Below are 57,671 nucleotides of genomic sequence, written 5' to 3' on the forward strand. Positions count from 1 at the left end.
CGGCTTATCGTGAAGCCGCCGTCGCGCTGGGCCAGACCATCGCCCGTCGCGGGTTGACCCTGGTGTATGGCGGCGGTGCCGTCGGCCTGATGGGCACGGTCGCCGACGCAGCCATGGCGGCTGGCGGCGAAGTGATCGGGATCATTCCCCAGAGCCTGATGAACGCTGAAATCGGCCACCGTGGCCTGACCCGCCTGGAAGTGGTGGACGGCATGCACGCGCGCAAGGCACGCATGGCCGAGCTGAGCGACGCCTTCATCGCCCTGCCAGGGGGCCTGGGCACGCTGGAGGAGTTGTTTGAAGTGTGGACCTGGGGCCAACTGGGGTATCACGCCAAGCCGTTGGGCTTACTGGATGTGAATGGCTTCTACGAGAAGCTGGGTGGTTTCCTTGACCATATTGTCGAAGAAGGCTTCGTGCGGCCGCAGCATCGGGCGATGCTGCTACTTGAGCAGCAGGCCGATGCGCTACTGGACGGGATGGAGCGGTTCGAGGCGCCGGTGCTGCCCAAGTGGGTCGACAAGCAACCTGATTGAAGGCTGACATGCCGGGACCGCTTCGCGGTCCCCGGTTCAGCGCGGAATGACAGGCTGACGCGGCTTCTTACCCTTGCCGCCACCACCCTTGGCCGCTTCCTTGCGCTCCTTGGCCGCCTGCTGGTTGCGGGCGAACGCTTCAGCCTTGGCCTTCTCCCGCTTGTCCCACGGGTTGCTGCCATCACTGCCACGCGGTGGCAGGCCCGTATGCTGGGTAAGAATCTTCTGGTCCTTGCCCACCTTATGGCTGCCGGCCGGGGTCGAGTTCTTGCGGCGAGCGCTCTGGTACGTGTCAGTCTGCGGCTGGTGCAGCGGGATCAGCTGGTGCTTGCCCGGGCCGATCAGGTCGGCACGGCCCATGCGCTGCAGCGCCTCTCGCAGCATCGGCCAGCCCTTCGGATCGTGATAGCGCAGGAAGGCCTTGTGCAAGCGGCGCTGCTCATCGCTCTTGACGATCTCCACCCCTTCACTCTTGTAGGTGACCTTGCGCAACGGGTTCTTGCCCGAGTGGTACATGGCCGTGGCCGAGGCCATCGGCGACGGGTAGAACGCCTGCACCTGGTCGGCGCGGAAGCCGTTGCCCTTGAGCCACAGGGCCAGGTTCATCATGTCTTCATCGGTGGTGCCCGGGTGGGCAGCGATGAAGTACGGGATCAGGTACTGCTCCTTGCCCGCTTCCTTGGAGAACTTCTCGAACATGCGCTTGAAGCGGTCATAGGTACCGATGCCTGGCTTCATCATCTTGTCCAACGGGCCACGCTCGGTGTGCTCCGGGGCAATCTTGAGGTAGCCGCCAACATGGTGGGTGACCAGTTCCTTGACGTACTCCGGCGACTCCACAGCCAGGTCGTAGCGCAGGCCCGAGGCAATCAGGATCTTCTTCACGCCCGGCAAGGCACGGGCCTTGCGGTACAGCTCGATCAACGAACTGTGGTCGGTGTTGAGGTTCTCGCAGATGCCGGGGAACACGCAAGACGGCTTGCGGCAGTGCTTCTCGATGTCGTGGCTTTTGCAGGCGATCCGGTACATGTTGGCGGTCGGGCCGCCAAGGTCGGAAACCACGCCGGTGAAGCCCGGTACCTTGTCGCGCATCTCCTCGATCTCGTTGAGGATCGACTCATGCGAGCGGTTCTGGATGATCCGGCCTTCGTGCTCGGTGATCGAGCAGAATGTGCAGCCGCCGAAGCAGCCGCGCATGATGTTCACCGAGAAGCGGATCATTTCGTAGGCCGGGATGCGCTCCTTGCCATAGGCCGGGTGCGGCACACGGGCGTAAGGCATGCCGAACACATAGTCCATTTCCTCGGTGCTCATGGGGATGGGTGGCGGGTTGAACCACACATCCACTTCGCCATGCTTCTGCACCAGCGCGCGGGCGTTGCCCGGGTTGGTCTCCAGGTGCAGCACGCGGTTGGCGTGGGCATAGAGTACGGGGTCGTTACGCACCTTCTCGAACGAAGGCAGGCGGATCACCGACTTTTCCCGGGTCACGCTCGGGCTGTCGAGAATCTGCACGACCTTGGCTTCGTTCGGGTCTTCCTGGTCGCCCTTGGCTTGCTCGATGGCGCAGGCCTGGGTGTCCTGGGTGTTCACGTATGGGTTGATGATCTTGTCGACGCGGCCTGGGCGGTCGATGCGCGTGGAGTCGATCTCGTACCAGCCTTGCGGGGTGTCACGGCGTATGAAGGCGGTGCCGCGCACGTCGGTGATGGTCTCGATCTTCTCGCCGTTGGACAGGCGCTGGGCCACCTCGACCACTGCACGCTCGGCGTTGCCGAACAGCAGGATGTCGGCGCTGGCGTCGATCAGGATCGAGTGACGAACCTTGTCCTGCCAATAGTCGTAGTGGGCGATGCGGCGCAGCGACGCCTCGATGCCGCCGAGTACGATCGGCACATGCTTGTAGGCTTCCTTGCAGCGCTGACTGTACACCAGGCTGGCGCGGTCCGGACGGCTGCCGGCCAGGCCACCAGGGGTGTAGGCATCGTCGGAGCGGATCTTCTTGTCCGCGGTGTAGCGGTTGATCATCGAGTCCATGTTGCCGGCCGCGACGCCGAAGAACAGGTTCGGCTCGCCAAGCTTCATGAAGTCGTCTTTCGACTGCCAGTTCGGCTGGGCAATGATGCCCACGCGAAAGCCCTGGGCTTCCAGCAGGCGGCCGATGATGGCCATGCCGAACGACGGGTGGTCGACGTAGGCATCACCGGTCACGATGATGATGTCGCAGGAATCCCAGCCGAGCAGATCCATCTCCTCCCTGCTCATCGGCAGGAACGGTGCTGGCCCGAAGCATTCGGCCCAGTACTTGGGATAGTCGTAGAGTGGTTTGGCTGCTTGCATGTCAGTGACCGGTTCTGGTGTGCAGGGAAATCGCGGGCGCGGAATATAGCACAAATTTTGACCAAATCCGACTGTCTTCGTGGGGATTGGTGGGTTGTTGGCTTGAGGGGTGTGGTGGGGTTGCCAGGTGTTCGCCACAACAGTTTCAGCGCCTGTGAGATCGAGCGCCGCCCGCGCGGCGCTTCGCGGCACAAGGCCGCTCCCACTGTCTGTTTCGGGCCGCGCACCCCCGGGTGCATGGCTGGAGATTGAGAAACAGCAGCGGCGCAGCCGATATCGAAGGGAACAAACGAGGCGGTCAGCGATGCCCCCACAGAAGTGACTGGCCCGAAACAGACGGTAGGAGCGGGCTTGCCCCGCGAAGCGCCGCGCGGGCGGCGCTCGGTCTCACAGGCGCTGAAACCGCTGCGGCGAACACCTGGCAGCCTTCATGCAACCTGAAGCCAAGCCCTCACTGCTTCATCCCCAACTCAGCATCATCCATCAGCGCCTTCTTTGCGACAGTGAGTCGGGTGTCTTCTCTTGTCATTGTTCAATCCCCTGAAAGTTCTCTGAAACTTGGGCCGGCCCTTTCGCGGGGCAAGCCCGCTCCCACAAGTACTGCGCCGGCCGCGAACACCGGCGTAGCCGATGCCAGCCACCGCGGTGGATTCCGCGGCTGAAGCCGCTCCCCACAGGGTCCCTGCTAACGCAGCAAGTTATGCGCAGCGTAATGAGAACGGCCGTTACTCGTCATCGTCGAAGTTGTACATCCCCGGCGCGAGGTTCTCGAAGCGAGTGTACTTACCGATAAACGCCAGGCGTACGAAGCCGATGGGGCCGTTACGCTGTTTACCGATGATGATTTCCGCCACACCCTTGTGCTCGGTCTCCGGGTGGTACACCTCGTCCCGGTACACGAACATGATCACGTCGGCGTCCTGCTCGATTGCACCCGATTCACGCAAGTCGGAGTTCACCGGGCGTTTGTTGGGGCGCTGTTCCAGCGAGCGGTTCAGCTGCGACAAGGCGATGACCGGGCAGTTGAATTCCTTGGCCAGGGCCTTGAGGGAGCGGGAAATCTCGGAAATCTCGTTGGTCCGGTTATCACCGGCCGAACCAGGAATCTGCATCAACTGCAGGTAGTCGACCATGATCATGGCGATTTCGCCGTGCTCACGGGCCAGGCGACGGGTACGTGCGCGCATCTCCGAAGGGCTGATACCGGCGGTATCGTCGATGAATAGCTTGCGGTCGTTGAGCAGGTTGACCGCCGAGGTCAGGCGCGGCCAGTCGTCGTCGTCCAATTGGCCGGAACGCACCTTGGTCTGGTCGATACGGCCCAAGGACGAGAGCATACGCATGATCAGCGATTCGCCTGGCATCTCGAGGGAGAACACCAGCACCGCCTTGTCGGTCCGCAGCACGGCGTTTTCCACCAGGTTCATGGCGAATGTGGTCTTGCCCATCGACGGACGGCCAGCGACGATGACCAGGTCAGCGGCCTGCAAGCCACTGGTTTTCTCGTCCAGGTCGGTGAAGCCGGTGGAAACACCGGTGATGTCGCTATCGGAGTTGAACAGCGTGTCGATGCGATCGATGGCCATGGTCAACAGTTCGTTGACACCCACCGGGCCACCGGTTTTCGGCCGTGCCTCGGCGATCTGGAAGATCTGCCGTTCGGCATCGTCGAGGATCTCTTCGGCGTTGCGCCCTTGCGGGTTGAAGGCGTTGTCGGCGATGTCGGTACTGATGCTGATCAGCTGGCGCAGGGTCGCACGCTCACGAATGATCGCAGCGTAGGCCTTGATGTTGGCCACCGACGGGGTGTTCTTGGCCAGCTCGGCCAGGTAGGCCAGGCCGCCGACCTGGCTCGACAGGCCTTCCTTGTCCAGTTGCTCGTGCAGGGTGACGACGTCGAACGGCTGGTTGGCATCGGCCAGCTTGTGCACGGCACGGAAGATCAGGCGGTGGTCATGCCGATAGAAATCACCGTCCGAAACCTGGTCCAGCACTCGCTCCCAGGCGTTGTTGTCCAGCATCAGGCCACCCAGCACGGCCTGTTCGGCCTCGATGGAGTGCGGCGGCACCTTGAGGGCAGCAGTCTGCAGGTCTAGCTGTTCGGGATTGGTGATCTCGTTCATGGCCACGAAAGAATTCTGGAGGATGAAAAAGACAAAGGGCACGGCCTGTAAAGAACAGGACGTGCCCGATGTTAACCGGCAAGCCCGCCAGGGGCTAGCCAGTCAGCGCAGCTTAGGCAGCTACGACGACCACACGTACGGTGGCTTCAACGTCGCTGTGCAGGTGCACGGCTACGTCGTATTCGCCAACTTGACGGATGGTGCCGTTCGGCAGACGAACTTCAGCCTTGGCCACTTCAACGCCGGAGGCGGTCAGGGCGTCAGCGATGTCGTGGGTGCCGATCGAACCGAACAGCTTGCCTTCGTCGCCAGCGGTGGCAGTGATGGTCACTTCCAGCTCGGCCAGTTGGGCAGCACGGCTTTCAGCCGAAGCTTTACGGTCAGCAGCTGCTTTTTCCAGCTCGGCGCGACGCTCTTCGAACGCAGCCAGGTTGGCGGCGTTGGCAACGGTGGCCTTGCCGAATGGCAGCAGGAAGTTACGGCCGTAACCAGCCTTAACCTTTACTTTGTCGCCCAGGTTGCCCAGGTTGGCGACTTTTTCCAGCAGGATCAGTTCCATTTGGTAAAACCTCTTAACTTTTAACCTTCACCGTTCGCGGAGTCATTCCCCTCAGGGGACTTGCGACCGCGAAAATCAATCAGGCTGTCGACAATGGCCAAAACCACGAGTAACGGATAAATCAGCTGCATGATCAGCGGCAACGTCACGTACATGCCCACCAGCCAGAACCCGGCCAGTCGGCCCTGGGCCACCAGCCCATGCATCAAGGCGATGCCGGCCAGGACGAGCACCAGGCTGGACGCTGACGCCAGGACGATGAACTGCGGACCGATGAACGGGCCCAACACCATCGCGGCAACCAGGACCAGCATGACCGCCCGCGGCAACTTCAGTTCACGAAACTCGCGACCGAAGCCTCCAGGGTTGTACAACGCAGCCTGCCAATAACGCGCCAGCATCAACGCCAGCACGCTGAACAACTGCAGCATTACCGCTGTGGAAGCAACCAGCACAGGGCCGATCAGCTCACCGGGAATTACCGGCTTGCCTTCGACCTGCGGCAGCGCTTCGGAAAGCGCCTTTGCCAGCACCTCGAAGGTGTCGCGCAGCACCGCGTCCAGGATGAGGCTGTAGACCAACCCCAACACAACACTGGACAACAACACCCGGCTCCAGGAATGCCCGGCACGCAGCAAGGCGGCCAGCCCCAGCGTTCCCAACAGCACCAGCAAGGTGCTCGGATCGCCAAAGCTCCAGATCACCACCGCCGGCAAAAGGCCGATGGCGATAACCATTGAAGCGTCCTTGAACCCGCGCCGCAGAAGCACGAGGCTCCCGGCAGCGGCACTCAACCAGAACAGCAGCGGTAACACTGCACTCACGACCACCACCAGGGTGGCCTGCACACGACCGCGCATGATGAAATCAGCCAACGCTCGCATGCTTATCCCTTACTACTTGTCGACGACCCGGTCTCAGCGGCCGTGGCTGTCGGTGTAGGGCAGCAGGGCCAGGAAGCGGGCGCGCTTGATAGCGGTAGCCAGCTGACGCTGATAACGAGCTTTGGTACCGGTGATACGGCTTGGAACGATCTTGCCGGTTTCGGATACGTAAGCTTTCAGGGTGTTGAGATCTTTGAAGTCGATCTCTTTCACGTCTTCAGCAGTGAAGCGGCAGAATTTACGACGACGGAAGAAACGTGCCATGAAATAGGCTCCTCAAAAGGTCCGTGGATTACTCGTCAGCGTTATCGCTGGAGTCGCTGTCATTGCTGTCATCGCCTTCGGCGGAGTCAGCATGCTCAGGACGCTCACGACGCTCACGGCGCTCGCTGCGGTTCTCTTCGGCCTTCAGCATCTCGGACTGACCGGTTACGGCTTCGTCGCGACGGATGACGAGGTTACGGATCACGGCATCGTTGTAGCGGAAGTTGTCTTCCAGCTCGGCCAGGGCCTTGCCGGTGCACTCAACGTTCAGCATCACGTAGTGAGCCTTGTGAACATTGTTGATTGCGTAGGCCAGTTGACGACGGCCCCAGTCTTCCAGGCGGTGGATTTTGCCACCATCTTCTTCGATCAGCTTGGTGTAACGCTCAACCATGCCGCCGACTTGCTCGCTCTGGTCCGGGTGAACCAGGAAGATGATTTCGTAATGACGCATGAATGCTCCTTACGGGTTAGTAGTCTGCCAGCGAATCTGGTCAGACAAGGAGTGAATGACACTGTATGTCTTGCCATGGAGGGGAGGCACATCAGCGCCTGCCAGCTCGGCAAGGGGCGCAATTGTAGAGAAGGCGTGCCTGACAAGCAAGGTGATTGGCGATTATTTGAACAGCCGGAAACACTTTAATACCTGGGCGGGCCCCGTCGGCGGCAAGCCGGCGACAGGCCCGCTACACGCGAAAGGTCAGCGCTTGGCCTGACGCTGGCGCACTGCCTCGAACAGGCAAACCCCTGTCGCCACCGACACGTTCAGGCTGCTGACACTACCGGACATCGGCAACTTGACCAGGAAATCACAGTGCTCGCGGGTCAGCCGGCGCATGCCCTTGCCTTCTGCACCCATGATCATCACCAGTGGCCCGGTCAGGTCCTGCTGGTAGATTTCCTGCTCGGCCTCGCCGGCGGTGCCGACCACCCACAGGCCGCGCTGCTGGAGTTTTTCCAGGGTGCGAGCAAGGTTGGTCACGGCCACCAGCGGAATCACTTCCGCCGCACCACAGGCCACCTTGCGCACGACCGGCGTCAGGGTGGCCGACTTGTCCTTGGGCACCACCACCGCCGTGGCACCCGCGGCATCGGCGGTGCGCAGGCAGGCACCCAGGTTGTGCGGGTCGGTAACACCGTCCAGCACCAGGATCAGCGGCGGGGTTTCGGTGCGCTCGAGCAGTTCCTCGAGCATCAGCTCGCCCCATACCTGGCTGGGGCTGACCTCGGCAACCACGCCCTGGTGCACACCTTCGACCCAGGCATCCAGCTCACGGCGCTCGGCCTGGCCTACCGCTATGCGGTTTTCTGCCGCCAGTGCCAGCAACGCCTGGATGCGCGGCTCGCTGCGCCCTTCCGACAGCCAGATCTGCTTGACCCGCTTAGGATGGTGCTGCAACAGCGCCTGCACGGCGTGCACGCCGTAGATCTTTTCCAACTGACTCATGACTTGCTCTTGCTTTTACGTGGCGCGCCGGATTTCGGCGGGCCTTTACGGTGCTTGGTCGGTTTGCCGGACGCCTTGCCGCCTTTGTCCGACTTGCTGCTGGAATGCCCGCCAGTGCGCGCCTCGCTCATCAGCGCCTTTTTCATCTCGCGGCTTTTTCGCACTTCAGCGTTACGCTGCACGGCGTCTTTGGGGAAGTACGCCTCGGCGGTTTCGCTCTTGCGGCTGCGTGGCTTGGGCGTGGCCTTGGCCTCGACCACAGGCGGCTGCTCACCTTTCTCGGTGGCCGGCGCCGCACCACGCCCCTTGCGGCCGACCGGGGCGGCAAGCTGCTGCTCGGACACCTCGAAGTCGATCTTGCGTTCGTCGAGGTCGACCCGCATGACCTTGACCTCGATGGTATCGCCCAGGCGGAAGCTGCGCCCGGTACGCTCACCCGACAGGCGGTGGTGCACGGGGTCGAAGTGGTAGTAGTCACCGGGCAGCGCACTGACGTGCACCAGGCCTTCCACATAAATATCGGTCAGTTCGACGAACAGGCCAAAACCGGTCACCGCAGTGATCACACCCGGGAAGGTCTCGCCCACGCGGTCCTTCATGTACTCGCACTTGAGCCAGTTGACCACGTCGCGGGTGGCCTCGTCGGCACGGCGCTCGGTCATCGAGCACTGTTCGCCGAGCTGGTCGAGGGTGTTCACGTCGTACGGATAGATGCGCGCCTTGGGGATGCTCATGGCGCCGGCACGCTTGACGTGCGGGGTATCGACCTTGGACCGGATGATGCTGCGAATGGCGCGGTGCACCAGCAGGTCGGGGTAACGACGGATCGGCGAGGTGAAGTGGGTGTAGGCCTCGTAGTTCAGGCCGAAGTGGCCGTTGTTGTCGGTGCTGTACACCGCCTGGCTCAGGGAGCGCAGCATCACCGTCTGGATCAGGTGGAAGTCCGGGCGCTCGGCAATGCTTGCCAACAGGGCCTGGTAGTCCTTCGGCGACGGGTCCTTGCCCTTGTGCAGGGTCAAGCCCAGCTCACCGAGGAAGGCGCGCAGTTTTTCCAGGCGCTCCGGCGGCGGGCCGTCGTGCACGCGGTACAGGGCTGGCACACCGTGCTTGTGCAGGAATTCGGCGGTGGCGACGTTGGCCGCCAGCATGCATTCCTCGATCAGTTTGTGGGCATCGTTGCGCACGGTCGGGCGGATTTCCGCGATCTTGCGGTCGTCGCCAAAGATGATGCGGGTTTCCTGCGTTTCGAAGTCGATGGCGCCACGGGCATGACGGGCATCCACCAGCACCTTGTAGAGGTTGTACAAGTTTTTCAGGTCCGGCAGGACCTCGTTGTACTCCTCGCGCAGCGCCTTGCCTTCACGGGTGCGGGCATGCTCGAGCATGCTGCTGACCTTGTTGTAGGTCAGGCGAGCATGGGAATGGATCACCCCTTCGTAGAACTGGTAGTCGACCATCTGGCCGGCCTTGTTGATGGTCATTTCGCAGACCATGGCCAGGCGATCGACATGCGGGTTCAGCGAGCACAGGCCGTTGGACAGCTCCTCAGGGAGCATCGGCACCACACGCTCGGGGAAGTACACCGAGTTGCCGCGCTGCTGAGCCTCGACATCCAGGGCCGAGCCCAGGCGCACATAGCTGGACACGTCGGCAATGGCCACATACAGGCGCCAGCCACCGGAGAACAGGCGCAGCTTGCCCAGCAGCTCGCAATAGACGGCGTCGTCGAAGTCGCGGGCGTCCTCGCCGTCGATGGTGACGAACGGCAGATGGCGCAGGTCAATACGCTTTTCCTTGTCCTTCTCCTCGACTTCAGAGCGGAACTTGCGCGCTTCCTTGATCACGTCCTTGGGCCAGACGTGGGGGATGTCATAGCTGCGCAGGGCAACGTCGATCTCCATGCCAGGCGCCATGTAATTGCCGATCACTTCGACCACATCGCCCTGGGGCTGGAAGCGCGGGGTTGGCCAGTGGGTGATCTTGATCTCGACGAACTGACCGATCTTGGCCCCGCCGTTACGACCAGCGGTCACCAGCACTTCCTGCTGGATCTTCGGGTTGTCCGGCGTCACATAGCCGATGCCACCTTCTTCGAAGTAGCGGCCGACCACGCTTTCGTGGGCACGTGAGATGACTTCGACCAGCACACCTTCACGGCGGCCACGGCGGTCGACCCCGGAAACACGGGCCAAGGCGCGGTCGCCATCAAACACCAGGCGCATCTGCGAGGGGCTGAGGAACAGGTCGTCACTGCCGTCGTCAGGGATAAGGAAGCCAAAACCATCGCGGTGGCCAGAGACACGGCCGCAGATCAGGTCCAGCTTGTCTACCGGGGCATAGGTGCCGCGCCGGGTATAGATAAGCTGGCCGTCACGCTCCATGGCCCGCAGGCGACGGCGCAGGGCTTCGATCTGGTCTTCTTCATAAAGACCGAACTCGGCCGCCAGCTCCTCGCGTGCGGCCGGTTCGCCACGGTCGGCGAGGCGCTGCAGGATCAGCTCACGGCTGGGGATAGGGTTTTCGTATTTTTCCGCTTCGCGAGCGGCCTCGGGATCGAGGGATTGCCAATCGGCCATCAGAAGGGGTTCACCTTGGGGTATATAGATATGAATTCTGGCATAGGCCTATTGAAACCGGAAATGTCAGGCTTGGACAGCCCCAGCAGCATGTCCGGCAAGCAGCAATAGGCGTGTGGAATCAACAAGTTGAATTTTTTGAATTTTTTTTGGGTTGGGGGCTTTACAGCCCTCGGGAGCGTCCGTATAGTGCGCACCACAACGACGGACAACCCCGAAGTTGTAGTAGAGATGAAGGGCGCTGTAAAGCATCTTGTAGTCTCGAATGTGTGCCCAGGTGGCGGAATTGGTAGACGCGCTGGTTTCAGGTATCAGTGGCTTAACGGCCGTGGAAGTTCGAGTCTTCTCCTGGGCACCAAGTATTTTCAAGTAATAGATGACCAAGGATCTGTTACTACTGTGTGAAGCGAACGATAGTCGCCTTCACCAGATGATGTAAAGCTTTGCCCAGGTGGCGGAATTGGTAGACGCGCTGGTTTCAGGTATCAGTGACTTAACGGTCGTGGAAGTTCGAGTCTTCTCCTGGGCACCATACAAAAACCCACTAGCTTGCTAGTGGGTTTTTTCTTGCCTGCAATTTTTGCGGTGCCCTCCCCGCCATGGCCAGACGCCTCGACAATGGTCTGCCCATGAATTTCTCCTCACCCGGCCACTTGAGAAACGATTTCGTTTACCATTGTTTCCAAATATGTAGCCGTAAGCGAGGAAGTACCCGCATGACGATCCGTCCGCAACCGCTGATGCGCACCCTGGCCGCCGCTGTTCTGAGCCTGGTGATCGGCGCTCCGGCCGCCATGGCAGACGACCCGGTCACCCTGACCATGTACAACGGTCAGCACAAGGAAATCGGCGAAGCCATCGCCAAGGCCTACGAGGCCAAGACCGGCATCCACATCAATATCCGCAAGGGCAGCAGCAACCAGCTGGCCAGCCAGATCATCGAGGAAGGCGACCGCTCGCCGGCCGACATCATCTATACCGAAGAGTCCCCACCGCTGAACAACCTGGGTGAGCTGGGCCTGCTGGCAAAGATCGATGACGCCACGCTGAACATGCTGCCCAAGGAATACGTCGCGGCCAACGGCACATGGATGGGCGTCACCGCCCGCACCCGCGTCGTGGTGTTCAACCCGAAGAAGATCGACGAGAAAGACCTGCCGCAATCGGTCATGGACTTCGCTGACCCCGAGTGGGATGGCAAGGTCGGCTTCGTGCCTACCAGTGGCGCCTTCCAGGAACAAGCCGTGGCCATCCTCAAGATGCACGGGCGTGACGCTGCCGAAGAGTGGCTCACCGGCCTCAAAGCCTTCGGCAAGACCTACACCAACAACATGGTCGCACTAAAGGCCGTGGAGAAAGGCGAAGTCGCCGCCGTACTGGTGAACAACTACTACTGGTACGCCCTGGAGCGCGAGCGCGGCAAACTGGATTCCAAACTGTATTACCTGGCCGATGGCGATGCCGGTGGCCTGGTGACGATCTCCGGCGCCGCGGCGGTCAAGGCCAGCAAACATCCGAAGCAAGCCCAAGCCCTGCTCAACTGGATGGCCAGTGAAGAAGGCCAGCGCGTGATTACCCAGACCACCGCCGAGTACCCGCTGCACAAGGGTATGGTCTCTGACCGTGGCCTTAAGCCATTCGAAGAGCTGCGCCCGCCGAAGATTTCGCCGGCCGACCTGGGCAATGCCGAGGAAGCGCTGGAGCTTGAACGCGAGGTCGGCCTGCTCTGATGACTGCTGCCCTGTCCGAGCCGGTGCCGGTACGCTTCGTACCGCGCCGCAAGCGCCCCTCCATTTGGGTGGTGCTGCCTGTGCTGTTTCTGGTGGCGATGAGCCTGCTGCCGCTGCTGTACGTCGCCATGAAAGCCTGGGAGGCCGGCTGGCGCGAAGCCCTGCACCTGCTTTGGCGCCCGTTCGTCTGGGGCTTGATGCGCAATACCCTGATGCTGATGGTCGGCGTGACGCTGGCATGCATGGTCGTTGGCCTGGCCCTGGCCTGGTTGCTGGAACGCAGCAACCTGCCGGGCCGCCGGCTGTGGGGCGTGGTGCTGTGCCTGCCCTTTGCCGTGCCGTCGTTCGTCAGCAGCTTCACCTGGGTGTCGCTGAGCTCGGATTTCGAAGGACTGGGCGGCGCGATCTTGGTCATGGCGCTGTCTAAGTACCCGCTGATATTCCTGCCGGTAGCTGCCACCCTGCGTAACCTCGACACTTCGCTTGAAGAGTCGGCACGTACGCTGGGCTGCAGCCGATGGGGCGTATTCACCAAGGTCACCCTGCCGCTGCTGTGGCCGTCGATGCTGGGTGGCGCATTGCTGATCGCCCTGCACATGCTGGTGGAGTTCGGCGCTCTGTCGATCCTTGGCCTGCAGACCTTCACCACGGCAATCTACCAGCAGTTCGAACTGGAATTTAGCAACGCCAACGCCGCCATGCTGTCGGCGGTGCTGTTGGCGATGTGCCTGACCATGCTCTGGCTGGAAATGCGCGTGCGCGGCAAAGCCCGCCATGTACGTATCGGCCAGGGCGTGGCACGCCGTGGGCAGCCCGTGCGCCTGCGTGGCTGGATGCCGTTGGCGCAACTGTTCTGCCTGGGCCTGGCGATTCTCGGCAGCGGCATTCCTCTGGCCATGCTGGGTTATTGGCTGAGCGTGGGTTCGTCAGCCGCCTTCCCGGTGGCGGCGATCAGTAAGGCACTACTGACTTCGCTGTCGGTGTCGCTGGGGGGCGCAGGCTTCTGCGTGCTGCTGGCGTTGCCGGTCAGCTTCCTGGTGGTGCGCTACAAAGGCCGCCTGGCGATCTGGGCCGAGCGCCTGCCGTACCTGCTGCACGCCCTGCCCGGCCTGGTGATCGCGCTGACCCTGGTGGTGTTCTCGCTGCACTACGTGCCGGCGCTGTACCAGACCACCGCACTTTTGCTGCTGGCATATGCGCTGCTGTTCCTGCCACTGGCACAAGCGCCGGTACGCACTGCACTGAACAAGGCATCGCCAACCCTCGAAGAAGCGGCCCGTACCTTGGGAGCCAGCAGCTTTGCGGCGTTCTGCCGGGTAACCTTGCCGATCATCTTCCCGGCGCTGGCGGCGGCGTTTGCGCTGGTGTTCCTTGATGCCATGAAGGAGCTGACCGCAACCCTGCTGCTCAGCCCGACGGGTATGACCACCCTGGCAACCGAAGTCTGGGCGCATACGGCCAACGTCGAGTTTGCAGCGGCGGCGCCCTATGCGGCGTTGTTGATCGTGGTGTCGGGGTTGCCGGTGTATTTGCTGACCACGCGGATGTATTTGAATAAAGCCTGAGAGCCCCTCTAGGCCGCTAAGCGGCCTAGAGGAACACTGGCTAACGCCAGAATACAATCCAAATGCAGAATATTGTGAGCATTACAAACAGCAAGACATGCGCAACCCATAAACGCACTAACAATTTCTTCAGGTCGTCAGGCGCCTTACGGATGTCTTCACCATCCAGCATACCCTTATGAACGCTTAGCCCCTTCATAGCCAACATGGCGGAAATAGACCCAACCCGCATAACTTTTTCTACCAGGCCGGCATGAACATATACTTCTCTATTACCGACCACCATCCGACCCTTTGAAAAAACCGACTCAATACGATCAAGGTAACGGCACGCAACGAGTATCCACGCCGCAAACATAAAAAAAGGTGCAGCAAACAAAGACACACCAAGCACCGCCACTTGCAAGTTGGTCACCTTGACGTATCAGGCCCTGAACTGGCCCAGGCTGGCGCGCAGCTGCGCGGCCAGGTCGTCGAGGACCTTACTGCTGGCGGTGGTCTGCATGACCACTTCAGCCGAACGTTCGGCCTGGGCATGGATGTTCTGCACCCGCCCGCGTACCGCCTGCGCGCCCTGCGCCTGCTGCTCTGCCGCCCGGGTGGCCAGGCCAATCGCGGCATGCACCTGCTCCACCGCCGCCTGCACCGACTGCTGGCGACGCTCGTTATCGCGCAGCACCAACAGGCCTTCGCTGGCCTTCAGGCCCGCCTGACCAATGGTTGTCACGGCCTCCTTGGCGCCCTTCTGCAAGGCTGCAATGTGTGCCTGGATGTCGCCGGTGGAGCTTTGCGTCTTGCTCGCCAGCGCCCGCACCTCGTCGGCCACCACGGCAAACCCACGCCCCGTTTCGCCGGCACGCGCGGCCTCAATGGCAGCGTTTAGCGCCAGCAGATTGGTCTGCTCGGCAATACCGTGAATCACCGTCAGCACCACTTCTATCTGTTCACTCTGCTTGGCCAGCCGCTCGATCACCTGGGACCCCGTATCGACCTGCCCTGCAAGGTTCTCGATCAGGCCTGCCAGTTGCGTCGAAGCCCGGCTGTTCTCATCGGTCGCCTGACGGATGTCCACCACCTGCTGCAGCGCCGCCTGCATGGCATGGCTTTCCGCCTGAGCCTCATCGGCCATGCTCGACAGGTCGCGCAGGCTGGCAGCCACTTCATCGCGTTGCAGTGCGGCGGCAGCATCGGCGCCGGCATTGCGCTGTGCCATGGTGCCAATCTCAACGCCCGTACGCTGCGCCACTTCGCCCGCCTCGCGGACAATCGGCTGCAGCTTGTCGACGAAGCGGTTGACCGCCGAGGCCATGTCGCCGATCTCGTCACGGCTGTCGAGGTTGACGCGCTTGGTCAAATCGCCTTCGCCAGCAGCCAGGTCATTGAGCGCAGCAATCAGCAGACGTAGCTTGCTGAGCACGCGACGGCCGAGCACCAGCGCCACCACCAGCAAAACGCCCAGGCCAACCACCACCAGCCCCAGGCCAATGCGCCAGCGCAGTTCGTCGGCGGCATCGCGCACGGTCGCGGCGGTGTTGGACTGCATGGCCGTGGCGCTGCTCTGCGCCGCTTCCAGGCGCTCACGCAGGGCCTTGCCGCTGTCAGCCGCGGCAGCCCCAAGGCTGTCGCCTACCAGCTGTTCGCCACTGGCGATCAAGGCGTTGAAGCGCTGATCCAGCGCCTTGAGCTCCTGATCGACTCCAGCGGTAGACACACCCATCAAGACCTTGCCGATTTCGGCACCATTGGGGCTGATCGACGCTTCGACGAAATACACCGAAGGGTCGCGGCGGGCAGCCTCGAGCACCTTGTCCAAGGCACGTTCGCCCTGGCCTTTTTCGATCAAGGCCTGGTTGATCGGATTCTGCCGGTTCAGGTAACGGGTCAGGTGCTGGCCCTGGGCGTCGTCATAGATCACGAACAAGACGTTCGGGTTACGCTGGGCGCGGCGGGCGAAGTCGGAGAGCATCGGCACGTCGTTGTCCCAGATCGCCCGCGGGGCAACCGAAGCCAGCAATTCGGCCATGTCGTTGGCCGAGTCCTTCAGGTTCTTTTCCAGCGTTGTGCGCAGTTGTTGCTGCTCACTGTGCAAGCGCTCGGACAGGCCTGCGCTTAGGCGCTGGCGGGTGCTGCTGGACAGCCCCTCAAGGCTTGTGCGCACATCTTGCCCTGCCTGGTCCAGCTCGCCGGCAAGCTTGCGGCTGTCATTGCCCAGGCGCTCGCCCAAGTCGGCCTCAAGGGCGGTGACCGTGCTTCGGGTCAGCGCAACGGCAACCAGCACCTGCACCAAAAGGGCGATACCAAGGGCAACAAACACAGGCCGTAACAGGCGGCTTCGTAACAGTGAGAGGATGGCAGACACGGTGAAACCCTCGTGCTTTCTGGCGCCACTATTTTGATGGCATCTACAGAAACTTCTTACAGCAAGGGTTGTGCCGAGCACAGCAGGGATAAACGCCAAGGTCTAGCAGTACCTTCCTGAACAGGACTGCCCATAAACAAAAACGCCGCGACCCCTTTCAGGGCCGCGGCGTCAGATCAGCCTCGAGGGCAGATCAGGCGAACGGATGACGCAGCACGATGGTCTCGTTGCGGTCCGGGCCGGTGGAGATGATGTCGATCGGCGCGCCTGTCAGCTCCTCGATGCGCTTGATGTAAGCGCGCGCAGCTTGCGGCAGCTCTTCCAGGGTCTTGGCACCCAGGGTCGACTCGCTCCAGCCTGGCATCTCTTCGTACACCGGCTCCAGGCCGATGTAGCTGTCGGCATCGGACGGTGCGTCGATGACGGCGCCGTTCTCGTTCTTGTAGCCAACGCAGATGTTGATGGTCTCGAGGCCGTCCAGCACGTCCAGCTTGGTCAGGCAGATGCCCGAGATGCTGTTGACATCGATGGCGCGACGCAGGATGACGGCATCGAACCAGCCGCAACGACGGGCACGGCCAGTGGTGGAGCCGAACTCGTGGCCACGTTTGGCCAGGGTGGCACCGGTCTCGTCGAACAGCTCGGTCGGGAACGGACCGGAACCTACGCGAGTGGTGTAGGCCTTGGTGATACCCAGGATGTAGTCCAGGTACATCGGGCCAACGCCGGAACCGGTGGAGATACCACCGGCAGTGGTGTTGGAGCTGGTGACGTACGGGTAGGTGCCGTGGTCGATGTCCAGCAGCGAGCCCTGGGCACCTTCGAACATGATGTCCTTGCCGGCGCGACGCAGGTTGTGCAGCTCGGCGGTGACGTCGAGCATCATCGGCTTGAGCTGCTCGGCGTAGGCCATGCACTCGTCCAGGGTCTGCTGGAAGTCGATGGCCGGCTCTTTGTAGTAGTTCACCAACTGGAAGTTGTGGTAGTCCAGCAGCTCACCCAGCTTGGCGGCAAAACGCTCACGGTGGAACAGGTCGCCAACGCGCAGGCCACGGCGTGCAACCTTGTCTTCGTAGGCTGGGCCGATACCACGGCCGGTGGTGCCGATCTTGGCTTCGCCACGGGCCTTCTCGCGGGCCTGGTCCAGGGCCACGTGGTACGACAGGATCAGCGGAGCAGCCGGGCTGATGCGCAGGCGCTCGCGCACCGGTACGCCCTTCTCTTCCAGCTTGGTGATTTCACGCATCAGGGCATCCGGAGCAACGACCACGCCGTTGCCGATCAGGCACTGTACGCCTTCACGCAGGATGCCGGACGGAATCAGGTGCAGAACGGTTTTTTCACCGTTGATCACCAGGGTGTGGCCCGCATTGTGGCCACCCTGGTAGCGCACTACGGCGGCAGCATGTTCGGTCAGCAGATCAACGATCTTGCCTTTGCCCTCATCACCCCACTGGGTGCCCAGGACGACGACATTCTTACCCATTACATTGGTCCTCATTCACGCAAACTTGGTTGCCGGCCTACTGCCGACGCAGAAACTCATTGGGTCAGCGGCAGAACCTGCCAGCGCCCGTCTTGCTGAATCAATTGCCGATCACAATCCGCCTCGAGAGCAGCACTCAACGGCTGGCCAGGCAGGGCCTGGACCACACGCTGGCCCTCGGTGCGCAACTGGCAGACCTGCTGCCAGAGGGCCGCGTCGCCACTGTCAGGCATCCAGATGCCGCCAGTTGGCAATACGACCTCCGCTCGCCCCAGTGTGACCAGGGTCTTCAAATCCGTGGAAAAACCGGTGGCCGGGCGTGCCCGGCCAAAGTCGGCACCGATGTCGTCGTAGCGACCGCCCTGGGCGATCGATTGACCCTCGCCCGGAACGAATACGGCGAACACCACGCCGGTGTGATAGTTGTAGCCACGCAGCTCGCCGAGGTCGAAGTACAACGGCAGTTGCGGGTAGCGCAAGGCCAGCCGATCGGCGATCGCCAACAGGTCGTCCAGCGCCGCCAGCACGCTGGCCGGGGCACGGCCCAAGCGCACACGGGCTTCAGCCAGCACTTCGCGGCCACCGCACAACTCGACCAGGGCGCGCAGCATGTTGCCCAGGTCCTTTGGCAGGTCTGCGGTCAGTGCCTGCACTTCATCGACCGACTTGCGCTGCAGGGCGTCGAACAACTGCTGCTCGACCGCACCCGACAGGCCAGCGGCACGCGCCAGGCCACGGTAAATACCAACGTGTCCGAGGTCCATGTGCACATCGGCGACATCGGTCAGTTGCAGGGTGGCGAGCATCAGGCTGATGACTTCGACATCACTGGTCGGGCTAGCGTCGCCGTACAGCTCGGCACCCAGTTGGATAGGGCTGCGCGAGGTAGACAGGGCACGCGGCTGGGCGTGCAGCACGCTGCCGGCATAGCACAGGCGGCTCGGGCCTTCACGGCGCAGGGTGTGGGCGTCGATTCGCGCCACCTGCGGGGTGAAGTCGGCACGGAAGCCCATCAGGCGGCCGGACTGCGGGTCGACCACCTTGAAGGTGCGCTGATCCAGGTCCTGGCCAGCGCCGGTCAACAGCGACTCCAGGTACTCGATATGCGGGGTGACGACCAGTTCGTAACCCCAACTCTGGAACAGGTCCAACACCTGACGGCGCGCGATCTCGATGCGCGCAGCCTCAGGTGGCAGTACTTCCTCGATGCCATCTGGCAGCAGCCAGCGGTCTACCGTTGCCATTACGCCATTTCCCCTCTGGTCCGGGCGGCTTGCCAGCAGGCGAGCCGTCAGTAAAGCAGGCATTGGCGCACAGCAGCGGGCAGCACTGATCCCAGCGCTACCACCGTACCCAATACCCTCGAATTGCCTTGCGACCTGACCAAACCGTCAACCGGCGGTTTGCCAATCAACCTTGCAGACGCAAAAAAGCCGGGAAATTTCCCGGCTGCCTCATCATACACCCCTTTTCAATCAGGATGCACCCCGCCTGGTGTTTTAGCTGCCAGGCGGGGTGGCTCCCGATCAGAGCATCAGGGCTTGCTCTTGTCCAGGAAGCGGAAGAACTCGTTCTTCGGATCCAGGACCAGCACGTCGCTCTTGCTGGAGAAGCTTTCGCGGTATGCCTGCAGGCTACGGTAGAACGCATAGAAATCAGCGTCCTGGGTGTAGGCCTTGGCATAGATGGCAGCCGCCTGGGCGTCGCCATCACCACGCGTCTCTTCAGCTTCACGGTAGGCTTCGGCCAGCAGTACACGGCGCTGACGGTCAGCATCGGCACGGATACCTTCGGCCAGCTCGTTACCCTTGGCACGGTGCTCACGGGCTTCCCGCTCACGCTCAGTGCTCATGCGGTCGAACACGCTGCGGTTGACTTCCTTCGGCAGGTCGATGGCCTTGACGCGGACGTCGACCACCTCGATACCCAGCTCCTTGTTGGCCATGCGGTTTAGCGACGCGGTGATGTCAGCCATCAACGCATCACGCTCACCGGAAACCACTTCATGCAGGGTACGTTTACCGAACTGGTCACGCAGGCCGCTTTCCAGACGACGCGACAGACGCTCGTCGGCGATCTGCTTGAGGCCGGAAGTGGCGGTGTAGAAACGCTCGGCATCCTTGACGCGCCACTTGGCGTAGGCGTCGACCATCACCGCTTTCTTCTCCAGGGTGAGGAACCGCTGGGTCGGGGCGTCGAGGGTCATCAGGCGTGCATCGAACTTGCGCACCTGGTTCACATAAGGAACCTTCACGTGCAGCCCCGGCTGGACATCCGCCTGGACTACGCGGCCGAACTGCAGCAGTACCGCACGTTCGGTCTGGGCCACGATGTAGAAGCTGTTCCAGGCCACCACGGCCAACACCACAGCGACGATCAGGGCGATCAGCGATTTATTGCTCATCAGCGGCTCTCCCTAGTACGCAGCTGCTGCTGTTGCTGTTGCAGGTCCTGCGCCGCACGTGCTGCCGCATCGTTAGCCGATGGCGACACACTGCTGGTTGGCGCGGACGTGTTGCGGCTGCCTTCGATCATCTTGTCCAGCGGCAGGTAGAGCAGGTTGTTCTGCCCGTCCTTGGTTGCCACCAGGACCTTGCTCGAGTTGCTGTAGACCTCTTGCATGGTCTCCAGGTACAGACGCTGACGGGTCACGTCAGGAGCCTTGCGGTATTCGCCGACCAACTTGGTGAAGCGGTCTGCCTCACCCTTGGCGCGGGCGATGACTTCATCGCGGTAACCGTTGGCGTCCTCGATGATGCGCTGGGCCTGACCACGGGCTTCCGGCACCACGCCATTGGCGTAGGACTCGGCCTGGTTGCGGGCACGCTGCTCATCTTCGCGAGCACGGATCACGTCGTCGAAGGCTTCCTGCACTTCACGCGGGGCTGCCGCGCTCTGTACGTTGACCTGTGTAACGGTGATACCGGTACGGTAGTTGTCGAGGAAGCGCTGCAGGCGTTCGCGGATATCCACGGCCATCTGCTCACGGCCCTCGGTCAGCACCTGGTCCATCGAGGTGGAACCCACCACGTGGCGCAGGGCGCTGTCGGTCGCATGCTGCAGGCTCACCTCGGGCTGGTCGACGTTGAGCACGAAGTCCTGCAGGTTGGTGATCTTGTACTGAACGGTCAGTGGCACTTCGACGATGTTCTCGTCTTCGGTGAGCATCTGGCCCTGCTTGGTGTAGGCACGCTCGCGCGTGACGTTTTCCATGTACTTGCGATCGATAGGCGGGAAGTAGATGTTCAGGCCGGGACCGACCGTCTCATAGTACTTGCCGAAGCGCAGCACCACAGCCTGCTCCTGCTCGTCGACCACGTACACGGCGCTGTACAGCCAGATTGCAGCCAGCACCGCCAGGCCGATGCCCAGCAGGCCGAAGCCGCCGCCCTTGCCGACATTGCGGTCACCGCCGCCACGTTTCTTGCCACTGCCGAACATGCCGTTCAGGCTGTCCTGCAGTTTGCGGAAGGCCTCGTCCAGATCCGGCGGACCTTTTTTGTCGCCACCGCCGCCGCCACCACGGCGACCGCCCCAGGGATCCTGATTGTTCGAGTTGCCACCCGGCTCGTTCCAAGCCATAGCGCTCTCCATCTGATAAAGCAAAGACGCGCCCACGGCGCGCCGTCCAATGCTACAGAATGCCTGCCACTGCTGCCCGGCGACCTCGCCAGGCATTTATTGCAAAGTGTGTTGCTCGACAAACACTTGCGGCTCCATGCCTTCACGGCTGACCAGGCGATTCAACTCGACCCTGGGCAGTCGCACACTCAGCAGGCTGCGCCCTTCCTCGTCATGCTCTTCACTCTGCACGGCACCCAGGGCAAAGAATTGCGCGCGCAAGCGGGCAAAACGCTGCTCAAGACACAGGGTGCCGACAAACAGATCATCCCCCAGCAACTCGGCAATCGCCTGGCCGACCAACTCCAGGCCACGCCCATCGCGTGCCGATACCCAGACCCGTTCCGGTTTGCCGTCGGCATCACGCTGGATCTGCGGCTCGACATCTTCGAGCAGGTCGAGTTTGTTATAGACCTCGAGGATCGGCAAGCCTTCGGCACCGATCTCGCTCAATACCGCCAGCACCTGCTCGATCTGCTCCATGCGCTCTGGCTCATGAGCATCGATCACATGCAGCAGCAGGTCGGAGTTGCTCGACTCTTCGAGCGTAGCCCGAAATGCCTCGACCAGCTTGTGCGGCAGGTGGCGAATGAAGCCCACTGTGTCGGCCAGCACGATCGGTCCCAGGTCGTTCAGCTCAAGCCGGCGCAGGGTCGGGTCGAGCGTGGCGAACAGTTGATCGGCGGCATAAACCTCTGATTCGGTCAGGGCGTTGAACAGCGTGGACTTGCCGGCGTTGGTGTAACCCACCAGCGAGACCGACGGAATGTCCGCACGGCGACGGCCTCGGCGAGCCTGCTCACGCTGGCTGCGCACCTTCTCCAGGCGCCCCTTGATCTGGCGCAGACGCACCCGCAGCAGCCGGCGGTCGGTTTCGAGCTGAGTTTCCCCTGGGCCGCGCAGGCCGATACCGCCTTTTTGCCGCTCAAGGTGAGTCCAGCCGCGCACCAGCCGCGTGCTCATGTGCTCGAGCTGGGCCAGTTCGACCTGCAGCTTGCCTTCATGGGTACGCGCCCGTTGGGCGAAGATATCGAGGATGAGCCCGGTACGGTCGAGCACGCGACACTCGAAGACACGCTCGAGGTTGCGCTCCTGACTGGGCGTAAGCGTGTGATTGAAAATCACCAGGTCTACCTGTTCGGCGTTGACCAGGTCGCGCAATTCCTCGACCTTGCCGCTGCCAATCAGGTATTTGGCCGTTGGCTGATGCCGAGCCACTGTGACCAACGAGACGATGTCGGCGCCTGCCGACAATGCCAGTTCCTGAAACTCCTGCGGGTCTTCGCGCGCCTCAGGGTTCTGACCTTCCAAGTGAACGAGCAACGCCCGCTCACCACCACCGTGGCGCTCAAAGAACAATGCAGGCTCCTATCAGGCGTTGCCTGGCTCGCTGTCGCCGTGTTCGGAATCGGACGGGCTTGGCAGGCGAACCGGACGCGCAGGGACCACGGTCGAAATGGCGTGCTTGTAGACCATCTGGCTGACGGTGTTCTTCAGCAACACCACGAACTGGTCGAACGATTCGATCGAGCCCTGCAGCTTGATCCCGTTGACCAGATAGATCGAAACCGGGACCTTTTCTTTTCTCAAGGTGTTCAAGTAAGGGTCTTGTAGCGAATGCCCTTTTGACATATGCCGCACTCCTGTAAGGATCAATAGTAGAAAATCAAAGAAATCGATAAGTTATGCCGCCCCTTCGCAAGAATAGACGGCAATCAGCAGGGACTCAGCTCAATATGGAGACGGTCCCCAGGTATTTCAAGGTGCGGGACAGATTGTCGCAGGCCAGGCTGTCGAGCCAGTGCACGTCGGGCCAGCCACGCAACCAGGTGAATTGCCGCTTGGCCAGCTGCCGGGTGGCAATGATACCGCGTTCACGCATCTCATTCTCACTCAGCTTGCCGTCCAGGTAATCCCAGACCTGCCGATACCCCACTGCCCGTATAGACGGCAGCCCGGCGTGCAAGTCACTTCTGGCTCGCAGCGATCGGACCTCGTCGATGAAGCCCTGTTCCAGCATCTGCGAAAATCGTAGCGCAATTCGCTGATGCAAAATGTGACGATCTGTAGGTGCAATCGCCAAACTCGCGACAGTATAGGGCAAATGACCGTCAGCGCCTGCGTCTGCGCCGCTACTTTCCGCGAATTGACGCTGGCGATGGGCTGTCATGCTCTGGCCGCTTACCCGGTAGACTTCCAGGGCGCGAATGACACGCTGAGGGTCGTTGGGGTGGATGCGTGCCGCCGAAACCGGGTCCACTTCGGCCAACTGCCGGTGCAGTTCGGCCAGCCCCAGTGCCTCTGCCTGGGCTTCCAGCTCGGCCCGCACTGCGGCATCGGCCGCCGGCATGTCGGCCAGGCCCTCGATCAGCGCCTTGTAATAGAGCATGGTGCCACCGACCAGCAGCGGAACCTTGCCGCGCGCCGTGATCTCGGCCATGGCTTGCAGGGCGTCGGTACGAAACTGCGCGGCCGAATAGCTCTCGGCCGGGTCGAGAATGTCGATCAGCCGGTGCGGATGGGCTGCCAGCACTTCCCTGGAAGGCTTGGCAGTGCCGATGTCCATGCCGCGATAGACCAGCGCCGAATCGACACTGATCAACTCGCATGGCAGGGCTTTGGTGAGCTCGATGGCCAGGTCGGTCTTGCCGGCCGCCGTCGGGCCCATGAGGAATATCGCTGGGGGCTTGCCGCTCATGTCATCGACCGCGCAGGAAAAGTTTGTCCAGATCGTCCAGGCCCATCTGGGTCCAGGTTGGCCGGCCGTGGTTGCACTGGCCACTGCGTTCGGTGTTTTCCATGTCGCGCAGCAGGGCGTTCATCTCGGGGAGGGTCAGGCGCCGATTGGCGCGCACCGCGCCGTGGCAGGCCATGGTCCCGAGCAACTCGTTGATGTGCGCCTGGATGCGGTCGCTGGTGCCGTATTCCATCAGGTCCGCCAGCACGTCCTGGACCAGGCGATTGGCCTCGGCCTGCTTGAGCAGGGCCGGGATCTGGCGGATCGCAAGGGTTTCCGGGCCTAGGCGCTGCAGTTCGAAGCCCAGTCGCTGGAACCACTGGGCGTGCTCTTCGGCGCAATCGGCTTCGCGCTGGCTCATCGCCAGCGTTTCAGGCACCAGCAGCGGCTGGCCACTGAGGCCTTCACTGGCCATGGCCACCTTGAGCCGCTCGTACATGATCCGCTCGTGGGCAGCGTGCATGTCCACAAGGACCAGCCCGACGGCGTTCTCGGCAAGGATATAGATACCCTTGAGCTGCGCCAGCGCATAGCCCAGCGGCGGGATGTCGCCCTGGCTTTCTGGCAGCGCTGCTGGCGCGGCCACGCCGTCGTTCAGTGGCTTGTAGAACTCGCGATAGACCGCCTGCGCCTCGGCCGTTGGCAGCGGCTGAGCGGGGCGCGGGGTGTACTGATACTGGTAACCCGCGCCACTGCCACCGTTGGAAATCGAATGTGGCTGCGCCTGGGGCTGCTCGAGCACCGGCGAGGCCAGGCGCATCTCGCCCTGAGGCCCGAACTCACCCGCCTGCTGGCCCGTGGGCCGGACGATCTCGGCGGCCGTGGCGGGCGCGGCCAGTTGATCTTCCGGCCGCACATCGGCCAGGGCACGGTGCAAGGTGCCATACAGGAAGTCGTGAACCGAGCGCCCTTCGCGAAAACGCACTTCGTGCTTGGTCGGGTGGACGTTGACATCGACCCCGTTGGGCTCGAGCTCAAGGAACAGCACAAAGGTCGGGTGACGGCCATTGAACAGCACATCGCGATACGCCTGGCGCACCGCATGGGCAACCAGCTTGTCGCGCACTGCACGGCCGTTGACGAAGAAATACTGCAGGTCTGCCTGGCTGCGCGAGAACGTCGGCAGGCCGACCCAACCCCATAGACGCAAGCCGTTGCGCTCGACATCGATCGGCAGCGCCTGCTCCATGAAGCCTGGGCCGCAGATTGCACCGACCCGCCGTGCACGGGCGGTCTCGTCGTGCGCTTCGTGCAGGCTAAGGATGCTCTTGCCGTTGTGCCGCAAGTGGAAGCCAACATCGAAGCGGGCCAGGGCCAGACGGCGGATGACTTCCTGCAGGTGATCGAATTCGGTCTTCTCGGCCTTGAGGAACTTGCGCCGGGCCGGGGTATTGAAGAACAGGTCGCGCACTTCCACCGAGGTCCCGACCGGGTGCGCCGCAGGCTGCACCCGAGGCGTCATGTCACGGCCCTCGGTCTCGACCTGCCACGCCTCGGGGGCGCTGGCGGTGCGTGAGGTCAGGGTCAGGCGCGCCACCGAGCTGATGGAAGCCAGGGCCTCGCCACGAAAGCCCAGGCTCAACACCCCTTCGAGGTCCTCCAGCTCACGGATCTTGCTGGTGGCGTGACGGGCCAGGGCCAATGGCAGGTCGTCGGCGGAGATACCGCTGCCATCATCCCGCACCCGCAGCAGCTTGACGCCGCCCTGCTCGACTTCGACATCGATGCGCCGCGCACCGGAGTCGAGGCTGTTTTCCAACAGCTCCTTGGCCACCGACGCTGGGCGCTCGACCACCTCACCAGCGGCAATCTGGTTGGCCAGCCGCGGGCTGAGCAGCTGAATGCGCGAACCGCCGCTCATTGCTGCGAGGCCAGTGTGGTAGCAGGGATATCCAGGTGCTGGCCGACCTTCAACTCATCGGTTTTGAGGCTGTTGGTACTGCGCAGGCTGGCCACGCTGACCTGATAGCGCACAGCAAGCATTGCCAGGGTCTCGCCAGGGCGCACGGTATGTTCACGCGGGCCTTGGGCGATCTTGCCACTGTCGCGTAGCCAGGCGATGTAGGTGCCGGGCGGCGGGTTCTGCTGGAAGTACTGGCGCACACCGGTATGTATCGAGCGGGCCAGGGCCTGCTGGTGGCTGGCAGTCGCCAGCTTGGCGGCTTCATTGTTATTGGAAATGAACCCGGTTTCGACGAGGATCGACGGGATGTCAGGCGACTTGAGCACCATGAAGCCTGCCTGCTCCACGCGCTGCTTGTGCAGCGAGGTGACGCGCCCCATGTTGCCCAGCACCTTCTGCCCAACATTGAGGCTGGAGCTGAGCGTTGCGGTCATCGACAGGTCGAGCAGCACCCCGGCCAGCATGCGGTCCTTGTCGTCGAGGCTGACGTTGCCGGCACCGCCGATCAGGTCAGAGCGGTTTTCCGTGTCGGCCAGCCAGCGCGCCGTCTCGGAGGTGGCACCGCGGTCGGACAGGGCGAACACCGAAGCGCCAAAGGCGGCACGCGAGGGCGCGGCGTCGGCGTGGATGGAGATGAACAGGTCGGCGCCTTTCTTGCGCGCGATCTCGGTACGCTTGCGCAGCGGGATGAAGTAGTCACCGGTACGGGTCAGCTCGGCGCGGTAGCCCTTCTCGCCATTGATCTGACGCTGCAGCTCCTTGGCGATCTGCAGCACGATGTCTTTCTCGTGCTGGCCGCGCGAGCCGGAGGCACCCGGGTCTTCACCGCCGTGGCCGGCATCGATGGCGACCACGATGTCACGTTTGCCACTGGGCACCGGCGGCAGCTTGATCGCAGGCTGCGTGGGGGTCACCGGAACAGCCGGCGTGGTCGCGGGGGTTTGCACCGGCGTCGGCGGTGTTGCAGGGGCCGTCGCGGCAATGGCGTCGGCCTCCTGATCGTACAGGTCGACCACCAGGCGGTTGCCGTACTGGGCATTGGGCGCCAGGGTGAAGCTCTTGGGCGTCACCGACTTCTTCAGGTCGACCACCACCCGCAGGTCGGTGGGCGTACGCTGGGCAGAGCGCACGCTGCTGATCGGCGTGTTCGACGTGGACACGTTCAGCGGCGCGGCCAGGGTCGCACCGTTGATGTCGATGACCAGGCGATCGGGTGCGCTGAGGGTGAAGACGCTATGCTGCACGGGGCCAGACAGGTCAAAGACCAGCCGCGTGTTGTCCGGCGCGCGCCACAGGCGCATGCTCTTGACTTGAGTGACGGCCAGAGCGTCAACGGTCACCGCTGTCAACAGCAGCCCAACGACAGCGACCAGTGCGCGTATGCGCATACCTACCCCACTTTCTGTTTTTAGTGTTTGGCCAGCGCAGTGCACCAGGCCTCGCCGCGAGCCCCCTGCGGCGAAAGGTTCAGCGAGCGTCCGCCCGCTTGGGGGCTTATGGTAATGGTCAGGTCAGGCTTTGGCAAAACGCCCGCCCCCTTTTGTGGCCACTCGAACAGGCACAGCGGGTCGCCCTCGAAGTAGTCACGAATGCCCATGTACTCCAACTCCTCCGGATCGACCAGGCGGTACAGGTCGAAATGGAAGGCCCGCACCTCACCGATTTCGTATGGCTCGACCACGGTGAAGGTGGGGCTTTTCACTGCACCGGTATGGCCCAGGCCGCGGATCAAGCCTCTGGACAGCGTAGTTTTGCCAGCGCCCAGGTCGCCTTCGAGAAAGATCACGCCGTGACCGCCGGTCACCTCGGCCAGGGTTGCGCCAAATGCGACAGTGGCCGCTTCATCGGCCAGAAACAGGGTTATGCCAGACACGCAGAATGCTCCTCCAACAACTCACGAATGACCGGCGCCAGATCACTGGCCGCCAGCCCTCTACCTTTGACGCCGAGGCGCTCGCCCGCACAGGCATGCAGCCATACCCCAAGACACGCGGCCTGCCAGGCATCCAGCCCCTGTGCCAGCAGCGCCGCCAGCACGCCGGTCAGCACATCGCCCAAGCCTGCCCCGGCCATCGCCGGGTGCCCGCGCTCGCACAAGGCCAGTTGGCCCGCAGGGTCGGCCACCAGCGTACCGGCCCCTTTGAGCACACAGACGCTGGCATAGCGGCGCGCCAGCTTGCGCGCCGCCCCTGGCCGGTCGGCCTGTACCGCCTCGGTGGAGATACCCAGCAGCCGCGCCGCCTCCCCGGGGTGTGGGGTGAGGATACTGCCACTGGGCAATGCCAGCGGTGTGCGCGCCAGCAGATTCAACGCATCGGCATCCCACACCTGTGGCCGCTCGGCATTGGCTACCGCCGACAACAGGCTACGCCCCCAGGCGGCCTGGCCCAGGCCCGGGCCGACCACCAGCACCGAGGCGCGCTCCAGCACACCTATCAGTTGGTTGGCCGAACTGACCCCCAGGCACATGCACTCAGGCATGCGCGTAAGGCCTGCAGCGACGTGTTCGGGCCGCGTCGCCACGCTGACCAGCCCCGCGCCGCATCGTAAGGCAGCCTCGGCGCTGAGCAGCACTGCGCCACCGGTCCCCAGGTCGCCGCCCACCACCAGCACATGGCCAAAGTCGCCTTTATGGGCATGTGCGGGCCTTGCAGGCAGGTGCGCGACGGCCACGCTGCTGAGCAGTTGCGGGGCATGGCTTGGGTGTTTGGTCTGGGGCATGGGGTCAAAGGCTCCAATGTCTGGCAGAATTATACGCACCTGAGCCCGTATTGCCTGCCCATCCATGTCCGCCTGCACACTTGACCTCGCCGCACTGGCCCTGTCCATCAAGGATTGGGGCCGCGAACTCGGTTTTGCCCACGTTGGCATCGCCGGGGTCGACCTTGGCGAACACGAACATCACCTGCAACGCTGGCTTGAGGCCGGCTACCAGGGCGAGATGGAATACCTGAGCGCACATGGCAGCAAACGTGCCCATCCCGACCAGCTCATCCCCGGTACGGTGCGCGTGGTTTCTCTACGCATGGACTATCTGCCTGGCGACACGCAGATGGCACAACGCCTGGCCCAACCAGAAAAGGCCTACGTGTCACGCTATGCCCTCGGCCGGGACTACCACAAGCTGGTGCGCAAACGCGTACAGCACCTGGCCGATCGCATTCAGGAAGACATCGGCCCGTTCGGCTACCGGGCCTTCGTCGACAGCGCGCCCGTGCTGGAAAAAGCCATAGCCGAGCAGGCCGGGCTGGGCTGGATCGGCAAGAACACCCTGCTGCTCAATCGCAAGGCGGGCAGCTACTTCTTCTTGGCCGAACTGTTCGTCGATCTGCCGCTTCCGGTGGACGATGCCCATGCCAGCGAGCACTGCGGGCGCTGCCAGGCCTGCCTGGACATCTGCCCGACCAAGGCCTTCGTCGGGCCTTACGTGCTGGACGCCAGGCGCTGCATTTCCTACCTCACCATCGAGCTCAAGGGCGCCATCCCCGTCGAGTTGCGCCCAATGATGGGCAACCGGGTGTTCGGTTGCGATGATTGCCAGATCGTCTGCCCCTGGAACCGCTTTGCCCGGCCAACACAGGAAAACGACTTCCAGCCGCGGCATGGCCTGGAGAATGCCGAACTGGCCGAGATGTTTCTGTGGGACGAAAAGACCTTTTTGCGCAAGACCGAGGGTGGGCCGCTGCGGCGGGCGGGGTATGAGCGCTGGCTGCGCAACCTGGCGGTGGGCCTGGGCAATGCGCCTTCGACGATTCCGGTGCTGGAGGCATTGAAAGCGCGACGGGAGGACCCGTCGGAGCTGGTGCGCGAGCATGTGGAGTGGGCCCTGGGGCAGCACCAGGCGCGCCAGGCCTGAAGGCGCAGGCTTTTTTGCAGGCGTTGCTACGGAGCAGCCTGCGCTATGTCACTGCTGGTCGTTGTAGTGAAACTTCGGCATTTCCCAATGGAACCGGATCGCCAAAAGCCGCACCAGAAATCCACCAAACAAGGTCAGCAGCATGGCCTGCTCAGCCGGCACCTTGAAATACACGCACCCCAGGTAGAACCAGGCGGCCGCGAACGACACGCTGGCATACAGCTCACGGCGGAACACCAACGGAATATCGTTACAGAAAATATCCCGCAAGATTCCGCCAAACACCCCGGTAATCACCCCACTGATCGACGCCACCAGCATGCCCTGCCCCATCTCCAGCGCAGTCATACACCCAATCAGGGTAAAGGCCACCAACCCCAGGGCGTCGAGCACCAGAAACAGCGAGCGCAGGCGGCGCATCATCGGCGCGATGAAAATCGTCAGCAGCGCAGCAAAGCTGGTCAGCACCAGGTACTCCGGGTGTTTTACCCAGGTCAGCGGGTAGTGGCCGAGCAGCACGTCACGCACCGAGCCGCCCCCCAGGGCGGTGACGCAGGCGATCAGCACCACACCAAACCAATCCATGCCGCGGCGGCCGGCTGACAGGGCGCCGGTCATGGCCTCGGCGGTGATGGCGACAAGGTAGAGCATCAACAACATGGCGCGGGTCCGTGCGGGAAAGGCGCGCAGTCTAACCAGTTGCCCAGGGCACCAAAAGGGGGCGCAGGCAGTTTATCTGCGCCCTTGCGGCTCACACCTTGATGAAGTGCTCGCGGTAATGGCGCAGCTCGGCAATGGACTCGCGGATATCGTCCAGCGCCAGGTGGGTGCTGCCCTTCTTGAAACTGTCACGCACCTGCGGCGCCCAGCGCGCAGCCAGCTCTTTCAAGGTGGAAACATCGAGATTGCGGTAATGGAAGTAGTTTTCCAGGTTGCGCATGTGGCGATAGAGGAAGCGGCGGTCCTGGCAGATGCTGTTGCCGCAGATCGGCGACTTGCCTTTGGGCACCCACTGCTCGAGAAAAGCGATGGTCTGCGCTTCGGCCTCGGCCATGCTGACCTTGCTCTGGCGCACACGCTGGGTCAGCCCTGATGCGCCATGGGTGCGGGTATTCCATTCATCCATGCGTGCCAGCACGTCGTCGCTGTGGTGGATGGCGATCACCGGGCCTTCGGCCAGGGTATTGAGTTCGCTGTCGGTGACGATGGTGGCCATCTCGATGATGACGTCATGGTCCGGATCCAGGCCGGTCATTTCCAGATCGATCCAGATCAGGTTCTGTGGGTTGTGCATGAAAGGGCTCCTCGTATAGGCCGTCATAGTAGCCTAGCGGCAGAGGCCTGCGCATTCGCGGTGCAAAGGTAACCAGAATGGTCCACTGCCCGTCGTGCTAAACTGCCTGCCGTTTTCATCCTGCCCACCACGGAACCTACATGGCCAAACGCCAGCTCAATCGCCGCCAGAACTGGCGTATCGAAAAAATCCAGAACGAGCGCGCCGCTCGCGCCGCCAAACGCGAGCAACATGTGCTGCACGAGCTGGAGGGTGGCGACCTGGGGCCGGAGCAACTGGGCCTGGTGATTGCCCACTTCGGTGTGCAGGTGGAGGTCGAGGCGCAGGACGGCGAAACCGCAGGCCAGGTGTTCCGCTGCCACCTGCGAGCCAACCTGCCGGCCCTGGTCACTGGTGACCGCGTCGTCTGGCGCGCCGGCAACCAGGGCATTGGCGTGATCGTCGCGCAGATGCCCCGCAGCACCGAACTGTGCCGGCCAAACAATCACGGCCAGCTCAAGCCGGTGGCCGCCAACGTCGACCTGATCGTGATCGTCTTCGCGCCAGCCCCAGAGCCGCATCCGAACCTGATCGACCGCTACCTGGTCGCAGCCGAGCACGCCGGCATCCGCCCGCTGCTGCTGCTGAACAAGGCCGACCTGATCGATGACGAGAACGGCCCGGCCCTGCACGCCCTGCTCGAGGTATACCGCGAGCTGGGCTACCCGCTGCTGGAGGTCTCGGCGCACCACGGTGACGGCATGCAGCGCTTGCAACAGCTGCTGGACGGCCACATCAGCGTGTTCGTCGGCCAGTCAGGCGTCGGCAAGTCGTCCCTGGTCAACAGCCTGCTGCCTGACGCCGGCACGCGCGTAGGCGACCTTTCCGAATGGTCAGGCCAAGGCACGCATACCACCACTACCGCACGCCTCTACCATTTCCCCAATGGCGGTGACCTGATCGACTCGCCGGGTATCCGTGAATTCGGCCTTGGCCACGTCAGCCGTAGCGACGTGGAAGATGGTTTCATCGAGTTCCGAGACCTGTTCGGCACGTGCCGCTTCCGCGACTGCAAACATGATCGCGAGCCAGGTTGCGCCCTGCTCAAGGCACTGGACGACGGCCGAATCAAACCGCAGCGCATGAACAGCTACCGCTCGATCATTGCCAGCCTGCCGGAAGAAAGTTACTGATTTGTAGGAAAAATTACCGGAGCACGTAGGATCGCTCCGGTTTTTCCGTCATCTATTGTCCAGCTTGCGGCTTTCCCCGATGGTCATGACATCTATCAGGGAGGGCAACCACCATGCCGGTTTTCATCAGTTATCGCCACGAACAGAGGCTTGACGCCTTTATTCTCAATGAGCGCCTGCTGCTGGAAGGGATCACCGCGCAATTGGTGCTGCTTGACAGCGCAGGGCAGACCAGCGAAGACCTCTTCGGCAGCTTCTGCCAGCACATGAACCACGCCACCCATTGGATCGGCCTGCTGCCCGAAAGCGCCGCCGAGGACTGGTGGACAGCCTGGCTGCTAGGGGCTGCGGTCATGGCCTGCCGGCGGGTGGGTTTGTACTACCGAAGTGACGCCGCGCTACCCGATTGCCTGGGCAAATGGCCGGTAATGCGCAAGCAGGCGCATATCGACCTGTTTGTGCGGGCGTATCACGATGAATGCACGTTCGCCCGGGCCATGGCCCTGCCGGGGGTGCGGGGCGGCTGCAGCGACAGGGACAATGCGGATTTTTTCCATGCGGACCTGAAAGCCAAGATCCGCCGGGGGTTTTGAATGGGTCGGGGCCGCTGGGCGGCCCGCCAGGACTTACTGATCCTGGGCTTGATCCATTTTCAGCACGCCATCTTCGAAGATGTTCAGCTTCTGACGCAACTCACGCGGTTGCATGGGCTGATCCCCGGCGCCAGGTGCGGCGGAAGCACCGGGTGCCGTACCCTCAGCCCCCTCAGGCGCTGCTGGCTGAGCATCCGGCTGTGCAGGCGCAGCCTCTGGCGTCCCTTGCTCGCCCTCGATGTTGCGTTGGGCCTTCTTGGTCAGGACGATGATGTCGATACGCCGGTTGACCGGGTTGAACGGGTTCGCCCGGTCGAACAGCGACGACGAGGCATAACCGACCACCCGCGCCACCTGGCCGTCTGGATAGCCACCGGCGACCAGCGCACGGCGTGCCGCGTTGGCGCGGTTGGCAGACAGCTCCCAGTTGCCGAACTCGCCGGCTCCCGAATAAGGCTTGGCATCGGTATGGCCACTGATGCTGATCTTGTTCGGAACGGACTTGATGGTGTCGGCCATGGCCAGCAGGATGTCTTCGAAATACGGCTGCAAACGCGCGCTGCCGATGTCGAACATCGGCCGGTTTTCCGCGTCCATGATCTGGATGCGCAGGCCGTCCTGGGTGATCTCGAAGAGGATCTGGTCCTTGAACTTCTGCAGTTGCGGGTTTTCCTCAACCTTGTTCTGCAACTCCTGCAGCAGCAACTCGAGGCGCTCACGCTCGACCTGTTCGGCCATGGTCTCGACCTGATCCTTGTCCAGCTGGATGCTGGTGTCAGGCGTCGGCTCGGACTTCTGCTCCGGGTTGATGGTCTTTTCCGGTGCCAGCTGCGGCGAACCGCCCAGGTCGATGATGTAGGGCGTGCCACTCTCGGAGAAACCGATCGGGTCCTTGAAGTAACCGGCAATGGCGATCTTCTGCTCCGGGGTCGCCGTGGACAGCAACCACAGCACCAGGAAGAACGCCATCATGGCCGTGGCGAAGTCAGCGAATGCGATCTTCCAGGCGCCACCGTGGTGGCCATCGCCAAAGCGCTTGACGCGCTTGATGATGATGGGCTGATTGTTCTCCATGGCTTAGCGACCGCGGACCGCTTGTTCCAGCTCGGCAAAGCTCGGACGGTGCGCCGGGTAAAGCACCTTGCGCCCGAATTCCACGGCCAGCGATGGTGGCATGCCGGAGGCCGAGGCCACCAGCGAGGCCTTGATCGCCTCGTACACGTTGATTTCTTCCTTGGCGTCATGGCGCAAGGCGTTGGCCAGCGGACCAAAGAAGCCATAGGCGGCAAGAATACCGAAGAAGGTACCGACCAGCGCGGCCCCCACGTGCAAGCCGATCGACTTCTGGTCGCCCTCACCCAGCGACGCCATGGTCACCACGATACCCAGTACCGCCGCAACGATACCGAAACCTGGCATGCCGTCGGCAATGCCGTTGACCGCATGGGACGGGTGCTCGAGCTCTTCCTTCATGCTCAGCAGTTCCATGTCGAACAGGCCTTCGAGTTCGTGAGGTGCCATGTTGCCGGTGGACATGATGCGCAGATAGTCGCAGATGAATGCCGTCATGCGCTCGTCACCGAGCACCGCAGGGTACTTGGCGAAGATCGGGCTGGCCGCGGCATCTTCAATATCGCTTTCGATGGCCATCATGCCTTCACGACGGCTCTTGTTGAGGATCTCGTATACCAGGCCCAATACTTCCAGATAGAACGTATGGGTGAACCGGGTCCCGAACATCTTCAGCGACTTCTTGATTACATGCATGGTCATGTAACCAGGGTTGGCCTGCAGGAACGCGCCAAAGGCCGCACCGCCGATGATCAGCACTTCGAACGGCTGGATCAGCGCCGCGATCTTGCCGTGAGAGAGCACATACCCGCCGAGCACGCTCGCGAATACGACGATGATGCCGATAATTTTAGCCATAGGTTCAAAGCACTTGCTGTCGTGGTCAGGGTGAGGAACGTGAGCTTTAAAACTCTTCTTCTACTTATCGGCAGATCTGCGCCAGACTATAGCCACTAAAAGCGAAAAGCCAGTTCGGACTGATGTCAAAATGCCAATGGAAACCAAGGTGCCCACTCAGAATCCGCGTACGCTAGAGGCCTGGGTAAAGCTGCTGGACGGTATTCGCGTACCGGTGCCAAAGCAGAGTTATGACCGGGTCTCGAGCGCCATCAACGATAGCCGCCGCTCCCTGCGTGACATCGCCGAACTGATGCAGGACAGCCCGGCCCTGGTGCTGTCGGTGATGCGCGAAGCCAATCACCCGGCCAACGCCAGCCAGGCCGAACCCGCTGAAAGCCTGGAAATTGCCCTCAATCGCCTGGGCCTGGCGCGCACCCGGGAGCTGCTCAACCGCTTGCCTGCCCTGCCGGACGACGACATCCCGCCCGTGCTGCGCCAGTTTCTGCTGATCAGCCAGCACGCCGCGCAGCAGGCCAGCGGGTTGTTCGCCAGCCGCCTGGCACGGTTGTGGCAGGAAATCCACTGGGGCAGCCTGCTGTTCCTATCACCCCTGTGGCCAATGGCCCTGGCCTACCCCAAGCTGCTCGACACCTGGGAGCTTCGAGTGATCCACAAGGGCGAAGAGGCTGCCGAAGTCGAACTTGAGCTGTTTGGCGTGCGCATCATGGCGCTGTGCAAAACCATGGCCGAGCACTGGCGCCTGTCGCAGTGGGTCACCCAGGGCTACCGGTTACTGCTTGAGGAACGTGAGCAACTGGGCCAGGTGCTGAGCATCGCCCGCGACGAAGACTTGCTGAGCCAGCAGCACCGGCTTGACGAGGCGCCCGGCCTGCGCCGCTGGTTCAACCAGCCGGCCAATACCGTTTTGCTGGCCAACAACCTGGCCCTGGCGGCTCAAGTGGGCTGGGACAACCCGCACCTGCTGCGCTGGCAGTTGCTGACCGCGTTGTACCTGCAAACCTCACTGGAAGACGTGCAACAACAGGTTCACCAGCAGGCTGCTGCCAGCGCCCGTCGCCACGCCCGGCATGCGCTGTTCCACCCTGCAGAAGCGCTGCTCTGGCCGTGGCAGCAGCGCCGCCCGCACCCCGATATGCTGACACCGCCGCCACCTTCCAGCGAGGCACTGGGCCGCTGGCGCACGTTGTGCCAGGAGCTTCTGGCCCAGCCCAGCCCATTCGCCAACGCGGTCCACCTGGCCACCCAGGCACGCGAGGCCCTGCTGGCCTGTGGCATGCAGCGCATCATGCTGCTGAGCTTTGACAAGGCCAGCGAGTACCTGCGCGTACAGCAGACTGCCGGCGTGCCCAAAGAAGCTGCCGCCATGGCCCTGCCCGTACCGCAAAGCAAGCTGCTGCAGAAGCTGATGGGCCAGGCGGCGCAACTGCGCCTGACGCCTGACAACCACGCCCAGTTCGCAGCCCTGCTCCCGGCACCCCTGCGGGCTTTCTTCCGGAGCGAGCACCTGCTGCTGCGCTCACTGGCGGTCAATGACCAGGTGCTGATGCTGGTGGTGGCCGACCAGGGCGGCAAACCGCTGGCCGATGTCAGCGTGCAGGCCTTCGGTAAAACCGCGCAATGCATCGAGCGTGCCCTGGCCGTGTTTGCCAACCGCAATGGCTGACCCTTGCGCTACAATCGCCCCTCTTTCCACACTGGAGACCGTGGATGAATGACTTTGCCGGACTGCCGCTGGTGATAGAACCTGCGGACCTGCTGCAGCGCCTGGATTCACCACAACTGATCCTGGTCGACCTTAGCAGCGCCAACCGCTATGTCAGCGGGCACATCCCCGGCGCCCGCTTCGTCGAAGGCAAGCGCACCCAGCTTGGCCTGCCGCCCGCACCTGGGCTGCTGCCGACCATTGGCGACCTGGAAAAACTGTTCGGCGAACTCGGCCACCGCGATGACGCGGTCTATGTGGTTTACGACGATGAGGGCGGTGGCTGGGCCGGGCGCTTCATCTGGATGCTCGATGTCATCGGCCACAAGGCCTACCACTACCTCAATGGCGGCATCCAGGCCTGGCCTGCGGACACGCTTTCAACCGACGTGCCGACGCCGGCGACCACGCCTGTACGCCTGCAGTTGCACGACGAACCGACCGCCACCCGGGAATACCTGCAAAGCCGCCTGGGTGCGGACGATCTGGTCGTCTGGGACGCCCGTGGCCCCCAGGAATACACCGGCGAGAAGGTGCTGGCAGCCAAGGGCGGGCATATTCCCGGTGCGATCAATTTTGAATGGACCGCCGGCATGGACCTCAATGACCACCTGCGCATCCGCAAGGACATCGCTGAAGTCCTGCAGCAACTGGGCATCACCCCTGACAAGGAAGTGATCACCCACTGCCAGACCCACCGCCGCTCCGGTTTCACCTACCTGGTGGCCAAGGCCCTCGGCTACCCACGCATCAAGGCCTACGCCGGTTCGTGGAGCGAATGGGGCAACCACCCGGACACGCCTGTAGAAGTTTAAGGAACCTGCATGAAATCCCGTTTGTTCATCATCAGCCAGTACCTGCTGCCGCACCACCTGCTGTCGCGGCTCGCCGGCTGCGTTGCCGAGTGCCGCGCGCGCTGGTTCAAGAATGCCTTCACCGCCTGGTTTGCCAAGCGCTACCAAGTGAACATGAGCGAAGCGCTGGTCGAAGACCTCACTGCCTACGAGCATTTCAACGCCTTCTTCACCCGCGCCCTCAAGCCAGGTGCGCGCCCACTGGACGAAACCCCGGGCGCAATCCTCTGCCCGGCCGATGGTGCCGTGAGCCAGTTGGGCCCGATCGAGCACGGCCGTATCTTCCAGGCCAAGGGCCACAGCTTCAGTGCCCTGGAGCTGCTCGGCGGCGACCCGGCCCTGGCCGCCCCGTTCATGGGCGGTGAGTTCGCCACCATCTACCTGTCGCCAAAGGATTACCACCGCGTGCACATGCCGCTGGCCGGCACCCTGCGCGAAATGGTGTACGTGCCAGGCCGCCTGTTCTCGGTCAACCAGACCACCGCAGAAAACGTCCCTGAGCTATTCGCCCGCAACGAACGTGTGGTGTGCTTGTTCGATACCGAACGTGGGCCGATGGCCGTTGTGCTGGTCGGTGCGATGATCGTTGCCTCGATCGAGACCGTTTGGGCAGGGCTGGTCACGCCGCCCAAGCGTGAGCTCAAGACATTCCGCTATGACGAAGGCAGCCGCGCGCCAATCCACCTGGAAAAGGGTGCGGAGCTGGGCCGCTTCAAGCTGGGCTCTACGGCCATCGTGCTGTTCGGGCCGGAGCAGGTGAAGTGGGCTGAAGCCTTGGGCGCAGGCTCGGCTACCCGCATGGGCGAGCTGCTGGCGCTACCGGCACAGCCGTGATGGACGCCGGGGTTGCCTTGCAGCCCCGGCTTCTCAGATCAACCGCGGGCGTCGCGGTCACGCAGCCCCAGCAGATACAGCACACCATCCAGCCCAAGGGTCGAAATGGCCTGCTTGGCCGACTGGCGCACCAGCGGCTTGGCACGGAACGCCACACCCAGGCCCGCGAGCGCCAGCATCGGCAGGTCGTTGGCCCCATCACCGACGGCAATGGTCTGTTCCAGTTGCAGACCCTCTTCGATGGCCAACTGCTGCAGCAAATCGGCCTTGCGCTGAGCATCGACGATCGGCTCCACGGCCACGCCAGTCACTTTGCCATCCACCACTTCCAGCTCGTTGGCGAACACATAGTCGATGCCCAGGCGTGCCTGCACCTGCTTGGCGAAGTAGGTAAAACCGCCGGAGAGGATGGCAGTCTTGTAGCCCAGGCGCTTGAGTTCGGCGAAGAGGTTCTCGGCACCTTCTGTCAGGCGCAGGGACGCCCCGATCTCGTCCAGCACGCTGACATCCAGGCCCTTGAGCAGCGCCATGCGCTCCTTGAAGCTGGCGCGGAAGTCCAGTTCGCCACGCATCGCACGCTCGGTGATGGCCGCCACCTGCTCGCCGACACCGGCCGCCTTGGCCAGCTCATCGATGACCTCGGCCTCGATCAACGTCGAGTCCATGTCGAATACCGCCAGGCGGCGATTGCGGCGGAACAGGTCGTCCTTCTGGAAGGCGATGTCGATATCGAGCGCTTCAGATACCGCGAAGAAGTCGGCGCGCAATGCCTGGGCATCGCTCGGCTCGCCGCGCACCGAGATTTCGATGGCGGCCTTGCCTTTCTCGCTCTGGCCATTGAGCGCAACACGGGCGGACAAACGCTCGATACGCTCGATGGTCAGGCCATACTGGCTGATGATCGCACTGACCCGTTGCAACTGCTCAGGGGTGATCTTGCGGCTGAGCAGTGTGGCGATGTAGCGCGCCTCGCCCTGGCCATCGGCCCAGTGCTGGTAATCTGCCTCGGAAATCGGCGTGTAGCGGGCCTGCAGGTTCAGCTCATGGGCCTTGGATTGCACGCTCTGCAACAGGCTGGTGGCCACTTCGTTGTCCGGAATATCGACCAGAATGCCGAACGACAGCGTGCCGTGCATGACCGCCAGGCCGATGTCGAGGATGTTCACACCGCCCTGGAGCAGGACGCCGGTGATGGCGGCGGTGAGACCGGGACGGTCCTCACCGGTGATGTTGATCAGAACGATTTCGCGCAAGACCGGGCTCCGATTTCGATGAAAAATGCGCATTCTACCGATTTTCCATGACCATCGGGCGCCAACGATACTTTGCCGACAAAACCGGGGTCGCTATACTGCGCAACACTTTTATGCCATTAAGAGCCGCGCTCTGTGAACCGGCCCACGCCCGTCAAACCAGACAACTTCTTCCTCATGATCTTCCGTGCCCTGCGCCAACGTCGCATTCCACTGGCACTGCGCATCGCCAGCACCAACATTTTCCTGGTGGCGCTGGCGTTGGTGATCTATGCCTGTGTGATGGGCCTGCAGTTCAAGCAGGCCATGCACGAACAGGCGGACGCCCTTGGCCAGAGCCTGACCACCCAGACCGCCACCTCGGCGACTGAGCTGCTGGTGTCCAACGACATCCTCAGCCTCAACGTACTGCTGGGCAACCTGGTGAAAAACCCGCTGGTTGCCCATGCGGCGATCTACAGCGTGGACAACCGCATCCTCGCCGAGGCTGGCCAGCGCCCCCGCAATAGCCTGCTGGGTGAGGCAGAGGGCCTGTACCAGACCAAGATCACCTTCCAGGACGTTACCGCCGGGCAGTTGCGCATCAGCCTGGACATGAGCCAGTTCCAGCAGCCGATGCTGATCAGCCTGCAAAGCATGGGCATCCTAGGGGCGATCCTGCTGGCCCTGGCGTTGAGCCTGAGCCTGCGCCAAGGCCGTCACATCACCTTGCCGCTGCTGCAACTGCGCGTGTGGCTACGCGACCCGCACCCTTACACTCCGGCGATCGACCGCCAGGATGAGATCGGCGACATTGCCCGCCAGTTGCACGCGCGCCTGGCCCCGCCGCCACCGCCAGAGCCCGAGCCCGAGCCTGAGGAAGAAGAGGACGAGGACGACTTCGACGATCTGCACGAAGCCGCGCCACCCGCCAAGCCCGCACCGCGCGCCAAGGTCTCAGCAGCGCAAGCAGACGAAGACGAAGACGAAGACGACGCAGCCTTCGCGGGACTGCTGGACGAAGAAAGCGCGCCCAAGGCGGCCGTGGTCGAGTCGGACGAGCCGCAGAACAGCGCAGTGTTGGCCGTGCAGCTGGGCTCTCAGGAGCAACTGCGCCGCCTGCCACGTACGCGCCTGACCGAGTTGCTGGAGCGTTATCGCGACTGCCTGGAACAGGCAGCTTCACTGTACGAAGGCGAAACCCACACGCTCAACGACGGCAGTACGCTGGTGCTGTTCCACAGCCGCGACTGCGGCGAGGACTACCTGACCAATGCCATCTGCTGTGGCGAGTTGCTGCGCGCCTTGGGCCACGCCCTGCAGATCGAGGTGGCCGACAGCGGCATTACTCTGCAACTACAGCTTGGCCTGGCCTTGGGCGATGACCTGCAGGGGCTGGAGCAGGTCGACCTGTTGATGGCCGAGAAAGCCCAGGACGCTCTGGCGCTGTCGCAACACAGCCGCAACCTGCTGCTGGTCGAGCGGCAGATCAGCGATGACGCACTGATTCGCCAGCGCGCGCGGATTCGGCCAATCGCCAGCCCTGAGGGGGCATGCTGTGTGGAGCGGTTGATGGAGCCTTACCCATCGATGCTGGAGCGCCAGTTGGCGCGCATGCACGAGCGCCGGGCCTGATACTTAGGCGGGTCAACCTGCTCCTGCAGGCTGTCCGCTAACTTCAGGACGGGACAAGCCCCACAAAAAAGCCCGCACATGTGCGGGCTTTTTTGCGCCTGGCGGAACTATCAGAACCGATAGACTTCCATATCTGTGCGAATCGGCGAAGCCATGGGGATCTTCGACTTCTCTGGCTCTTTTTTGACCTGTACCGGAGCGGCGGGCCGCTTGGGTGCCTCTTCGGCAACCGCCGGCTGATTAGCCAGTGGCTTGACCGCCGTGCTCAGTTGCTCTGCCAGCTTCTGCAGCAATTGGCCTTGGGCCTGCACCTGCGAAGACTCGGTCCCCTCGTGCTGCTGCTCGAGGTGAACGATACGGTTGTCACGCACATTGCCGCGACGATCGAGCAAACGCCATTGGGCGTCTAGAATCGCCGGCTGGTTTTTGCCGGAATCCAGGCGGGTGATCGACAGCAATACCTGCACATCAGGCGAGAAGCCGGTGCTGGCCGGCGCCAGCACCACGCGCTGGCTGTCCAGGCGCCAGGCGAGTTGGCGTACCAGCAACTGGTCGATATCCGCCGACAGGCTGCCGGCCCAACGACCGTCGGTCGCCGAACTCAGGCTACCATCGGCTTGACGTTGCAAGAATGTTTCGCGCTGCAAGTAATCGGCGACCGACACCGGGCCGAGCACCACGGCCATGCCTGCACTCTGTGAAGGCTGGCCAGGATCACCGCTGTCGAGCTGATACAGGGCAACCGGCTGATGCATGCTGCACCCACCCAGCCCTAGCAAGCCCGTCATCAACAGCGCAAATGGAAGGCGCAGAAATTTCATTCATCCCATCCAGGCGGTCGCCACCAGGCTTACCGCAGTGATACTGATATAAATTCAATCGGGCACACAGCCACGCTGGCACCGCAGGGGCACTATCATCCGCGAAATGTCGGTCCGACTCCAGCATTTCTGCCTGGAACGGCGTTGAAATTGCCGCCCCAGACATTTCACAACATTACGCCGGCGCTTCGACCTGCAACCCGTCGACACGCTGGAAGCCGCGTGGCAGCTTGCTGCCGCGCCGACCGCGTTCACCCTTGTAATGCTCAAGGTCGTCTGGCTTCAGCGACAGGGTACGCTTGCCCGCTTGCAGTACAAGGGTCGCACCCTCGGCGATCACCGCCAAGTCTGTAACATATTCTTCACGACTGGCGACCCGATCACCGGGCACGCCGATGATCTTGTTGCCCTTGCCTTTGCCCAACTGGGGCAGATCGGCGACCTTGAACACCAGCAAGCGGCCCTCGGTGGTCACTGCCGCCAGCCAGTCCTGTTCACGGTTGGCCACCGGGCGCGGGCTGATGACCTTGGCCCCGTTCGGCAGGCTGAGCAGCCCCTTGCCGGCCTTGTTCTTGGCTTGCAGGTCTTCACCCTTGACCACGAAGCCATAGCCCGCATCGGAAGCCACCACGTACAACGCATCGTCTTCCGGCAACAGCACGCATTCGAAGGTGGCGCCCGGCGGAGGCGCGAGGCGCCCGGTCAGCGGCTCGCCCTGGCCACGCGCCGATGGCAGGGTATGGGCCGCTACCGAATAACTGCGCCCGGTGGAGTCGATCAGTACGGCAAACTGGTTGGAGCGCCCCGCGGCTGCGGCCTTGAAGCCATCGCCTGCCTTGTAGGACAGGCCCGTGGCGTCGATATCGTGACCTTTGGCGCAGCGCACCCAGCCCTTTTCCGACAACACCACGGTGACCGGCTCGGTCGGCATCAGTTCGTTTTCCGACAGCGCCTTGGCCTCTGCCCGCTCGACGATCGGCGAACGGCGGTCGTCGCCGTAGGTTTCGGCGTCCTTGATCAGTTCGCTGCGGACCAGCTTGCGCAGCTTGGCATCGCTGCCGAGCAGGGCCAGCAGCTTGGCCTGCTCCTTGAGCAACTCGTCCTGCTCGCCGCGGATTTTCATCTCTTCCAGGCGCGCCAGTTGGCGTAGGCGGGTTTCGAGAATGTAATCGGCCTGGATTTCGGTCAGGTCGAAACGGGCGATCAGGGCCTGCTTGGGATGCTCCTCGGTGCGAATGATGTGAATCACTTCATCCAGATTGAGGAACGCTGTGAGCAAACCTTCCAACAGGTGCAGGCGCTTCTCGACCTTGTCCAGGCGGTGCTGCAGGCGGCGACGAACGGTACCGATGCGGAATTGCAGCCACTCCAGCAGCAATGCACGCAGGTTTTTCAGCTGCGGTCGACCGTCCAGGCCGATGATGTTGACGTTGACCCGGTAGCTGCTTTCCAGGTCGGTGGTAGCGAACAGGTGCTGCATCAGCTCGTCGGCGTCCACGCGGTTGGAGCGCGGAATAATGACGATACGGCAAGGGTTCTCGTGGTCCGACTCGTCACGCAGGTCGGCGACCATCGGGAGTTTCTTGGCCTGCATCTGCGCGGCAATCTGCTCCAGCACCTTGGCCCCGGATACCTGGTGCGGCAAGGCGGTGACGACAATGTCGCCATCCTCGACCCGGTACACGGCACGCATGCGGATCGAACCACGGCCGCTTTCGTAGATCTTGAGGATCTCGGCACGGGGCGTGATGATCTCGGCTTCGGTCGGGTAGTCCGGACCCTGGATGTGCTCGCACAACTGCTCGAGGGTGGCCTTGGGCTCGTCGAGCAGGCGCACGCAGGCGCTGGCCACTTCGCGCAGGTTGTGCGGCGGCACGTCGGTGGCCATGCCCACGGCGATGCCCGTGGTGCCGTTGAGCAGGATGTTCGGCAGGCGCGCCGGCAGCACAGCCGGCTCCTGCAGGGTGCCGTCGAAGTTCGGCACCCAGTCCACGGTGCCTTGGCCCAGTTCGCCGAGCAACACTTCGGAGTAGCGCGACAGGCGTGCCTCGGTATAACGCATGGCGGCGAACGACTTCGGATCGTCCGGGGCCCCCCAGTTACCTTGCCCATCGACCAGCGTATAGCGGTAGCTGAACGGCTGCGCCATCAGCACCATGGCTTCGTAGCAAGCCGAGTCGCCATGGGGGTGGAACTTGCCGAGCACGTCGCCGACGGTGCGCGCCGACTTCTTGTGTTTGGCATCGGCATCGAGCCCCAACTCGCTCATGGCATAGACGATGCGTCGTTGCACAGGCTTGAGGCCGTCGCCGATGTGCGGCAAGGCCCGGTCCATGATCACGTACATGGAATAGTTGAGGTAGGCCTGTTCGGTGAAGTCAGCCAGTGAACGGCGTTCAACGCCGTCGAGGCTGAGTTCCAGTGAGTCGCTCATGCGGGCCTCGTCATTTCAGGTTCTGGCGCAGCAGCATGGTGCCGCCGCGCTGGGTAAATTCAAGTTGTTTCAGGGCGCTCATGCCCAGCAGCACCGTCTGGCCATCGAGCCCGGGCACGACCAGGGCGCGCACGTCCCGCAAGTGGATGTCGCCCAGTTGCACGCTGTCCAGGCGGGTGCGGTAGCCTTCGGTACGACCGTTCGCCGTGCTGAGCGTGACCGGGCTGCCCCGCTGCAAGCGCAGGTCGCCGGCCAGCGTTTCGGGGACCGCGACGTCGGTGGCGCCGGTGTCGAGCATGAAATGCACCCCCTGGCCATTGATCGCGCCGTCCATCACGAAGTGGCCCTGGTCATTGCCCAGCAGGCGCACTTCGATAAAACCTTCGCCATGCTCGGACTGCACCTGGGTATTGGGGTTGCGCTCACGCGCTTCCCACTGCCCGAAAAAGCGCGTGGCCAGGAACATTGCCGCCGCCCAGGGGACAATCATCAGTACCCTGCCGGCCCGCTTGCCGGCTGGCTGACTCATGGCCTGGCACTCCAGCCACCTTCCGGTGCCTCGAAGCGCCAGACGATCGGCCGGCCTTCACCATCGGCGCGGTCACCGTTGTTGTTGTCGATACCAATCCAGGCACCCTTGGCATCGATCACCAGGGCTTCTGCCAGGCCGAACGGCTGATCGTAGCGGCGCTCAGGGACCAGAGCTTCTGCGGCGAACGACCAGCAGCGCTCGACCTTGCCGCTGTCGGCATCACGACGGCAGACGCGGAAGGCATTGCGCTCGAGCGTGAACAGCTTGCCCTCGAACCAGGCCAGGTCGGCGAAATCACGCGAAAGCGCACGGGCATTGGGCATCTGTGGCGGCTGCATCTCGACGCCAGCCTCGCTCAGCAGGACGCAACTGCGCCCACAGGTCCACACCGACTGCTGCCGCTCGATGGCCACCAGACCGCGACGCTCGCGCTCGGCGGCCAGCCACAGGCGATCACCTGCCGGGTTGATCGCAAGACCTTCAAACAAGGCATTGAAGTGCAGCAGCATGCCACTGCCACGGGCCTGGCGCACCATGGCCGGGTCGATTTTCAGCCAGTCGGGCTCGCCTTCGACCGGCAGTTGCAGCACCGCCGCATGGGCCTCGCTGACCAGATAGAAGTTACCGGCCTGATCGCAGGTGATGCCTTCGTAATCCAGCTCGCCACCGCGGATGTACGACGCCGCCCAGTTACGCACCTTAAGGCCCCAGGGCAAGCCGCTCTCCGGTACCGGTGGCGGGGTGAACGTCAGCGGCTGCGCGCGCCATGTCGTCGCTTGCTGGTCGAAACGGTAGATACGGTCGTCATCACGGTCGGAAACACCCCACAGGGCTCCGCGGCACATGGCCAGCCCCGAGAGGTTGCCACCGCGCATACCGTCGACCGGATGCTCTGAAGCCAGTTTCAGCTCGGGCCAGTTGCCTGCCAGGCTCGGCAGGGCAACCAACGCGAGAAACGCGGCGGCGAACAGACGAATCAAACCAGGACCTCGGCGAGGTTGCCTTTGGTCTCCAGCCAGCTCTTGCGGTCGCCAGCGCGCTTCTTGGCCAGCAGCATATCCATGATTTCAGTGGTGCCTTGCAGGTCGTCCAGGGTCAGTTGCACCAGGCGCCGCGTGTTCGGGTCCATGGTGGTTTCGCGCAGTTGTGGCGGGTTCATTTCACCCAGGCCCTTGAATCGCGTCACCTGCGGCTTGCCGCGCTTCTTCTCGGCCACCAGACGGTCGAGGATACCGTCCCGCTCGGCCTCGTCGAGGGCGTAGTAGATCTCCTTGCCCAGGTCGATGCGATACAGCGGCGGCATGGCGACGTACACATGGCCGGCCTCGACCAGCGGGCGGAAATGCTGGACGAACAAGGCGCACAGCAAGGTGGCGATATGCAGGCCGTCGGAGTCGGCGTCGGCGAGGATGCAGATCTTGCCATAGCGCAGTTGCGACAAATCGGCGGCACCGGGGTCCACGCCAATGGCTACGGCGATGTTGTGCACTTCCTGGCTGGCCAGGACTTCGCCGCCGTCCACTTCCCAGGTGTTGAGGATCTTGCCGCGCAGCGGCAGGATCGCCTGGAACTCCTTGTCCCGCGCCTGCTTGGCCGAGCCACCGGCAGAATCGCCCTCGACCAGGAACAGCTCGGCGCGCATCGGGTCCTGGCCGGCACAGTCGGCCAACTTGCCGGGCAATGCCGGGCCTTGGGTAATACGCTTGCGCTCGACCTTCTTGCTCGCCTTGAGGCGACGGCCGGCATTGCTGATGGCCAGTTCGGCCAATTGCATACCTAGCTCAGGGTGCGCATTGAGCCACAGGCTGAAGGCGTCCTTGACCACGCCGGAAACGAACGCCGCAGCCTCGCGCGAGGACAGGCGCTCCTTGGTCTGCCCGGAGAACTGCGGCTCCTGCATCTTCATCGACAGGACGAAGGTAATACGCTCCCACACGTCTTCCGGTGCCAGCTTGACCCCGCGCGGCAGCAGGTTGCGGAACTCGCAGAACTCGCGCATGGCATCGAGCAGGCCCTGGCGCAGGCCGTTGACGTGGGTGCCGCCCTGGGCGGTGGGGATCAGGTTGACGTAGCTTTCCTGAACACTGTCACCGCCTTCGGGCAGCCACAGCAAGGCCCAGTCCACGGCTTCCTTGTTGCCGGCCAGGCTGCCGCAGAACGGCTCGTCCGGCAGGCGCTGGAACTCGCTGACCGAGTCCACCAGGTAGGAGCGCAGGCCATCCTCGTAGTGCCACTCGACCTTCTCGCCGCTGGCCTTGTCCTCGAAGCTGACCAGCAGGCCCGGGCACAAAACGGCCTTGGCCTTGAGCACGTGCTTGAGGCGGCTGATGGAAAACTTCGGCGAATCGAAGTACTTCGGATCAGGGCTGAAGTACACGCTGGTACCGGTGTTGCGCTTGCCGACGCTGCCCACCACCTCCAGCTCGCTGGCCTTGAAGCCATCGGCGAAGGTCATCTGGTACTCATTGCCGTCGCGCTTGACGCGCACCCGCACCTGGGTCGACAGGGCGTTGACCACCGAGATGCCCACACCGTGCAGGCCGCCTGAAAACTGGTAGTTCTTGTTGGAGAACTTGCCGCCAGCGTGCAGCTTGGTGAGGATCAGCTCGACCCCGGACACACCCTCTTCGGGGTGGATATCCACCGGCATGCCGCGGCCATCGTCGCTGACCTCCAGCGAATGGTCGGCGTGGAGAATGACCTGCACCGAACGGGCGTGGCCCGCCAGGGCTTCGTCGACACTGTTGTCGATGACTTCCTGGGCCAGGTGGTTGGGCCGGCTGGTATCGGTGTACATGCCCGGCCGCTTGCGGACCGGGTCAAGGCCCGAGAGGACTTCGATGGCGTCTGCGTTATAGGCGCTAGCGCTGGGATTGGCCATGGGTTCTCGTCGTCAGTCTGGTGAATGCAAAAAAGATCAAAATACAGAAAAATCGAGCGCCGCATATTGCCCGCGGGCAATCCCGGCAAAGGCAAGCAGCGCCGGCATCTGCTCGGCAAAGCCTTGGTAACTGTGGTCACCACCGGCCTGGATACGCAAGGCACAGGCACGGTAAAAGCGCTCGGCGTGGCGATAATCCAGGGTTTCATCGGCGGTCTGCAACCACACCTGATAGCGGCCTGGAGCCTCGGGTGCCGGGACTTCCAGCTCGGCCAGCGCCTGCACGTGGTCGTGTGTCAGCTCCCAGGTTTCATCGGTGTAATGGTTGCGCTGGGTGCCCAGGTAGCCGTCGAAGCGTTTGTGCGGGGTTACCGCAGGGTTGACCAACAGGGCCTTCAAGCCGTGGCGCTCGGCCAGATAGGTGGCATAGTAGCCGCCGAGCGAACTGCCGACCAGCAGGGGGGCACCTAGCTCGGCGATGGCGGCTTCGAGCTGCGCGATGGCCTGGCGTGGGTGATGGTGCAAGGCGGGAACGCGCAACTGAGCCGACAGCCCTAGCTGCTGCATCACGGCCTCGAGCTGGCGCGCCTTGGTCGAAAGCGGCGAGCTGTTGAAGCCATGGATATAGAGGATTGAACCCGACATGCTGCCCCCGGAATCTTTGGCTTCGCGCCCGATGGTGCAGGCGCAGGGATGCGCAGTGTAGCGTGTTCGCCGTGTTTTGGCGCACCGACGGGGGTTTCGCAACAATTTCTTCCAGTTGCCAGCAGCTCAACCCCCGTCCGCGGATAACTGCCTGCGGCTAGTAGCCTGGGCTGTCGAAGTCGAGCCTCACCTCGAAGTCCCGGGCCCGCTCCACCCCGGTCTCCACCCGTCCGTCAGGGTGCAGACGCAGCCAGCGATACCCCGGTTGCTCCTCGCTCACCCTGAAGTCTTCGCTGCGCGCCGCGAACTGGATGCAGGTCGAGGGCGTAGCCAGCAGGCGCACGCCATCACGCAGCTCGTCCCATTCCTGATGAATATGCCCCCAGAGCAGTGCCTTGACCTGTGGATAACCCTTCAACCGCTGCAGCAGTTCAGCGCCATTGCGCAAGCCGATCGGCGCAATCCAGGCACAGCCGATGTCCACCGGCTGATGGTGACAGCACACCAGGCAATGGCGCTCGCCCGCTGACTGCAGGGCCTCGTTGAGTAGCTGCAACTGGTCTTGCTCAAGCTGCCCATGGGTCGCCCCCGGCACCGCAGAATTGAGCATCACCACCCGCCATTGGCCAATGTCGGTGACCGCCTGCACCAGCTCGGGCGCCACCACGGCCATCACCTTGGCTTCATCGTGGTTACCCGGCAACCAGCGCGCCGGCGCGGCGAACTCGCTGGTCAGCGCGCGGAACGCCTGATACGACGCGACACTGCCATCCTGTGACAGATCGCCCGTGCACAACAGCAGGTCGATGCGCGGTTGCTCGCGACGCACCTGAGCGATCACATGGCGCAGGCTGTCGCGAGTCTTGAGGCCCAGCAGCGTGCCTGCGGGGTCGGCGAACAGGTGCGGGTCGGTCAATTGCACCACGTAGACGGGTGCCTGGGATGGGGATGGGTGCGGCACCGGCCGTCTCCTCATGCGGATTCAGCATGAATTATGGCGGGGGAATGGTTGCGAGCAAACACTCGAAACCGACCGGCATCACATTTCAGCGCACACTTGCCAGTTCGTGACCGCAGGCCAGGCAGTGGCTCAGCCATTCGCCGAGGAACAGGTTGAGCTGGGCCTTTTCATCGGGCTGGTGCATGGCCTCGTTGGGGTACGGATAGATGCTGCGCAGGCGCCGGGTATGCTCGGCACTGACCACTTCGGCCATGCGCGCATCGTGATAAACCTGCACTTCAAGGTGCGGCACCGGCAGCCAGGGTAGACTGTGCTCCTGGCGAACCCGCAGGGTGGTGGTGTACGGGCAGGCCAGCACCACATCAAGTACCAGCACACCCAGCATCTGGTCGCCCTGGGTCATGCCGATGCGCCGCGAGCTTTGGGTAGTGCGCATGTCTGGCAACAGCCGCATGAGCCGGGCGTAGTTGGCCTCGCAGGCTGCTTGCAGCCCGGCCAGATCGACGCGATAACGCTCACGCAGCAGGTTCACTTCCACATACCTCGAACTTCATCTCTGTTGAGCGCCAGCCATTGCAAGCCGATGATGGTCGCCGCATTGCAGATGCGCCCATCGCGCACAGCGTGCAAGGCATCCTCGAACGACCAGACACGCACGCGGATATCCTCGCCTTCTTCTTCCAGACCGTGCAAGCCGCCGGCGCCTTCGCTGCTGCAGCGACCAAGGAACAGGTGAACGTACTCATCGCTGCCGCCGGGCGACGGGAAGTAGCGGGTCATCGGCCACAGCGCGCTGAAGGTCAGCCCGGCTTCCTCCTGGGCTTCGCGATGCGCCACCTCTTCAGGCTGTTCATCCTTGTCGATCAGCCCCGCGACCATCTCGATCAGCCACGGGTTGTCGGCTTTGCCCAGCGCACCGACGCGAAACTGCTCGATCAGCACCACTTCATCACGCTGAGGGTCATAGGGCAGCACACACACGGCGTCGTGGCGCACGAACAGTTCGCGGCTGATCTCCCGGCCCATGCCCCCGGCAAAAAGCTCATGGCGCAGGCGAAGCTTGTCGAGCTTGTAAAAGCCTTGGAAGCAATTGGCCCGCTCGATGATCTGGAAGCCCTTGGGCACTGAATTGAACGTGTCTGACATGGAAATCCTCATGACCTCTGATACCGCATCGCGCCATCCTACTCCGCACGCTTGCCTGTTTCACCCCTTTCCGGCAACCGTTCGCGCAGTCGGGACAGCGCGTCTTGTCTCTGTTAGCTTAGTGGCGAACTGAAGGCCGCGCAGACGGTCAAAGGCCGACTTTCCCTGTTCTGCAAGGATCATCATGACACTTGTCAAACTGACTTCCGTGGCTGTGCTGGCCCTGGCGCTGGGTGCCTGCCAGAGCCTGTTCAGCCCTAATTACCGCGCGCCCCTCGAGGTCAAACGCGACGCCTGGGAACATGTGAAACCCGGATGCAGCGAAACCGACTGCCCATTGGTGAACATCGACACGGTCCACTTCCCTGCCCTGCCGAAGCTCGACGGTATCGTCGAGAAACGCCTGCTGCAGTTGACCGAAGACAATCAGCATGGCACCGCGCCCAGCACCTTGCAGGCCTACGAGCAGCAATACTTGGCCAACGCCGACAAACGCAACAGCAGCTACCTGCAAGCCAAGGTACGCGAGCAGCATGACGGGCTGGTGATCATCGAGTTGTCCAGTTACCTCGACAGCGGCGGCGCGCACGGCATGCCTGGGCGCGCATTCATCAACTATTCGCGCAAGCAGGACAAGGTGTTGACCCTGCAGGACATGCTGGTGCCAGGCCAGGAAGAGACGTTCTGGAAGACGGTCGAAGAATCGCACCGTGCCTGGCTGATCAGCGTCGGCATGGACAAGGACGCCGAGTTCGCCAAGACCTGGCCATTCAAACGGTCGCCGCACATCGCCCTGACGTACGGCGCCGTAGTGGTCAAATATGAAGTCTATGCCATCGCGCCCTACTCCATGGGCCACGTGGAGCTGAAAATCCCCTACCCGCGCCTGAACGGCGTGCTCAAGCCCGAGCTGTTTCCCGGGCGCGGCTGAGGCTCAGTAGCGCATGCAGCCCACCTGCCAGCAACAGTGCTGGCAGCGTGGCGCCCAGCTCCGGTGCTTGCGCGGCGATGGTGTGATAGGCCGCCACCCCCACTGCCCAGGCCAGCAAGGCCTGCCAATGCAGGCCCGCTACCCGCGCAGGGGCATGGCGGCGACGGATCACGTAGTGGTCCATCAGCACCACACCGAACAGCGGCGCGAACACCGAACCGATCAACAGCAGGAAGTTCTCGTACTGGGCCAGCGGCGCCAGCAAGGCGATCAGGGTGCACAGCACGCCGATGGCCAAGGCCAGGTGTTCGACTTTCAGGCGTACCAGCAAGCCGCTTGAAACCGCCGCCGAATGGATATCGGCAAATGCCTTCTCCGATTCGTCCAGCAGGATCAGCAGCAGCGGAATCCCCATCCCGGCGCCCGCCAGGGCCAGCAACAGCGCATTGACCTCGCCACCTGGCGCAAAGGCCAGGGTGTAAGCCACACCCAGGCTCATCAGCCAGGTGTTGCCAATGAAGTAGCCCAGGACAGTGCCACCGAACACACCTTTGCCACTGCGGGCGAAACGTGAGTAATCGCAAATCAGCGGCAACCACGACAAGGGCATGGCGATGACGATGTCGAAGCCTACGGCCAGCGACATCGAACCATCGCCACTACGGTGCCACAGGGCAGTCAGGTCGGCCTTGGCAAAGAGGTTCCAGGTCAGCCACAGGCAAGCGCCCAACAACACCCAGATACCCCATTTGCGCAACACCTTGCGCACGAATGCCAGCGGCCCGGCGACCGCCAGCAGGGTGGCCAGGCCACCGAAGCACAGGGTCCATAACATCGGGCTGTTCCACAGGCTGTCGTCACCGAACGTGCGCGCCCCGAGCAGGCTGGCCGCATCGCGCATGACGATGATTTCGAAGGCGCCCCAGCCCACCAGTTGCAGGAGGTTGAGCAACGCCGGCAGGCGAGCGCCATGGCTGCCCAGGCTCAGGCGCAAGGTGGCCATGGCGGACAGGCCGGTGTCACTGCCGATGACCCCCGCCGCCCCCAGTAGCAGTACACCCACGCCGGTGCCGAGGGCGATGGCCAGTACAGCGCCAGCCAGGCCCAGGCCTGGGGCGAGCATGGCACCCACCTGCAGGACCATCAGGCCAATGCCGAGGGAGAACCAAAGCGAGAACAGGTCGCGGGCGCCGAAGGGGCGCTGGCTGGAAGGGACCGGGTGGTCGGGAGAGAAATGGCTCGGGGTAGTCATTGTTGTGATCGCCGCAAATGTTGAGATAAGCACTGCCCCCAGTGCGGGGGCGGGCTTGCCTGCGAAGGCGTCGGGCCAACCTGTCGTGCTGGCCTGGCTGACGCTTTCGCGGGGCAAGCCCGCACCTACAGGGGTTGTGGAGTGCCTTACACTTTTCTGTACAGCTGGCTGCCTTCCTGACGGAACCGCTCGGCCTGTTCGCGCATGCCTTCTTCCACCGACACATCGGTCGCTTCGATGCGCTGGTTGGCAGCGTATTCACGCACTTCCTGGGTAATCTTCATCGAGCAGAACTTCGGCCCGCACATCGAGCAGAAGTGCGCCACCTTGGCCGATTCCTTCGGCAGGGTCTCGTCGTGGAAGGCGCGTGCCGTGTCCGGGTCCAGGCCCAGGTTGAACTGGTCTTCCCAGCGGAACTCGAAGCGTGCCTTGGACAAGGCGTTGTCACGGATCTGCGCGCCCGGGTGGCCCTTGGCCAGGTCAGCGGCATGGGCAGCGATCTTGTAGGTGATGATGCCGGTCTTGACGTCATCCTTGTTCGGCAGCCCCAGGTGCTCCTTGGGTGTGACGTAGCAGAGCATGGCACAGCCGAACCAGCCAATCATCGCGGCACCGATGCCCGAGGTGATGTGGTCATAACCCGGGGCGATGTCGGTGGTCAGTGGGCCGAGGGTGTAGAATGGCGCCTCGTCGCAGCACTCCAGCTGCTTGTCCATGTTTTCCTTGATCAACTGCATCGGCACATGGCCCGGGCCTTCGATCATGCATTGCACGTCGTGCTTCCAGGCGATCTTGGTCAATTCGCCGAGGGTCTCCAGCTCACCGAACTGCGCCGCATCGTTGGCATCGGCGATCGAGCCCGGGCGCAGGCCATCACCCAGCGAGAAGCTGACATCGTAGGCCTTCATGATTTCGCAGATTTCGTCGAAGTGCGTGTACAGGAAGTTCTCCTGATGATGGGCAAGGCACCACTTGGCCATGATCGAACCACCACGGCTGACGATGCCGGTGACGCGCTTGGCGGTCAATGGCACGTAGCGCAGCAGCACGCCGGCATGGATGGTGAAGTAGTCCACGCCCTGCTCGGCCTGCTCGATCAAGGTGTCGCGGAACAGCTCCCAGGTCAGATCCTCGGCAACGCCACCCACCTTTTCCAAGGCCTGGTAGATCGGCACGGTGCCGATCGGCACCGGCGAGTTGCGGATGATCCACTCGCGGGTTTCGTGAATGTGCTTGCCGGTGGACAGGTCCATGACGGTGTCCGAGCCCCAGCGAATACCCCAGGTCAGCTTGGCCACTTCTTCCTCGATCGAGGAGCCCAGGGCGCTGTTGCCGATGTTGCCGTTGATCTTCACCAGGAAGTTGCGGCCGATGATCATCGGCTCCAGCTCAGGGTGGTTGATGTTGGCCGGGATGATCGCGCGGCCGCGGGCAATTTCCTCACGCACGAACTCAGCGGTGATTGCATTCGGAATGCTTGCGCCGAAACTGTGGCCGGCGTGTTGCTGGCTGAGCAAACCGGCGGCGCGTGCCTCCTGCAGCTTCATGTTCTCGCGGATGGCAACGTACTCCATCTCGGCGGTGATGATGCCCTGGCGGGCGTAGTGCATCTGCGTGACGTTGGCACCGGCCTTGGCCCGGCGTGGGTTACGCACATGGGCGAAACGCAGCTTGGCAAGCTCAGCGTCGTTCAGGCGTTGCTGGCCGAAGTTGGAGCTCAAGCCACCCAGGCGCTCGGTGTCGCCACGGGCGTCGATCCAGGCCGAGCGCACATCGGCCAGGCCCTTGCGCACATCGATGATGACGCTGGGATCGGTGTACGGGCCGGAGGTGTCATAGACCAACACCGGGGCATTGGATTCGCCGCCGAAATCGGTGGGGGTGTCGTGCAGGCTGATCTCGCGCATGGGCACGCGGATGTCCGGGCGCGAGCCTTCGACATACACCTTGCGCGAACGGGGGAAGGGTTGCACGGACTGCTGATCGACTTGCGCCGATTCGCTGAGGTTGATCGTTTTTTCTTGTTTGCTCATCACAGGCTCTCCAGACAGCTTCCTAGCGGTGGAATGTCGGGGAGAACCTGAAAGACGCGGACGCACCCCTTGACGGGTGTGCAGTGCCGGAAACGGGGAGGTGCCTTGAGCTGCATGAGCTGTGACAATCCCGGACCTGGCACAAGAGGCTCCCCGGGAAGGCGAGCAATCTTGTTCCCTACGCAGGCGCTAACCTGATCAGGTTCAACGGGATCCGCAACTTTGCGATCTCAGCCTTTGCATCAAGGCACCCCGACAAGAACATGCGCAGTCTAGACTGGTGGGGTCGGCAAAGCCAAGCAGGTTGAACACAGGGCTGATGAAAGGCGCAGGCAACGATTGTTGCCGGGTGCGCATGGCACTACACTGCCTCATCGCTCAAAACTCAACAGTTTAGTAATTATCTTTCGTACAAGGATTGCCCCTATGCTGCGCAAACTCTCACTGGCGATAGCCGTGTCTTGTGCGTCCAACGCAGTGGTCTGGGCAGCGGATGTGCCCACTACAGTGAAAACCGACCTGGTCAGCGTCTACCAGGAAGCGGTCGACAACAACGCCGACCTTGCCGCTGCCCGCGCCGACTATGGCGCTCGTCGCGAAGTGGTGCCCCAGGCCCGCGCCGGCCTGTTACCGAACCTGTCGGCCGGCGCCGAGATGCTCAATAGCCGCACCAAGTTCGATGAACCGTCGATTACCTCCAACCGCAGCGGCAATGCCTGGAGCGCGACCCTGTCGCAACCGATCTTCCGTGCCGATCGCTGGTTCCAGTTGCAGGCGGCTGAGGCGGTCAATGAACAGGCGGCACTGGAGCTGTCGGCCACCGAGCAGAACCTGATCCTGCAAACCGCGCAAAATTACTTCGCCGTGCTCCGCGCCCAGGACAACCTGGCTGCCACCAAGGCCGAAGAGGCCGCGTTCAAGCGCCAGCTGGACCAGTCCAACGAACGATTCGACGTCGGCCTCTCCGACAAGACCGACGTCTTGCAGTCACAGGCCAGCTACGACACTGCCCGGGCCAACCGGATCATTGCCGAGCGCCAGGTGCAGGATGCCTTCGAAGCCCTGGTGACGCTGACCAACCGCGAGTACACCGCCATCCAGGGCGTGGTCCATACCTTGCCCGTGCAGGTACCGATCCCCAATGACGCCAAGGCCTGGGTGGAAACCGCCGGGCGGCAGAACCTCAACCTGCTGGCGACCAACCACGCCGTTGCCGCCGCCGAAGAAACCCTGCGCCAGCGCAAGGCCGGCCACGCACCAACGCTCGATGCCGTGGCACGCTACGAGAAAGGCGACAACGACAACCTCGGTTTCAGCAATCCGGCGCCGCAGCCAGGTGTGCGTTACAGCGGAGACGTGGAGCAGACCTCCATCGGCCTGCAGTTGAACATCCCGATCTACAGCGGCGGCCTGACCAGCTCGCAAGTGCGCGAGGCCTACCAGCGCCTGAACCAGAGTGAACAGCAACGCGAAAGCCTGCGCCGCCAGGTGGTGGAGAACACCCGCAACCTGCACCGCGCGGTGAACACCGATGTCGAGCAGGTGCAGGCCCGCAAGCAATCGATCGTGTCCAACCAGAGCGCGCTGGAAGCCACCGAAATCGGCTATCAGGTCGGTACTCGCAACATCGTCGACGTGCTCGATGCCCAGCGCCAGCTGTACACCTCGGTGCGTGACTACAACAACAGCCGCTATGACTACATTCTCGACAACCTGAGCCTGAAGCAGGCAGCGGGGACCTTGAGCCCACAGGACCTGGCAGACCTGAAGCGCTACCTCAAGCCCGACTACAACCCGGACAAGGACTTCCTGCCACCGGACCTGGCGGCTGCCGCAGCCAAGAACTTCGAGCGTCGCCCTTGACCTGGAGCTTCGCACAATCGTTGTAGGGGCGGCCTTTTGTCGCGACAGGGCCGCAAAGCGGCCCCGAGGTATCAGCCGATGAGTTTGCCCAACCTATCGAGCAAGCGTTGCAACGCCCCCTGATTGGCCTGCATCACCGCCCTTCCCGCCTCGCCCATGCGTTGGGCATCTTGCGGCAGCTCGATCAACCGGCGCACGGCTTCCGCCAGCCCATCGGCATTGTCGACCTGCTGCAACGCCCCCGCCTCGCGCAGCATCGCGCTGATTTCGAGGAAGTTGAACACATATGGCCCCATGAGCACCGGCAATGCCAGCGCCGCGGGCTCCAGCGGGTTGTGGCCACCGGTGGCGACCAGGCTGCCGCCGACGAAGGCGATGTCGGCCAGGGCATAGAGGAACAGCAATTCGCCCATGGTATCGCCGAGCAGTACGCGGACGTGGCTGTCGACAGCAGCGCCGGCAGAGCGGCGCACGGTGGTGAACTGCTCGGCGCACAAGGCATGCACCGCATCGAACCGCTCGGGGTGGCGCGGCACCAGGATCAGCAGAGCATCGCCATGCGCCTGCAGCAACTGCTGATGCGCCTGCAGGATCAGAGCATCTTCACCCTCATGGGTGCTGGCGGCGATCCACACCGGGCGCTGGGCTGCACCCCACTGTTCGCGCAGCGCCTTGGCGCGCGGCAGCAGTTGCCCATCGATCTTCAGGTCGAACTTGATCGAGCCGGTCACCTGCACGCATGCGGGACGCGCGCCGAGGTCGCGAAAGCGCTGCGCTTCGGTTTCGGTCTGTACCGCGATCAGGCTCATCTCGGCGAGCATCGGTCGCGTCAGGCTGGCGAAACGCGCATAGCCACGGGCAGAGCGCTCGGACAACCGTGCATTGGCCAAGGCCACCGGGATACCGCGCTTGGCGCACTGGTGGATGTGGTTGGGCCA

General features: G+C 62.9%; 50 protein-coding genes, 2 tRNA genes and 1 riboswitch (2 of these 53 running past the window's edge). Of the genes, 14 read left to right on the forward strand and 38 right to left on the reverse strand.

All coding sequences use genetic code 11. From position 1 onward, the window contains the following. Positions 1–536, forward strand: the 3' portion of a protein-coding gene (locus tag APH34_RS05715) for a TIGR00730 family Rossman fold protein (protein WP_054900217.1). The gene continues 52 nt to the left of window position 1, outside the view; 536 of the gene's 588 nt are visible here — the last part of the coding sequence; its start codon lies off the left edge, out of view; the stop codon is at positions 534–536. Between the two features lie 36 nt (positions 537–572). On the opposite strand, the gene APH34_RS05720 is transcribed toward APH34_RS05715, so the two are convergent. The 8 genes from APH34_RS05720 to rnr form a co-directional block, all read right to left on the reverse strand. Continuing rightward, positions 573–2,876 (reverse strand): YgiQ family radical SAM protein, encoded by a 2,304-nt coding sequence (locus tag APH34_RS05720; protein ID WP_054900218.1) that lies wholly within the window; start codon positions 2,874–2,876, stop codon positions 573–575. 725 nt (positions 2,877–3,601) lie between these two features. After that, the gene (gene dnaB / locus APH34_RS05725; protein ID WP_054900381.1) at positions 3,602–4,999 is read right to left on the reverse strand and encodes a replicative DNA helicase; all 1,398 of its coding nucleotides are present in this window, start codon (positions 4,997–4,999) and stop codon (positions 3,602–3,604) included. A gap of 112 nt (positions 5,000–5,111) precedes the next feature. Continuing rightward, complete coding sequence (gene rplI, locus APH34_RS05730) at positions 5,112–5,558, reverse strand: 50S ribosomal protein L9 (protein ID WP_008101037.1); 447 nt, start codon at positions 5,556–5,558, stop codon at positions 5,112–5,114. Positions 5,559–5,578: 20 nt separating this feature from the next. Beyond that, positions 5,579–6,442: a hypothetical protein gene (locus APH34_RS05735; protein WP_054900219.1), complete on the reverse strand. Its 864-nt coding sequence runs from the start codon at positions 6,440–6,442 to the stop codon at positions 5,579–5,581. Positions 6,443–6,475: 33 nt separating this feature from the next. Beyond that, complete coding sequence (gene rpsR, locus APH34_RS05740; protein WP_003249563.1) at positions 6,476–6,706, reverse strand: 30S ribosomal protein S18; 231 nt, start codon at positions 6,704–6,706, stop codon at positions 6,476–6,478. Positions 6,707–6,734: 28 nt separating this feature from the next. Continuing rightward, positions 6,735–7,160, reverse strand: a complete 426-nt coding sequence (rpsF, locus tag APH34_RS05745; RefSeq protein ID WP_003249557.1) for a 30S ribosomal protein S6 — start codon at positions 7,158–7,160, stop codon at positions 6,735–6,737. 246 nt (positions 7,161–7,406) lie between these two features. Next, positions 7,407–8,153, reverse strand: a complete 747-nt coding sequence (rlmB, locus tag APH34_RS05750; protein WP_054900220.1) for a 23S rRNA (guanosine(2251)-2'-O)-methyltransferase RlmB — start codon at positions 8,151–8,153, stop codon at positions 7,407–7,409. Continuing rightward, positions 8,150–10,729, reverse strand: a complete 2,580-nt coding sequence (rnr, locus tag APH34_RS05755; protein WP_054900221.1) for a ribonuclease R — start codon at positions 10,727–10,729, stop codon at positions 8,150–8,152. Before rnr ends, rlmB begins: the two co-directional genes overlap by 4 nt. Before the next feature lie 271 nt (positions 10,730–11,000). Here rnr and APH34_RS05760 point away from each other — a divergent pair. From APH34_RS05760 to APH34_RS05775, 4 genes are all read left to right on the forward strand, one after another. Then, a tRNA-Leu gene (locus APH34_RS05760) sits at positions 11,001–11,087 on the forward strand. Positions 11,088–11,174: 87 nt separating this feature from the next. After that, positions 11,175–11,261, forward strand: a tRNA-Leu gene (locus APH34_RS05765). 184 nt (positions 11,262–11,445) lie between these two features. Continuing rightward, positions 11,446–12,459 (forward strand): extracellular solute-binding protein, encoded by a 1,014-nt coding sequence (locus APH34_RS05770; RefSeq protein WP_054900222.1) that lies wholly within the window; start codon positions 11,446–11,448, stop codon positions 12,457–12,459. After that, complete coding sequence (locus APH34_RS05775) at positions 12,459–14,024, forward strand: iron ABC transporter permease (protein WP_054900223.1); 1,566 nt, start codon at positions 12,459–12,461, stop codon at positions 14,022–14,024. Before APH34_RS05770 ends, APH34_RS05775 begins: the two co-directional genes overlap by 1 nt. A 40-nt stretch (positions 14,025–14,064) precedes the next feature. On the opposite strand, the gene APH34_RS05780 is transcribed toward APH34_RS05775, so the two are convergent. From APH34_RS05780 to APH34_RS05840, 13 genes are all read right to left on the reverse strand, one after another. After that, positions 14,065–14,424 carry a hypothetical protein gene (locus APH34_RS05780; RefSeq protein WP_256215534.1) on the reverse strand — a complete coding sequence of 120 codons (360 nt, stop codon included), beginning with the start codon at positions 14,422–14,424 and terminating at the stop codon, positions 14,065–14,067. 24 nt (positions 14,425–14,448) lie between these two features. Next, complete coding sequence (locus APH34_RS05785) at positions 14,449–16,383, reverse strand: methyl-accepting chemotaxis protein (protein ID WP_054900225.1); 1,935 nt, start codon at positions 16,381–16,383, stop codon at positions 14,449–14,451. A 193-nt stretch (positions 16,384–16,576) separates the two neighbouring features. Then, positions 16,577–17,869, reverse strand: coding sequence for an adenylosuccinate synthase (locus tag APH34_RS05790; protein ID WP_054900226.1), 1,293 nt, complete (start codon positions 17,867–17,869; stop codon positions 16,577–16,579). A 56-nt stretch (positions 17,870–17,925) separates the two neighbouring features. Beyond that, positions 17,926–19,113, reverse strand: coding sequence for an ATP phosphoribosyltransferase regulatory subunit (locus tag APH34_RS05795; RefSeq protein WP_054900227.1), 1,188 nt, complete (start codon positions 19,111–19,113; stop codon positions 17,926–17,928). A 290-nt stretch (positions 19,114–19,403) separates the two neighbouring features. After that, the gene (gene hflC / locus APH34_RS05800) at positions 19,404–20,273 is read right to left on the reverse strand and encodes a protease modulator HflC (protein WP_054900228.1); all 870 of its coding nucleotides are present in this window, start codon (positions 20,271–20,273) and stop codon (positions 19,404–19,406) included. Beyond that, on the reverse strand, positions 20,273–21,451 hold the full coding sequence (gene hflK / locus APH34_RS05805) for an FtsH protease activity modulator HflK (RefSeq protein WP_054900229.1): 1,179 nt from the start codon (positions 21,449–21,451) through the stop codon (positions 20,273–20,275). The genes hflC and hflK overlap by 1 nt, the downstream gene beginning before the upstream one ends. A 96-nt stretch (positions 21,452–21,547) precedes the next feature. Further along, a complete protein-coding gene (gene hflX, locus APH34_RS05810) occupies positions 21,548–22,849 on the reverse strand; it encodes a ribosome rescue GTPase HflX (protein WP_054900230.1) in 1,302 nt (433 codons plus the stop codon). A 12-nt stretch (positions 22,850–22,861) separates the two neighbouring features. After that, the gene (gene hfq, locus APH34_RS05815; RefSeq protein WP_003258160.1) at positions 22,862–23,122 is read right to left on the reverse strand and encodes an RNA chaperone Hfq; all 261 of its coding nucleotides are present in this window, start codon (positions 23,120–23,122) and stop codon (positions 22,862–22,864) included. A 94-nt stretch (positions 23,123–23,216) separates the two neighbouring features. Beyond that, the gene (gene miaA / locus APH34_RS05820; RefSeq protein WP_054900231.1) at positions 23,217–24,188 is read right to left on the reverse strand and encodes a tRNA (adenosine(37)-N6)-dimethylallyltransferase MiaA; all 972 of its coding nucleotides are present in this window, start codon (positions 24,186–24,188) and stop codon (positions 23,217–23,219) included. A 1-nt stretch (position 24,189) separates the two neighbouring features. Next, complete coding sequence (gene mutL / locus APH34_RS05825; protein ID WP_054900232.1) at positions 24,190–26,088, reverse strand: DNA mismatch repair endonuclease MutL; 1,899 nt, start codon at positions 26,086–26,088, stop codon at positions 24,190–24,192. Then, positions 26,085–27,518, reverse strand: a complete 1,434-nt coding sequence (locus tag APH34_RS05830; RefSeq protein WP_054900233.1) for an N-acetylmuramoyl-L-alanine amidase — start codon at positions 27,516–27,518, stop codon at positions 26,085–26,087. The genes mutL and APH34_RS05830 overlap by 4 nt, the downstream gene beginning before the upstream one ends. A gap of 20 nt (positions 27,519–27,538) precedes the next feature. Then, positions 27,539–28,003, reverse strand: a complete 465-nt coding sequence (tsaE, locus tag APH34_RS05835; RefSeq protein ID WP_054900234.1) for a tRNA (adenosine(37)-N6)-threonylcarbamoyltransferase complex ATPase subunit type 1 TsaE — start codon at positions 28,001–28,003, stop codon at positions 27,539–27,541. Next, positions 27,991–28,851 carry an NAD(P)H-hydrate dehydratase gene (locus APH34_RS05840; protein ID WP_054900235.1) on the reverse strand — a complete coding sequence of 287 codons (861 nt, stop codon included), beginning with the start codon at positions 28,849–28,851 and terminating at the stop codon, positions 27,991–27,993. The genes tsaE and APH34_RS05840 overlap by 13 nt, the downstream gene beginning before the upstream one ends. A gap of 64 nt (positions 28,852–28,915) precedes the next feature. Between APH34_RS05840 and queG the strand changes: the two genes are divergently transcribed. Beyond that, positions 28,916–29,986, forward strand: a complete 1,071-nt coding sequence (gene queG / locus APH34_RS05845; RefSeq protein WP_054900236.1) for a tRNA epoxyqueuosine(34) reductase QueG — start codon at positions 28,916–28,918, stop codon at positions 29,984–29,986. A gap of 48 nt (positions 29,987–30,034) precedes the next feature. On the opposite strand, the gene APH34_RS05850 is transcribed toward queG, so the two are convergent. Further along, positions 30,035–30,646, reverse strand: coding sequence for a trimeric intracellular cation channel family protein (locus APH34_RS05850; protein WP_054900237.1), 612 nt, complete (start codon positions 30,644–30,646; stop codon positions 30,035–30,037). A gap of 91 nt (positions 30,647–30,737) precedes the next feature. Then, on the reverse strand, positions 30,738–31,280 hold the full coding sequence (gene orn, locus APH34_RS05855) for an oligoribonuclease (protein WP_054900238.1): 543 nt from the start codon (positions 31,278–31,280) through the stop codon (positions 30,738–30,740). Positions 31,281–31,420: 140 nt separating this feature from the next. On the opposite strand from orn, the gene rsgA reads away from it, so the two are divergent. Continuing rightward, positions 31,421–32,452, forward strand: coding sequence for a small ribosomal subunit biogenesis GTPase RsgA (gene rsgA, locus APH34_RS05860; protein WP_054900239.1), 1,032 nt, complete (start codon positions 31,421–31,423; stop codon positions 32,450–32,452). 113 nt (positions 32,453–32,565) lie between these two features. Continuing rightward, positions 32,566–33,045: a hypothetical protein gene (locus APH34_RS05865; RefSeq protein ID WP_054900240.1), complete on the forward strand. Its 480-nt coding sequence runs from the start codon at positions 32,566–32,568 to the stop codon at positions 33,043–33,045. 33 nt (positions 33,046–33,078) lie between these two features. Here the strand turns inward: APH34_RS05865 and motB are convergent, their stop codons facing one another. After that, on the reverse strand, positions 33,079–34,119 hold the full coding sequence (gene motB, locus APH34_RS05870; RefSeq protein ID WP_054900241.1) for a flagellar motor protein MotB: 1,041 nt from the start codon (positions 34,117–34,119) through the stop codon (positions 33,079–33,081). Between the two features lie 3 nt (positions 34,120–34,122). After that, entirely contained in the window at positions 34,123–34,974 is an 852-nt protein-coding gene (gene motA / locus APH34_RS05875) for a flagellar motor stator protein MotA (RefSeq protein WP_054900242.1), read from the reverse strand. Between the two features lie 130 nt (positions 34,975–35,104). On the opposite strand from motA, the gene APH34_RS05880 reads away from it, so the two are divergent. Genes APH34_RS05880 through asd form a run of 3 tightly spaced genes read left to right on the forward strand, consistent with a single transcriptional unit; the run spans position 35,105 to position 38,367 of the window. Beyond that, a complete protein-coding gene (locus tag APH34_RS05880) occupies positions 35,105–36,640 on the forward strand; it encodes an HDOD domain-containing protein (protein ID WP_054900243.1) in 1,536 nt (511 codons plus the stop codon). Positions 36,641–36,684: 44 nt separating this feature from the next. After that, positions 36,685–37,494: a rhodanese-like domain-containing protein gene (locus APH34_RS05885; protein ID WP_054900244.1), complete on the forward strand. Its 810-nt coding sequence runs from the start codon at positions 36,685–36,687 to the stop codon at positions 37,492–37,494. A 9-nt stretch (positions 37,495–37,503) separates the two neighbouring features. Further along, the gene (asd, locus tag APH34_RS05890; RefSeq protein ID WP_054900245.1) at positions 37,504–38,367 is read left to right on the forward strand and encodes an archaetidylserine decarboxylase; all 864 of its coding nucleotides are present in this window, start codon (positions 37,504–37,506) and stop codon (positions 38,365–38,367) included. 38 nt (positions 38,368–38,405) lie between these two features. On the opposite strand, the gene serB is transcribed toward asd, so the two are convergent. Continuing rightward, a complete protein-coding gene (gene serB, locus APH34_RS05895; RefSeq protein ID WP_054900382.1) occupies positions 38,406–39,620 on the reverse strand; it encodes a phosphoserine phosphatase SerB in 1,215 nt (404 codons plus the stop codon). A gap of 135 nt (positions 39,621–39,755) precedes the next feature. On the opposite strand from serB, the gene APH34_RS05900 reads away from it, so the two are divergent. After that, complete coding sequence (locus tag APH34_RS05900) at positions 39,756–41,234, forward strand: AhpA/YtjB family protein (RefSeq protein WP_054900246.1); 1,479 nt, start codon at positions 39,756–39,758, stop codon at positions 41,232–41,234. Positions 41,235–41,344: 110 nt separating this feature from the next. Here APH34_RS05900 and APH34_RS05905 read toward each other — a convergent pair whose 3' ends face one another. The 9 genes from APH34_RS05905 to APH34_RS05945 all read right to left on the reverse strand — a co-directional run bounded on the left by APH34_RS05905 (position 41,345) and on the right by APH34_RS05945 (position 50,654). After that, positions 41,345–42,055 (reverse strand): membrane integrity-associated transporter subunit PqiC, encoded by a 711-nt coding sequence (locus tag APH34_RS05905; RefSeq protein ID WP_054900247.1) that lies wholly within the window; start codon positions 42,053–42,055, stop codon positions 41,345–41,347. 175 nt (positions 42,056–42,230) lie between these two features. Further along, positions 42,231–44,489, reverse strand: a complete 2,259-nt coding sequence (gene parC, locus APH34_RS05910; protein WP_054900248.1) for a DNA topoisomerase IV subunit A — start codon at positions 44,487–44,489, stop codon at positions 42,231–42,233. A 10-nt stretch (positions 44,490–44,499) separates the two neighbouring features. Beyond that, positions 44,500–45,018 carry a TIGR02281 family clan AA aspartic protease gene (locus tag APH34_RS05915; protein WP_054900249.1) on the reverse strand — a complete coding sequence of 173 codons (519 nt, stop codon included), beginning with the start codon at positions 45,016–45,018 and terminating at the stop codon, positions 44,500–44,502. Further along, the gene (locus tag APH34_RS05920; protein ID WP_054900250.1) at positions 45,015–46,001 is read right to left on the reverse strand and encodes an esterase-like activity of phytase family protein; all 987 of its coding nucleotides are present in this window, start codon (positions 45,999–46,001) and stop codon (positions 45,015–45,017) included. The genes APH34_RS05915 and APH34_RS05920 overlap by 4 nt, the downstream gene beginning before the upstream one ends. Next, the gene (gene parE / locus APH34_RS05925; protein WP_054900251.1) at positions 45,998–47,902 is read right to left on the reverse strand and encodes a DNA topoisomerase IV subunit B; all 1,905 of its coding nucleotides are present in this window, start codon (positions 47,900–47,902) and stop codon (positions 45,998–46,000) included. The genes APH34_RS05920 and parE overlap by 4 nt, the downstream gene beginning before the upstream one ends. Positions 47,903–47,938: 36 nt before the next feature. Beyond that, entirely contained in the window at positions 47,939–48,547 is a 609-nt protein-coding gene (locus APH34_RS05930) for a YqiA/YcfP family alpha/beta fold hydrolase (protein WP_054900252.1), read from the reverse strand. 157 nt (positions 48,548–48,704) lie between these two features. After that, positions 48,705–49,508, reverse strand: a complete 804-nt coding sequence (gene cpdA, locus APH34_RS05935) for a 3',5'-cyclic-AMP phosphodiesterase (RefSeq protein ID WP_256215532.1) — start codon at positions 49,506–49,508, stop codon at positions 48,705–48,707. Between the two features lie 85 nt (positions 49,509–49,593). Continuing rightward, on the reverse strand, positions 49,594–50,046 hold the full coding sequence (locus APH34_RS05940; protein ID WP_054900254.1) for a DUF1249 domain-containing protein: 453 nt from the start codon (positions 50,044–50,046) through the stop codon (positions 49,594–49,596). Further along, on the reverse strand, positions 50,037–50,654 hold the full coding sequence (locus APH34_RS05945; protein ID WP_054900255.1) for an NUDIX domain-containing protein: 618 nt from the start codon (positions 50,652–50,654) through the stop codon (positions 50,037–50,039). Before APH34_RS05945 ends, APH34_RS05940 begins: the two co-directional genes overlap by 10 nt. A gap of 184 nt (positions 50,655–50,838) precedes the next feature. Between APH34_RS05945 and APH34_RS05950 the strand changes: the two genes are divergently transcribed. Continuing rightward, positions 50,839–51,585 (forward strand): RsiV family protein, encoded by a 747-nt coding sequence (locus tag APH34_RS05950; RefSeq protein ID WP_054900256.1) that lies wholly within the window; start codon positions 50,839–50,841, stop codon positions 51,583–51,585. On the opposite strand, the gene cytX is transcribed toward APH34_RS05950, so the two are convergent. Together cytX and thiC are read right to left on the reverse strand one after the other, a co-directional pair. Next, positions 51,554–52,837 (reverse strand): putative hydroxymethylpyrimidine transporter CytX, encoded by a 1,284-nt coding sequence (gene cytX, locus APH34_RS05955; protein WP_054900257.1) that lies wholly within the window; start codon positions 52,835–52,837, stop codon positions 51,554–51,556. The genes APH34_RS05950 and cytX overlap by 32 nt on opposite strands. A gap of 146 nt (positions 52,838–52,983) precedes the next feature. Then, the gene (gene thiC / locus APH34_RS05960) at positions 52,984–54,870 is read right to left on the reverse strand and encodes a phosphomethylpyrimidine synthase ThiC (protein WP_054900258.1); all 1,887 of its coding nucleotides are present in this window, start codon (positions 54,868–54,870) and stop codon (positions 52,984–52,986) included. Between the two features lie 158 nt (positions 54,871–55,028). Next, a riboswitch (TPP riboswitch) is annotated at positions 55,029–55,135 on the reverse strand. Positions 55,136–55,296: 161 nt separating this feature from the next. Here thiC and APH34_RS05965 point away from each other — a divergent pair. Further along, the gene (locus APH34_RS05965) at positions 55,297–56,733 is read left to right on the forward strand and encodes a TolC family outer membrane protein (RefSeq protein ID WP_054900259.1); all 1,437 of its coding nucleotides are present in this window, start codon (positions 55,297–55,299) and stop codon (positions 56,731–56,733) included. A 71-nt stretch (positions 56,734–56,804) separates the two neighbouring features. On the opposite strand, the gene waaA is transcribed toward APH34_RS05965, so the two are convergent. Then, on the reverse strand, positions 56,805–57,671 hold the 3' portion of the coding sequence (gene waaA / locus APH34_RS05970) for a lipid IV(A) 3-deoxy-D-manno-octulosonic acid transferase (RefSeq protein ID WP_054900383.1). It continues 405 nt past the right edge of the window; 867 of the gene's 1,272 nt are visible here — the last part of the coding sequence; its start codon lies off the right edge, out of view — the gene reads right to left on this strand; it ends in the stop codon at positions 56,805–56,807.

Origin of the sequence: Pseudomonas sp. NBRC 111131, assembly GCF_001320525.1 — a bacterium.
Classification (GTDB): Bacteria; Pseudomonadota; Gammaproteobacteria; order Pseudomonadales; family Pseudomonadaceae; genus Aquipseudomonas; species Aquipseudomonas ceruminis.

Coding starts and splice junctions, on each gene's coding strand:
- APH34_RS05720 (WP_054900218.1), bottom strand. CDS start 2,876: ATGCAAGCAGCCAAACCACTCTACGACTATCCCAAGTACTGGGCCGAA.
- dnaB (WP_054900381.1), bottom strand. CDS start 4,999: ATGAACGAGATCACCAATCCCGAACAGCTAGACCTGCAGACTGCTGCC.
- rplI (WP_008101037.1), bottom strand. CDS start 5,558: ATGGAACTGATCCTGCTGGAAAAAGTCGCCAACCTGGGCAACCTGGGC.
- APH34_RS05735 (WP_054900219.1), bottom strand. CDS start 6,442: ATGCGAGCGTTGGCTGATTTCATCATGCGCGGTCGTGTGCAGGCCACC.
- rpsR (WP_003249563.1), bottom strand. CDS start 6,706: ATGGCACGTTTCTTCCGTCGTCGTAAATTCTGCCGCTTCACTGCTGAA.
- rpsF (WP_003249557.1), bottom strand. CDS start 7,160: ATGCGTCATTACGAAATCATCTTCCTGGTTCACCCGGACCAGAGCGAG.
- rlmB (WP_054900220.1), bottom strand. CDS start 8,153: ATGAGTCAGTTGGAAAAGATCTACGGCGTGCACGCCGTGCAGGCGCTG.
- rnr (WP_054900221.1), bottom strand. CDS start 10,729: ATGGCCGATTGGCAATCCCTCGATCCCGAGGCCGCTCGCGAAGCGGAA.
- APH34_RS05770 (WP_054900222.1), top strand. CDS start 11,446: ATGACGATCCGTCCGCAACCGCTGATGCGCACCCTGGCCGCCGCTGTT.
- APH34_RS05775 (WP_054900223.1), top strand. CDS start 12,459: ATGACTGCTGCCCTGTCCGAGCCGGTGCCGGTACGCTTCGTACCGCGC.
- APH34_RS05790 (WP_054900226.1), bottom strand. CDS start 17,869: ATGGGTAAGAATGTCGTCGTCCTGGGCACCCAGTGGGGTGATGAGGGC.
- APH34_RS05795 (WP_054900227.1), bottom strand. CDS start 19,113: ATGGCAACGGTAGACCGCTGGCTGCTGCCAGATGGCATCGAGGAAGTA.
- hflC (WP_054900228.1), bottom strand. CDS start 20,273: ATGAGCAATAAATCGCTGATCGCCCTGATCGTCGCTGTGGTGTTGGCC.
- hflK (WP_054900229.1), bottom strand. CDS start 21,451: ATGGCTTGGAACGAGCCGGGTGGCAACTCGAACAATCAGGATCCCTGG.
- hfq (WP_003258160.1), bottom strand. CDS start 23,122: ATGTCAAAAGGGCATTCGCTACAAGACCCTTACTTGAACACCTTGAGA.
- miaA (WP_054900231.1), bottom strand. CDS start 24,188: ATGAGCGGCAAGCCCCCAGCGATATTCCTCATGGGCCCGACGGCGGCC.
- mutL (WP_054900232.1), bottom strand. CDS start 26,088: ATGAGCGGCGGTTCGCGCATTCAGCTGCTCAGCCCGCGGCTGGCCAAC.
- APH34_RS05830 (WP_054900233.1), bottom strand. CDS start 27,518: ATGCGCATACGCGCACTGGTCGCTGTCGTTGGGCTGCTGTTGACAGCG.
- APH34_RS05840 (WP_054900235.1), bottom strand. CDS start 28,851: ATGCCCCAGACCAAACACCCAAGCCATGCCCCGCAACTGCTCAGCAGC.
- queG (WP_054900236.1), top strand. CDS start 28,916: ATGTCCGCCTGCACACTTGACCTCGCCGCACTGGCCCTGTCCATCAAG.
- APH34_RS05850 (WP_054900237.1), bottom strand. CDS start 30,646: ATGTTGTTGATGCTCTACCTTGTCGCCATCACCGCCGAGGCCATGACC.
- orn (WP_054900238.1), bottom strand. CDS start 31,280: ATGCACAACCCACAGAACCTGATCTGGATCGATCTGGAAATGACCGGC.
- rsgA (WP_054900239.1), top strand. CDS start 31,421: ATGGCCAAACGCCAGCTCAATCGCCGCCAGAACTGGCGTATCGAAAAA.
- APH34_RS05865 (WP_054900240.1), top strand. CDS start 32,566: ATGCCGGTTTTCATCAGTTATCGCCACGAACAGAGGCTTGACGCCTTT.
- motB (WP_054900241.1), bottom strand. CDS start 34,119: ATGGAGAACAATCAGCCCATCATCATCAAGCGCGTCAAGCGCTTTGGC.
- motA (WP_054900242.1), bottom strand. CDS start 34,974: ATGGCTAAAATTATCGGCATCATCGTCGTATTCGCGAGCGTGCTCGGC.
- APH34_RS05880 (WP_054900243.1), top strand. CDS start 35,105: ATGCCAATGGAAACCAAGGTGCCCACTCAGAATCCGCGTACGCTAGAG.
- APH34_RS05885 (WP_054900244.1), top strand. CDS start 36,685: ATGAATGACTTTGCCGGACTGCCGCTGGTGATAGAACCTGCGGACCTG.
- asd (WP_054900245.1), top strand. CDS start 37,504: ATGAAATCCCGTTTGTTCATCATCAGCCAGTACCTGCTGCCGCACCAC.
- APH34_RS05905 (WP_054900247.1), bottom strand. CDS start 42,055: ATGAAATTTCTGCGCCTTCCATTTGCGCTGTTGATGACGGGCTTGCTA.
- parC (WP_054900248.1), bottom strand. CDS start 44,489: ATGAGCGACTCACTGGAACTCAGCCTCGACGGCGTTGAACGCCGTTCA.
- APH34_RS05915 (WP_054900249.1), bottom strand. CDS start 45,018: ATGAGTCAGCCAGCCGGCAAGCGGGCCGGCAGGGTACTGATGATTGTC.
- parE (WP_054900251.1), bottom strand. CDS start 47,902: ATGGCCAATCCCAGCGCTAGCGCCTATAACGCAGACGCCATCGAAGTC.
- APH34_RS05930 (WP_054900252.1), bottom strand. CDS start 48,547: ATGTCGGGTTCAATCCTCTATATCCATGGCTTCAACAGCTCGCCGCTT.
- APH34_RS05945 (WP_054900255.1), bottom strand. CDS start 50,654: ATGTCAGACACGTTCAATTCAGTGCCCAAGGGCTTCCAGATCATCGAG.
- APH34_RS05950 (WP_054900256.1), top strand. CDS start 50,839: ATGACACTTGTCAAACTGACTTCCGTGGCTGTGCTGGCCCTGGCGCTG.
- cytX (WP_054900257.1), bottom strand. CDS start 52,837: ATGACTACCCCGAGCCATTTCTCTCCCGACCACCCGGTCCCTTCCAGC.
- thiC (WP_054900258.1), bottom strand. CDS start 54,870: ATGAGCAAACAAGAAAAAACGATCAACCTCAGCGAATCGGCGCAAGTC.
- APH34_RS05965 (WP_054900259.1), top strand. CDS start 55,297: ATGCTGCGCAAACTCTCACTGGCGATAGCCGTGTCTTGTGCGTCCAAC.